Annotated in this window: 49 protein-coding genes and 1 other annotated feature; of the genes, 47 read left to right on the forward strand and 2 right to left on the reverse strand. The window is 38.1% G+C overall.

Translation table 11 applies throughout. The features are described 5' to 3' along the window. Positions 1–237: 237 nt before the first annotated feature. The 31 genes from rpsB to DD627_RS01305 all read left to right on the forward strand — a co-directional run bounded on the left by rpsB (position 238) and on the right by DD627_RS01305 (position 35,514). Positions 238–1,053 carry a 30S ribosomal protein S2 gene (rpsB, locus tag DD627_RS01155; protein WP_260274865.1) on the forward strand — a complete coding sequence of 272 codons (816 nt, stop codon included), beginning with the start codon at positions 238–240 and terminating at the stop codon, positions 1,051–1,053. A gap of 97 nt (positions 1,054–1,150) precedes the next feature. After that, positions 1,151–2,029: a translation elongation factor Ts gene (tsf, locus tag DD627_RS01160; RefSeq protein ID WP_057782657.1), complete on the forward strand. Its 879-nt coding sequence runs from the start codon at positions 1,151–1,153 to the stop codon at positions 2,027–2,029. A 158-nt stretch (positions 2,030–2,187) separates the two neighbouring features. Next, positions 2,188–2,910, forward strand: a complete 723-nt coding sequence (pyrH, locus tag DD627_RS01165; protein WP_057782659.1) for a UMP kinase — start codon at positions 2,188–2,190, stop codon at positions 2,908–2,910. Position 2,911: 1 nt separating this feature from the next. Next, positions 2,912–3,472 carry a ribosome recycling factor gene (frr, locus tag DD627_RS01170; protein WP_057782661.1) on the forward strand — a complete coding sequence of 187 codons (561 nt, stop codon included), beginning with the start codon at positions 2,912–2,914 and terminating at the stop codon, positions 3,470–3,472. A 150-nt stretch (positions 3,473–3,622) separates the two neighbouring features. Further along, entirely contained in the window at positions 3,623–4,420 is a 798-nt protein-coding gene (gene uppS / locus DD627_RS01175) for an undecaprenyl pyrophosphate synthase (protein ID WP_286984557.1), read from the forward strand. A 13-nt stretch (positions 4,421–4,433) separates the two neighbouring features. Beyond that, positions 4,434–5,219, forward strand: coding sequence for a phosphatidate cytidylyltransferase (locus DD627_RS01180; RefSeq protein ID WP_057782665.1), 786 nt, complete (start codon positions 4,434–4,436; stop codon positions 5,217–5,219). A gap of 17 nt (positions 5,220–5,236) precedes the next feature. Beyond that, positions 5,237–6,505, forward strand: a complete 1,269-nt coding sequence (gene rseP / locus DD627_RS01185) for an RIP metalloprotease RseP (protein ID WP_260266884.1) — start codon at positions 5,237–5,239, stop codon at positions 6,503–6,505. A 21-nt stretch (positions 6,506–6,526) separates the two neighbouring features. Continuing rightward, positions 6,527–8,242, forward strand: coding sequence for a proline--tRNA ligase (locus DD627_RS01190; protein ID WP_068804960.1), 1,716 nt, complete (start codon positions 6,527–6,529; stop codon positions 8,240–8,242). Positions 8,243–8,362: 120 nt separating this feature from the next. Further along, positions 8,363–12,691, forward strand: a complete 4,329-nt coding sequence (locus DD627_RS01195) for a PolC-type DNA polymerase III (protein WP_260266883.1) — start codon at positions 8,363–8,365, stop codon at positions 12,689–12,691. A 122-nt stretch (positions 12,692–12,813) separates the two neighbouring features. Further along, positions 12,814–13,287: a ribosome maturation factor RimP gene (rimP, locus tag DD627_RS01200; protein ID WP_068804955.1), complete on the forward strand. Its 474-nt coding sequence runs from the start codon at positions 12,814–12,816 to the stop codon at positions 13,285–13,287. Between the two features lie 15 nt (positions 13,288–13,302). Next, on the forward strand, positions 13,303–14,406 hold the full coding sequence (gene nusA, locus DD627_RS01205; RefSeq protein WP_057782675.1) for a transcription termination factor NusA: 1,104 nt from the start codon (positions 13,303–13,305) through the stop codon (positions 14,404–14,406). A 25-nt stretch (positions 14,407–14,431) separates the two neighbouring features. Continuing rightward, positions 14,432–14,728, forward strand: coding sequence for an RNase P modulator RnpM (rnpM, locus tag DD627_RS01210; RefSeq protein WP_057782677.1), 297 nt, complete (start codon positions 14,432–14,434; stop codon positions 14,726–14,728). Further along, positions 14,721–15,035 (forward strand): L7Ae/L30e/S12e/Gadd45 family ribosomal protein, encoded by a 315-nt coding sequence (locus DD627_RS01215; protein ID WP_057782679.1) that lies wholly within the window; start codon positions 14,721–14,723, stop codon positions 15,033–15,035. The genes rnpM and DD627_RS01215 overlap by 8 nt, the downstream gene beginning before the upstream one ends. Positions 15,036–15,039: 4 nt before the next feature. Next, positions 15,040–17,586: a translation initiation factor IF-2 gene (gene infB / locus DD627_RS01220; RefSeq protein ID WP_260274866.1), complete on the forward strand. Its 2,547-nt coding sequence runs from the start codon at positions 15,040–15,042 to the stop codon at positions 17,584–17,586. 10 nt (positions 17,587–17,596) lie between these two features. Further along, a complete protein-coding gene (gene rbfA / locus DD627_RS01225) occupies positions 17,597–17,950 on the forward strand; it encodes a 30S ribosome-binding factor RbfA (RefSeq protein ID WP_057782683.1) in 354 nt (117 codons plus the stop codon). Positions 17,951–18,082: 132 nt separating this feature from the next. Then, on the forward strand, positions 18,083–19,000 hold the full coding sequence (gene truB / locus DD627_RS01230; protein WP_068804945.1) for a tRNA pseudouridine(55) synthase TruB: 918 nt from the start codon (positions 18,083–18,085) through the stop codon (positions 18,998–19,000). Between the two features lie 48 nt (positions 19,001–19,048). Further along, positions 19,049–20,008 (forward strand): riboflavin biosynthesis protein RibF, encoded by a 960-nt coding sequence (ribF, locus tag DD627_RS01235; protein WP_260266882.1) that lies wholly within the window; start codon positions 19,049–19,051, stop codon positions 20,006–20,008. Between the two features lie 247 nt (positions 20,009–20,255). After that, the gene (gene hrcA, locus DD627_RS01240) at positions 20,256–21,296 is read left to right on the forward strand and encodes a heat-inducible transcriptional repressor HrcA (protein WP_286984560.1); all 1,041 of its coding nucleotides are present in this window, start codon (positions 20,256–20,258) and stop codon (positions 21,294–21,296) included. A 14-nt stretch (positions 21,297–21,310) separates the two neighbouring features. Continuing rightward, positions 21,311–21,916, forward strand: a complete 606-nt coding sequence (gene grpE / locus DD627_RS01245; RefSeq protein WP_057782690.1) for a nucleotide exchange factor GrpE — start codon at positions 21,311–21,313, stop codon at positions 21,914–21,916. Positions 21,917–21,937: 21 nt separating this feature from the next. Continuing rightward, positions 21,938–23,797, forward strand: a complete 1,860-nt coding sequence (gene dnaK, locus DD627_RS01250; RefSeq protein WP_260274867.1) for a molecular chaperone DnaK — start codon at positions 21,938–21,940, stop codon at positions 23,795–23,797. 111 nt (positions 23,798–23,908) lie between these two features. Then, complete coding sequence (gene dnaJ / locus DD627_RS01255) at positions 23,909–25,048, forward strand: molecular chaperone DnaJ (RefSeq protein ID WP_057782694.1); 1,140 nt, start codon at positions 23,909–23,911, stop codon at positions 25,046–25,048. Positions 25,049–25,232: 184 nt separating this feature from the next. Further along, positions 25,233–27,074, forward strand: a complete 1,842-nt coding sequence (gene lepA / locus DD627_RS01260; protein WP_260274868.1) for a translation elongation factor 4 — start codon at positions 25,233–25,235, stop codon at positions 27,072–27,074. A 166-nt stretch (positions 27,075–27,240) separates the two neighbouring features. Continuing rightward, complete coding sequence (locus DD627_RS01265) at positions 27,241–27,573, forward strand: hypothetical protein (protein WP_260274881.1); 333 nt, start codon at positions 27,241–27,243, stop codon at positions 27,571–27,573. Positions 27,574–27,810: 237 nt separating this feature from the next. Further along, positions 27,811–29,130: a uracil-xanthine permease family protein gene (locus DD627_RS01270; RefSeq protein WP_260274869.1), complete on the forward strand. Its 1,320-nt coding sequence runs from the start codon at positions 27,811–27,813 to the stop codon at positions 29,128–29,130. A gap of 133 nt (positions 29,131–29,263) precedes the next feature. Beyond that, positions 29,264–29,902, forward strand: coding sequence for a DNA-3-methyladenine glycosylase (locus tag DD627_RS01275; RefSeq protein ID WP_260266880.1), 639 nt, complete (start codon positions 29,264–29,266; stop codon positions 29,900–29,902). Between the two features lie 21 nt (positions 29,903–29,923). Further along, positions 29,924–30,874 carry a 50S ribosomal protein L11 methyltransferase gene (prmA, locus tag DD627_RS01280; protein ID WP_260274870.1) on the forward strand — a complete coding sequence of 317 codons (951 nt, stop codon included), beginning with the start codon at positions 29,924–29,926 and terminating at the stop codon, positions 30,872–30,874. 65 nt (positions 30,875–30,939) lie between these two features. Beyond that, a complete protein-coding gene (locus DD627_RS01285; RefSeq protein WP_057782702.1) occupies positions 30,940–31,683 on the forward strand; it encodes a 16S rRNA (uracil(1498)-N(3))-methyltransferase in 744 nt (247 codons plus the stop codon). A gap of 43 nt (positions 31,684–31,726) precedes the next feature. Then, the gene (locus DD627_RS01290) at positions 31,727–32,053 is read left to right on the forward strand and encodes a hypothetical protein (RefSeq protein ID WP_084254217.1); all 327 of its coding nucleotides are present in this window, start codon (positions 31,727–31,729) and stop codon (positions 32,051–32,053) included. Positions 32,054–32,090: 37 nt separating this feature from the next. Then, entirely contained in the window at positions 32,091–34,325 is a 2,235-nt protein-coding gene (locus DD627_RS01295) for a RelA/SpoT family protein (protein WP_260274871.1), read from the forward strand. Between the two features lie 103 nt (positions 34,326–34,428). Then, complete coding sequence (gene dtd / locus DD627_RS01300; protein WP_057782708.1) at positions 34,429–34,875, forward strand: D-aminoacyl-tRNA deacylase; 447 nt, start codon at positions 34,429–34,431, stop codon at positions 34,873–34,875. A 15-nt stretch (positions 34,876–34,890) separates the two neighbouring features. Continuing rightward, positions 34,891–35,514, forward strand: coding sequence for an HAD-IA family hydrolase (locus DD627_RS01305; protein WP_068804919.1), 624 nt, complete (start codon positions 34,891–34,893; stop codon positions 35,512–35,514). A gap of 6 nt (positions 35,515–35,520) precedes the next feature. Here DD627_RS01305 and DD627_RS01310 read toward each other — a convergent pair whose 3' ends face one another. Then, complete coding sequence (locus DD627_RS01310) at positions 35,521–36,381, reverse strand: N-acetylmuramoyl-L-alanine amidase family protein (RefSeq protein ID WP_260266876.1); 861 nt, start codon at positions 36,379–36,381, stop codon at positions 35,521–35,523. A 125-nt stretch (positions 36,382–36,506) separates the two neighbouring features. Further along, positions 36,507–36,688, forward strand: a binding site (T-box leader). A gap of 61 nt (positions 36,689–36,749) precedes the next feature. On the opposite strand from DD627_RS01310, the gene hisS reads away from it, so the two are divergent. From hisS to DD627_RS01345, 7 genes are all read left to right on the forward strand, one after another. Continuing rightward, positions 36,750–38,042 (forward strand): histidine--tRNA ligase, encoded by a 1,293-nt coding sequence (gene hisS / locus DD627_RS01315; protein ID WP_057782714.1) that lies wholly within the window; start codon positions 36,750–36,752, stop codon positions 38,040–38,042. 12 nt (positions 38,043–38,054) lie between these two features. Beyond that, a complete protein-coding gene (aspS, locus tag DD627_RS01320; RefSeq protein ID WP_260274872.1) occupies positions 38,055–39,854 on the forward strand; it encodes an aspartate--tRNA ligase in 1,800 nt (599 codons plus the stop codon). Between the two features lie 150 nt (positions 39,855–40,004). Beyond that, on the forward strand, positions 40,005–40,535 hold the full coding sequence (gene msrA / locus DD627_RS01325; protein WP_260274873.1) for a peptide-methionine (S)-S-oxide reductase MsrA: 531 nt from the start codon (positions 40,005–40,007) through the stop codon (positions 40,533–40,535). 9 nt (positions 40,536–40,544) lie between these two features. After that, positions 40,545–41,423 (forward strand): YitT family protein, encoded by an 879-nt coding sequence (locus DD627_RS01330; RefSeq protein ID WP_057782721.1) that lies wholly within the window; start codon positions 40,545–40,547, stop codon positions 41,421–41,423. 17 nt (positions 41,424–41,440) lie between these two features. Next, positions 41,441–42,592, forward strand: a complete 1,152-nt coding sequence (locus DD627_RS01335; RefSeq protein ID WP_057782723.1) for a CDP-glycerol glycerophosphotransferase family protein — start codon at positions 41,441–41,443, stop codon at positions 42,590–42,592. Further along, a complete protein-coding gene (locus DD627_RS01340) occupies positions 42,593–43,804 on the forward strand; it encodes a CDP-glycerol glycerophosphotransferase family protein (RefSeq protein ID WP_260274874.1) in 1,212 nt (403 codons plus the stop codon). A gap of 3 nt (positions 43,805–43,807) precedes the next feature. Further along, positions 43,808–44,728, forward strand: coding sequence for a deoxyribonuclease IV (locus DD627_RS01345; RefSeq protein ID WP_260266872.1), 921 nt, complete (start codon positions 43,808–43,810; stop codon positions 44,726–44,728). An 81-nt stretch (positions 44,729–44,809) separates the two neighbouring features. On the opposite strand, the gene DD627_RS01350 is transcribed toward DD627_RS01345, so the two are convergent. After that, positions 44,810–45,622, reverse strand: coding sequence for a pyruvate, water dikinase regulatory protein (locus DD627_RS01350; protein WP_057782726.1), 813 nt, complete (start codon positions 45,620–45,622; stop codon positions 44,810–44,812). Between the two features lie 201 nt (positions 45,623–45,823). Between DD627_RS01350 and rpsU the strand changes: the two genes are divergently transcribed. The 9 genes from rpsU (at position 45,824) to glyS (ending at position 53,367) form a co-directional block, all read left to right on the forward strand. After that, positions 45,824–46,009: a 30S ribosomal protein S21 gene (gene rpsU / locus DD627_RS01355; RefSeq protein WP_002830340.1), complete on the forward strand. Its 186-nt coding sequence runs from the start codon at positions 45,824–45,826 to the stop codon at positions 46,007–46,009. A gap of 66 nt (positions 46,010–46,075) precedes the next feature. Further along, positions 46,076–46,519 carry a GatB/YqeY domain-containing protein gene (locus tag DD627_RS01360; protein WP_260274875.1) on the forward strand — a complete coding sequence of 148 codons (444 nt, stop codon included), beginning with the start codon at positions 46,076–46,078 and terminating at the stop codon, positions 46,517–46,519. Between the two features lie 41 nt (positions 46,520–46,560). Then, a complete protein-coding gene (locus tag DD627_RS01365) occupies positions 46,561–47,529 on the forward strand; it encodes a PhoH family protein (RefSeq protein WP_260274876.1) in 969 nt (322 codons plus the stop codon). Between the two features lie 20 nt (positions 47,530–47,549). Beyond that, complete coding sequence (ybeY, locus tag DD627_RS01370; protein ID WP_260274877.1) at positions 47,550–48,026, forward strand: rRNA maturation RNase YbeY; 477 nt, start codon at positions 47,550–47,552, stop codon at positions 48,024–48,026. After that, complete coding sequence (locus DD627_RS01375) at positions 48,004–48,408, forward strand: diacylglycerol kinase family protein (protein ID WP_260274878.1); 405 nt, start codon at positions 48,004–48,006, stop codon at positions 48,406–48,408. The genes ybeY and DD627_RS01375 overlap by 23 nt, the downstream gene beginning before the upstream one ends. 15 nt (positions 48,409–48,423) lie before the next feature. Beyond that, a complete protein-coding gene (gene era / locus DD627_RS01380) occupies positions 48,424–49,341 on the forward strand; it encodes a GTPase Era (protein WP_057782739.1) in 918 nt (305 codons plus the stop codon). A 12-nt stretch (positions 49,342–49,353) separates the two neighbouring features. After that, positions 49,354–50,112, forward strand: coding sequence for a DNA repair protein RecO (recO, locus tag DD627_RS01385; RefSeq protein WP_057782741.1), 759 nt, complete (start codon positions 49,354–49,356; stop codon positions 50,110–50,112). A 268-nt stretch (positions 50,113–50,380) separates the two neighbouring features. After that, positions 50,381–51,289: a glycine--tRNA ligase subunit alpha gene (gene glyQ, locus DD627_RS01390; RefSeq protein ID WP_260274879.1), complete on the forward strand. Its 909-nt coding sequence runs from the start codon at positions 50,381–50,383 to the stop codon at positions 51,287–51,289. Next, a complete protein-coding gene (gene glyS, locus DD627_RS01395; RefSeq protein WP_260274880.1) occupies positions 51,289–53,367 on the forward strand; it encodes a glycine--tRNA ligase subunit beta in 2,079 nt (692 codons plus the stop codon). The genes glyQ and glyS overlap by 1 nt, the downstream gene beginning before the upstream one ends. Positions 53,368–53,462 lie beyond the last annotated feature (95 nt).

Below are 53,462 nucleotides of genomic sequence, written 5' to 3' on the forward strand. Positions count from 1 at the left end.
CAATACCAGAAAGTGTAGACCCCAAAGAGTTTACACATTATTAAGGTGTGTAAACTTTTTTTTGCTCTGAACGGCATAAAAATGAAAGTATTACTTGCGTTAAATGCGCATTTTCGGTATACTTATTGCTGGTGTTAAACCAAATTCACACCCAGTTGGATGATTTGACCAGTGCTCATTGAGTTCTCAAATCAAAGGAAAATTGGGAAGGAAAAAACTATTGGAGGTATTTTTATTATGGCAGTAATTTCTATGAAGCAATTGCTTGAAGCCGGTGTTCACTTTGGTCACCAAACACGTCGTTGGAATCCAAAGATGAAGCCATACATTTTTACAGAACGTAACGGAATTTACATCATTGACTTACAAAAAACAGTTAAAATGATTGATTCTGCATACAACTTTGTAAAAGATATTGCAGCAAACAATGGTGTTGTTTTATTTGTTGGTACGAAGAAACAAGCACAAACTGCAATCGAAGAAGAAGCTACACGTGCAGGTCAGTTTTATGTTAACCATCGTTGGTTAGGTGGAACTTTAACTAACTGGAACACAATTCAAACTCGTATCAAACGTCTTAAAGATCTCAAAAAAATGAATGAAGACGGTACATTTGAACGTTTGCCAAAGAAAGAAGTTTCTCTTCTTAACAAACAAAAAGACAAGTTGGAGAAGTTCTTGGGTGGTATTGAAGATATGCCACATGTTCCAGATGCTATTTTTATCGTTGATCCTCGTAAGGAACAAATCGCGGTAAAAGAAGCTCGTAAGTTGAACATTCCAATTATTGCTATGGTAGATACGAATACAGATCCTGATCAAATTGATGTTATTATCCCATCAAATGATGATGCTATTCGTGCTGTTCGTTTGATTACTTCAAAAATGGCTGATGCCGTTATTGAGGGCCGTCAAGGTGAAGATCAAGACGATGCTCAACCAGCAGCAACTGAAAGTGCAGCTCCTGTTAAAGAAGCAGCAAGTGACGTTTCGACAGATTCTCTTGAGAATCTCAAAAAAACTGTTGAGGGCGGATCAGACTCTGCAAAATAGTTAATTATTAGGCTGTCGTAAGTCTCGACCTTTTTGGCCTGAGATTGAGATGGCCTTTTTAATGGAATTTAGAATTTACTAAAAGGAGGCCATAATTATGGCAAGTATTTCTGCATCACAAGTTAAAGAGTTACGTGACAAAATTGGTGTTGGTATGATGGATGCTAAAAAAGCATTAGTCGCAACTGATGGTGATATGGATAAGGCAATTGATTTTCTTCGTGAAAAAGGGATTGCCAAAGCTGAAAAGAAAAGTGATCGAATCGCTGCTGAAGGCTTAGCCGATGTTGAAATTCATAATGATCAAGCAGCTATTGCTGAGGTTAACTCAGAAACTGACTTTGTCGCTTCCAATGATCAATTTATTGACTTAGTAAAAGCAGTTACTTCTCAACTTGCTTTGAGTGCTCCTGCATCTATCGAGGATGCTTTGAAGCTTGAAACCGCTAAGGGAACAGTTAATGATGACATTATTGAAACCACTCAGGTGACTGGTGAAAAAATCACTTTACGTCGTTTTGATGTTGTTAAAAAATCTGAAAACGAACATTTTGGTGCTTATTTACACATGGGTGGTAAGATTGCTACCTTAGTTGTATTGGACGGTGCTGATGATGATACTGCTAAGGACATTGCTATGCACGTTGCTGCAATTAATCCTAAGTATGTAAATCGTAGTCAGGTTCCCGCTGAAGTCTTGGATCATGAACGTGAAGTTTTGACCAAGGAAGCTGAAGAAGAAGGAAAGCCAGCAAAAATTATCGATAAGATGGTAGAAGGCCGACTTAACAAATTCTTAGCAGAAATTAGTCTTGATGATCAAGATTTTGTTAAAGATCCAGACCAAACAGTTGCTAAATATGTGGCTTCAAAGGGTGGAAAGGTTAAATCATTTATCCGTTATGAAGTTGGTGAAGGTATCGAAAAGAAATCTGCTAACTTTGCTGAAGAAGTTAAAAAAGAAATGGGTAAATAGGCTAGTTCTTAGTCCTTACTTACAGTTTTAGGTGTTTTGTGAAAACAAGACACCTTTTTTGCTACATAGAAACGAACTATTTACTAAATTAGCGAATAGATGGCTCTATTGGCTAATTTTATGATAAACTAGAACGGAAGAAACGAGGAGGAAACACCATGACAGAAGTTAAATATAAACGGGTAATCATGAAGCTTAGTGGCGAAGCACTTGCAGGCGATAAAGGATCAGGAATTAATCCACCTGTTATTAAAACAGTAGCTCAAGAGTTAAAAGATGTTCATGATATGGGCGTTCAAATTGCAATTGTTTGCGGTGGCGGTAATATGTGGCGTGGTGAAACTGGTGAACAAATGGGTATGGAACGCGTTCAAGCTGACTATATCGGTATGTTAGCTACAGTAATGAACGCGTTGGCCTTGCAAGACAGCTTGGAATCGTTAGGTGTTCCCACTCGTGTTCAGACGGCAATTGAAATGCGTCAAATTGCTGAACCATACATTCGTCGGAAGGCAGTTCGTCACTTAGAAAAAGATCGGATTGTCATTTTTGCAGCTGGTACTGGTAGCCCATACTTTTCTACTGATACGACCGCTGCATTAAGAGGTGCAGAAATAAATGCGGACGCTATTTTAATGGCTAAGAATGGTGTTGACGGAATTTACTCTGCAGATCCTAACAAAGACGCTTCAGCTACCAAATATGAAGAGTTGACACATATGGATATTATAGATAAGGGACTTAATGTTATGGATACAACTGCAAGTTCCCTATCTATGGAAAACAATATTCCGTTGGTTGTTTTCAATTTAAATCAACCTGGAAATATTAAAAAAGTTGTTGAAGGCCAGAAAATTGGAACTACAGTAAGGGGAAAATAATATGGCACAAAATGAAATTATTAAAAAAGCACAAGACAAAATGGCAAAGGCTGAACAGGCATTGCAACGTGAGCTAGGAAATATTCGAGCAGGACGCGCTAATGCTAGTTTGTTAGATCGAATTAAGGTTGATTATTACGGAACACCGACACCTGTTAATCAAATGGCTTCAATCAGCATTCCAGAGGCTCGAGTAATTATGGTGACACCTTATGACAAATCAGCTTTAAAGAACTTAGAACAAGCAATTTTAATGTCAGATTTAGGTATTAATCCATCAAATGATGGTAGTGCAATTCGATTAGTTATTCCTCAGTTAACTGAAGATAGACGTAAAGAATTAGCTAAAGACGTTAAAGCTGAAGGTGAACGCGCTAAAGTAGCAGTCCGTAATGTGCGTCGCGATGCAATGGATGAGCTTAAAAAAGGCGAAAAAGATAGTACCTTTACAGAAGATCAGTTGCATGATTTAGAAACTCAAACACAAAAAGTTACGGATGCCGCAATTAAAGCTGTTGATGGAATTGTAGCAGATAAAGAAAAAGAAGTTTTATCTGAGTAATTTTAATGACTAATTGACACAAAGAGCCTGAATTATCAGTGCTGTTTGTGTTTTTTTATTATCAATTTTAATTTAAAATTGAAGAACTAGTAGCTTTTTTTTGCTAGGAATGTTAACTTCTGAAGAATTCTGCTAAAATAGACATTATGCATGAATATGAGATGGAGTGGTAAAGTGTTCTCTAAAAATACTCAAAAGGGTAAAGACGAAAAGCTTTCTTTTAATACCTTAGATGATCATAATATTCCCAGTCACGTAGCTATTATTATGGATGGTAACGGAAGATGGGCACAGAAACGGCATTTGCCGAGAATTGCGGGACATCGGGAAGGCATGAACACCGTGAAGAAAATTACGATTAGTGCTAGTAAGTTAGGCGTGAAAATTTTGACTTTGTACGCTTTTTCTACGGAAAATTGGAAACGGCCATCTGCAGAAGTAAGTTTTTTAATGCATTTGCCAACCGACTTTTTCGATACTTTTGTACCAGATTTAATTAAACATAATGTTCGCGTGAATGTAATGGGATATATTGATCAGCTACCAGACTATACACAAAAAGCCGTGAAAAATGCAATTGCAGATACGGAAAAATGTACTGGAATGGTGTTAAACTTTGCGCTTAACTATGGTGGTAGAGCGGAAATTGTTACCGCTGTTCAAAAGATTGCAGCCCAAGTGGATCAGAATAAAATTAGCCCTGAAGAAATTACGGATAAGACAATTGATTCGATGTTAATGACTGCGGAATTAAAACCTTATTCCGATCCGGATTTGTTAATTCGAACAAGCGGGGAAGAAAGAATTTCTAATTTTTTACTTTGGCAAATTGCTTATAGCGAATTAGTATTTACGGATCAATTGTGGCCAGATTTTTCTGATGCGACATTAAGAGATTGTATTTATGAGTATCAACAAAGGAATCGTCGTTTTGGCGGTTTAAAATAAGGGAGTTTATAATATGAAACAACGTGTGACAACAGCAGTTATTGCCTTGATTATCTTTATTCCGGTTATTGTTTACGGAGGTTGGCTCATCGACATCGCCGGCATAGTGCTTGGATTGATTGCTGTTAATGAAGTTTTAATGATGAAAAAGTTACTTTTGGTTTCTCCGGAAGCAATTATTGCAGACATAGGTGTCTTTTCATTAATTGCACCACTTAGTTGGTTTGGCTGGTTGCCACCCCAAATTGATCGTGTTTTTGTTTTCTTCTTGTGTGTACTTGCGTTATTGATTCGAACAGTTGTTAGTCGCAATCGTTTTTCTTTTGACGATGCGGGTGCGGTCACTTTAGCGATGTTGTACATTGGGTTTGGTTTTTACTACTTTATAGCGGCTAGAGGTGTTGGGTTGTCCATGTTGTTATATATTTTGTTTGTCATTTGGTCAACCGACAGTGGAGCTTATATGATTGGTAAGCGGTTTGGAAAAAATAAACTGGCTCCCCATATCAGCCCAAACAAGACTTGGGAAGGTTCTATTGGGGGGACTGTTGTGGCTACAATTATCGGTTCCGTATTTTTAATTTTTTATCCAACCCAATATAATTTCATTTTAATGGTCTTGTTAACGTTGATATTCTCTATAACCGGTCAATTTGGTGACCTAGTTGAATCGGCCTTAAAACGTTACTTCTCCGTGAAAGACTCTGGTAATATTTTGCCAGGTCACGGTGGAATTCTCGATCGTTTTGATAGCATGTTACTTGTCTTACCGATTATTCATTTATTCGGATTAATCTAATTAAGTGAGGTTTGCCATTGATACAAACGATTATTACATTCATAATTGTATTTGGTATTTTAGTGATTGTTCATGAATTTGGTCATTTCTATTTTGCCAAAAAGTCTGGGATTTTAGTGCGTGAATTTTCGATTGGAATGGGTCCTAAAATCTATTCTTATTCTAAGAATGCGACCACATATACCCTTAGAATTTTGCCGGTTGGTGGTTATGTGCGCATGGCAGGATTAGAAGATTCTGGTGAGGAGCTGAAACCGGGGATGCCAGTCAGCTTAATTACTGGTAAAAATGGAAAAATCGAGACAATTAATACTAGTCACGATACAACTCTTTTAAACGGCATTCCTGTTGAAGTGACGAATAGCGATTTGGAGACTGAGCTTTGGATTGAAGGCTACGAAAATGGTGACGAACAAAACTTAAAGCGCTATGAAGTTGACCATGATGCATCCATAATTGAAAGTGATGGAACCAAAGTTCGAATTGCACCTAAAGATGTTCAGTTTCAATCTGCAAAGTTATGGCAACGAATTCTTACAAATTTTGCTGGGCCAATGAATAACTTCATTTTAGCAATCATTGTTTTTGCCCTTGTTGGTATTCTCCAAGGAGCAGTCCCAACCAACTCCAATCAGGTTTCTGTTGTCTCAGACTCAATCGCTGCAAAAGCTGGTTTGGAAACTAATGATCAAATTGTGTCAGTTGCAGGGCAATCCACAAATTCGTGGACAGATTTGCAGGACACAATTTCTAGTCGACCAAAGAAAAAAACAAAAATTGAAGTTAACCGAAATGGAAAGAAATTAACTTATACTTTAGTTCCGAAGTCGGTTAAGGGAAATGAAGGACAAGTTGGCCAGATAGGGATTGAAAGTTCGATGACACGCAATCTTGGCGCACGCATTATGTACGGTTTTACTGAAACTTGGAAATTGACAACTATGATTTTCACACTTCTTGGACACATGATAACGCATGGATTTAGTGTGAACGATTTTGGTGGACCAGTTGCTATTTATGCACAAACTTCTGAGGCAGCCAAACTTGGCTTTGTTTCGGTGCTGACCATGTTGGCTTATCTGTCACTAAACCTTGGAATTGTTAATTTGATTCCAATTCCCGCATTAGATGGCGGGAAAATTTTATTGAACTTTATCGAAGGGATCCGTCGTAAACCATTAAAGCCAGAAACGGAAGGTATAATTACCCTCATCGGTTTCGGACTTTTGATGCTTTTAATGGTTGCTGTAACCTGGAACGATATTCAACGGTATTTCTTTAAATAATAACTACTAACGGAGGAAAATATGAAACAATCAAAAATGTTAATTCCGACTTTGAAAGAAGTTCCAAATGATGCTGAAGCTAAAAGCCATCAAATGATGTTACGGGCTGGGTATATTCGTCAGGTATCTGCCGGGATGTATGCGTATCTACCACTCGCATTTCGAACAATTGAAAAAATAAAAAAAATCATACGTTCTGAAATGGAAAAAATCGATGCGGTAGAAATGCTAGTGCCTGCTGTTTTACCCGCTGAACTTTGGGAGAAGTCAGGACGATTAGAAACATACGGGCCAGAGTTGTATAAATTTAAGAATCGTCATGATCGTGATTTTATTCTTGGCCCAACACATGAAGAAACCTTTACAACTTTGATTCGGGATGAAGTTAAATCTTATAAAAAATTACCCCTTACTTTGTATCAAATTCAAATGAAATATCGGGATGAAGATCGCCCTCGTTATGGATTGCTTCGTGGCCGTGAGTTTTTGATGAAAGATGCTTATTCGTTCCATGCTGAGACGGATAGTTTGGACAAAACATTCCGTGACATGGAAAAGGCTTATCAAAATATTTTTGATGCTTGTGGTTTAGATTACCGAGAAATTGTTGGTGATGCTGGTGCAATGGGTGGTAATGATTCAAAAGAGTTCTCTGCAATAGCTCCTGTTGGTGAAGATACGATTGCCTATTCAAAAGAAAGTGATTATGCCGCTAATTTAGAAATGGCAAGCAGTAAATATGTAGATGATGTTTCTGCAGGTGAAGAACCAATGACATTGGAAAAGGTTGCGACACCAAATGCTAAGACAATTGAGGAAGTTGCCAAATTTCTGGACGTTGACTCAAAGAAGCTCATTAAGACGTTATTGTACATTGCCGATGAAAAACCAGTTCTTGTCTTAGTTCGTGGTAACGACCAAGTTAATGAAGTTAAAGTTAAAAACTTTTTGAATGCTGGTGAGTTAGTACCTGCAAATGATGATCAAGCTGAAAAGTATTTAAATGCTGATTTTGGTTCCTTAGGTGCCGTTAATGTGGATGCTGAAAATATCACAATTTTGGCTGATTTTTATGTCAAAAACATGGTAAATGCAGTTACTGGAGCTAATGAAAATGGATACCACTATAAGAATGTAAATATCGATCGTGATTTGAAGGTTAATCAATTTGGTGATTTCAGAACAGTTCAAGAAGGAGAACTTGCACCAGATGGGAAAGGTAAGCTGCAGTTTACCAAGGGAATCGAAATTGGTCATATTTTCAAATTGGGAACGCGTTACTCAGATGCTTTGGGTGCCACCGTTTTGGATGAAAACGGACGTGCTAAGTCAGTTATTATGGGTTGCTATGGAATTGGTGTTAGTCGATTGTTATCTGCAATTGCAGAACAAAAAGCAGATGACCATGGTTTAGTTTGGCCAAAGAATATTGCACCATTTGATGTTCATGTTGTTCCAGTTAATGCTAAGAATGACGAGCAGATGGCCTTAGCCAAGCAAATTGAAGAAACAATGACTGAAGCAGGTTATGAAGTTTTGGTTGATGATCGGAAAGAACGTGCTGGCGTGAAGTTTGCTGATTCTGATTTAATTGGTATTCCTGTTCGGATTACGGTTGGTAAAAAATCTTCAGAAGGTATTGTTGAAGTGAAATTACGTAAAACAGGTGAAACCTTGGAAGTTAAAATTGAGGAATTGAAAAATTCAGTTGGCATTCTTCTGAAGGATGAAAACTAGGAAACGTTACCAACAAATGAGTTAATATAACGGCAAGTTGATGAAGGATTCAGTCTATATATCAATTTGCCGTTATCTTCATGATTATTAGTTTTTGTAAAAAAGGGAAGGAATCAAATCTTGAGTCTAAATTCTAATGAACAATTTAAAAAACTTCTCGAACAAATTAATTATCCGGAACCAAATGATCCGAGTTTTGTAAATGCGGAGGTTAAGAAAGTTGTTGTTCATCAAAAATCGAAGGTATGGGAATTCTCTTTTAAATTTGAGGATTGTTTACCCTTTGCAGTTTTTCAACAACTTGATAATCATTTACAAATCGCCTTTAAATCGATTGCACGAGTTGCTTTTAATATTCAGACTTCAAATGCCAAGTTGGATATTCGTTTAATTGATAATTATTGGGAATGGATTGTGAAAAATAGTCATATTTCATCTCCGCTCACACAAGAATTATGTGGACATAATTTACCAAGCCTGAATGACGGTAGAATTTTGTTTGCGGCGCAAAATGAAGTGGTTCAAAATTTTTTAACCACCACAGCTTTGGGACCAATTGAAAGTTCTTATCAACAATATGGATTTCCTGAGTTTTCAATCCACACAATTGTCGATGAGTCCGATTCACAAAGTATGATTGAAGAATTAAAGGCGAAAAAAGAGAAAAACGATGCAATTTTGGCACAAAAAGCATCGCAGGCAATTCTGAAACAAGATGAAAAACGACAAAAAAAACAGGCTAGTGGTATTCCAGATGGGGGGCCTGTTCGCATTGGTAAACAAATTAATCCTGATGAAGCTATCACCCGATTAGAAGATATTACCCAAGAAGAACGGTCAGTTGTTGCGGAAGGCTATATATTTGATGCTGAGGTCCGAACCCTGCGTTCTAAGCGACAGTTGTTAATATTTAAGATCACAGACTATAGTTCTTCCATTACAGTCAAAAAGTTTTCAAAGAATGAAGCTGAAGAACAACTCTTTTCTACTATTCAAAAGGGACTTTGGGTTAAAGTGCGTGGAACAGTTCAAGAAGATACTTTTATGCGCGACTTAACTTTGAATGCTTATGATGTAATGGAGATTAGTCATGCAACCCGGCAGGACAAAGCACCTGAAGGTAAAAAACGAGTGGAACTTCATTTGCATACTAACATGAGTCAGATGGATGCGACCAACAATATCACGGACTTTGTTCAACAGGCAGCAAAATGGGGACAAAAAGCGATTGCCGTTACTGACCATGCTGGCCTGCAAGCATTTCCTGAAGCATATGCCGCAGGTAAGAAGAATGGCGTTAAAGTTTTGTATGGGGTTGAAGCCAATTTGGTAGATGACGGCGTGCCAATTGGTTACAATGATAAAAAAATCCCGTTAAAAGGGACCACCTACGTTGTATTTGATGTGGAAACAACTGGCCTATCAGCCATTTACGATAAAGTGATTGAGTTGTCGGCCGTGAAAATGCAGGATGGTAATGTGATTGACCAGTTTGAAGAGTTTATTGATCCTGGCTTTCCATTATCTGAATTAACTACGAATTTAACAAGTATTACAAATGAGATGGTCCGTGGATCGAAATCTGAAAAAGACGTCTTTACGTTATTTAGAGAGTTTTATGGGGATGCCATCATTGTGGGTCATAATGTGACCTTCGATATTGGTTTCATGAATACTGGGTATGCTCGTTATAACATGCCTCCAGTAACAAATCCGATTATTGATACCTTAACCTTGGCTCGTTTTTTGTATCCAACACTTAAAAGTTATCGTTTAAATACACTGGCTAAAAAATTTGGCGTCAGTTTGGAACACCATCATCGAGCAATCTATGATGCTGAATCTACTGGCCACCTTTGTCATTTGTTTTTAAAAGATGCTGAAGATCGGTATCATATTAAGTACCACAGTCAGTTGAACGACCATATGACGGAAAACGATGCTTACAAACATGCCCGGCCTTCACATGCTGTGCTTCTTGCAACCACTCAGGCAGGTTTGAAAAACTTGTTCCGCTTAGTATCACTTTCTAATGTGCAATATTACTACAGGGTACCTAGAATTCCTAAGTCTGAACTATCACGACTTCGTGATGGTATAATCGTGGGATCTGCATGCAGTAGTGGCGAAGTTTTTACGGCCATGATGCAAAAAGGTAAAGAAGAGGCCAAACAAAAGGCTAAGTTTTATGATTATTTGGAAGTGATGGCAAAGCCAGTTTATCAACCAGAGATTGAGCAGGGTCTCATTCAAGATAATCGTCATTTGGAAGAGATTTTATCAAATATTGTCGCTCTCGGTACTGAACTGCACAAACCGGTTGTAGCGACTGGTGATGTGCATTACTTGAATCCTGAAGATTACATTTATCGAAAAATCTTAATTAATTCTCAGGGTGGTGCTAATCCACTTAATCGTTCAACATTGCCAGATGTGCATTTCCGGACGACAGATGAAATGCTTGAGGAATTTGCCTTCTTGGGGAAACAAAAGGCCGAGGAAATTGTTGTCACTAATCCTGCTAAAATTGCAGACATGGTTGACGAAATCAAGCCAGTTAAAGATAAACTATATACTCCCAAAATGCCTGGTGCTGAAAATAGAATTGAACAACTGACAATGGATAAAGCTCATGAACTTTATGGTGATCCATTGCCACAGATTGTAAAGGAACGTTTGGATAAGGAACTAAAGAGTATCATTGGGAATGGATTCTCTGTTATTTATTTAATTGCACAACGGCTTGTACACAAAAGTAATAAAGATGGTTACTTAGTTGGTTCTCGGGGATCAGTTGGCTCCAGTTTAGTGGCGACGATGTCTGGTATTACGGAGGTTAATCCATTACCACCACATTATCGATGCCCTAACTGCCAATACACAGAATTCTTTACTAAAGGTGAATATGGATCTGGATTCGATTTGCCTGATAAAGTTTGTCCTAAATGTCAAACACCATTGGTTGGGGATGGGCAAGATATTCCATTTGAAACTTTCTTAGGGTTCAAAGGGGATAAAGTTCCTGATATTGATTTGAATTTTTCTGGAGACTACCAGCCAATTGCCCATAACTATATGCAGGTTTTGTTCGGTAAGAAAAATGTATTCCGTGCGGGAACAATTGGAACTGTTGCTGATAAAACAGCCTATGGTTATGTAAAAGCTTATGAACGTGATTCTGGGAAAACTTTCCGAAATGCAGAAATTGATCGGTTGTCAAAGGGGGCTACCGGCGTAAAAAGAACCACTGGTCAACATCCAGCGGGAATTTTGATTGTCCCTGATTACATGGATATTTATGACTTTACACCGATTCAATATCCAGCTGATGATCAAACTGCAGCGTGGGAAACGACGCATTTTGATTTCCATTCAATTCACGACAATATTTTAAAAATGGATATTCTGGGTCATGATGATCCTACCATGATTCGTGCCTTGCAAGATTTATCAGGGATTGATCCTAAAACGATTCCGACGGACGATCCCGGTGTTATGAAACTGTTTTCTGGGCCAGAAGTTTTAGGTGTTACTCCTGAACAAATTCAGTCGAAAACGGGGACTTTCGGCGTTCCGGAATTTGGGACTCGATTTGTGCGGGGAATGTTGGAAGAAACCCATCCAACCACCTATGCCGAATTACTTCAAATTTCTGGACTTTCTCATGGAACCGATGTGTGGTTAGGAAATGCTGAAGAATTAATTAAAGCAGGGACGGCAACCTTGAAAGATGTGATTGGGTGTCGTGATAATATCATGACCGATTTAATTCATTATGGTATGGATTCCCAAACTTCATTCCAGATCATGGAGAGTGTGCGACATGGCCGCGGAATTCCTGATGGTGATGAAGAAAAGATGAAACAATCAAATGTGCCAGACTGGTATATTGATTCCTGCGGGAAGATCAAATATATGTTTCCACGTGCACATGCTTCTGCATATGTTTTGATGGCTTTAAGAATTGCCTATTTCAAAGTTTACTTTCCAATTTTATATTACAGTGCATATTTTAGTGTGCGGGCAGACGATTTTGATTTAGTTTCTATGTCTCATGGCAAAGATGCTGTTAAAAGTGCAATGAAGGCTATTAATGATAAAGGGATGGATGCGTCTACTAAAGAAAAAAATCTTTTGACTGTTTTGGAATTGGCTAATGAGATGATAGAGCGCGGGTATACGTTTAAAATGGTGGACGTCAATAAGTCAGATGCCTCACAGTGGTTAATTGATGGAAACTCCCTATTAGCTCCATTCAACGCGGTTCCGGGACTGGGATTGAACGTGGCTAAACAGATCGTGGCGGCTCGTGAAGATAAACCATTTCTTTCAAAAGAAGATCTGTCTAAACGAGGCAAGGTTTCAAAGACCTTGATTGATTTTATGACAGAAAATGGTGTTTTGTCGGATTTACCAGATGAAAATCAATTATCGTTGTTTGATATGTAGCTTATTTGTACGTTATTAAGCGATATGTTATACTTATAGTGAATCTAATTGCGGCAAGTGAGTGAGCAGAAAATGCTCACTCTTTTTCTTGAAAATATTTGAATTTTATTGGAGGTTTAAGTTTGGCGAGTGTTGTAGAAACAGTACAAAAGGAAGTAGAACCCCTTATTGAATCCCACCAGTTTGAGTTGGTGGATATAGAGTTTGTTAAGGAAGGTAAAAGCTGGTATCTTCGTGTTTATATCGATAAACCAGGTGGGATTACAATTGAAGATTGCGCTGAGGCTAGCGATCAGATCAGTGAAAAGCTAGATAGTTTAGAGCCGGATCCATTTCCTCAGGCCTATTTTCTTGAAGTTTCTTCTCCCGGAGCTGAACGGCCCATTAAAACTTCGAATGATTGGCAACGAGCAGTGGGACAGTATGTGCATATTTCGTTGTATGCCCCAATTGATGGCCAAAAAGTTTTTGAAGGAACTTTAGATGATTATTCAGGCACAACAATAAAACTAACTTACATGAATAAAACAAGAAAAATTACTAAACAATTTGAGGTTAAACAAATTGGATTTGCGCGTTTTGCAATCAAGTTTTAAAAAGGAGAATTTAAAATGAGTAAAGAAATGATTAGTGCCCTCAATACTTTGGAAGAGGAGAAGGGGATTAAGAAGGAAGTTGTCATTGAGGCCTTAGAAGCTGCCTTGGTTTCGGCTTATAAACGAAACTATGGACAGGCTCAAAATGTGGATGTAGAGTTTGATGACAAAAAAGGCGATATTCATGTATATGCAGTTAAAGAAGTTGTCGATGAGGTTTTGGACGATCAACAACAGGTAAGCCTAAGTGATGCGTTAAGCATTAACAAGGCTTATGAACTAGGTGATCACATTAAGTTTGAAGTGACTCCTAAAAACTTTGGTCGAATTGCTGCTCAAACAGCCAAACAAGTTATTTTGCAACGGGTTCGCGAAGCAGAACGGGAAATCATTTATAATAAGTACAGTGAATATGAAAATGAAATCGTGACTGGTGAAGTTGCTCGTCGCGATAATCGTTTTGTCTATGTTGATCTTGGTGGTGTTGAAGCTGTGATGTCTAAACAAGATCAAATCCCAACTGAAAGATATGAACCGCATGATCATATTAAGGTTTATGTGACAAAAGTTGAAAATAGTGGCAAGGGTGCACAAGTATTTGTAAGCCGAAGCACACCAGATTTGTTGAAGCGGTTGTTTGAACAAGAAGTTCCGGAAATTTTTGATGGCACAGTTGAAATTGTTTCAGTGGCTCGTGAAGCCGGCGACCGTGCGAAAGTTGCTGTCCGTTCAACCGATCCAGATATTGATGCTGTTGGAACCTGTGTGGGTCCCAGAGGTCAACGTGTTCAGACCATCGTTAATGAGTTAAACGGTGAAAACATGGATATTGTTGAATGGGAAGATGATGCTGCTAAGTACATTTCCAATGCGTTGAACCCGGCTGAAGTTGTCGATGTCTTGTTTGACGAAGAAAATGAACGGACCTGCATGGTGATTGTTCCAGATTATCAACTTTCATTAGCAATTGGTAAACGCGGACAAAATGCCCGTTTGGCTGCTAAGTTGACTGGTTATAAGATTGATATAAAATCAGAAACTGATGCCAAAGATTTAATGGAAGAACCTGAAGAGGACGACGTCACAGAATCAGATTCAGAAAGTGAAGATAATCAATAATAGTTGATTAGGAGGCTCGATAACTATGAAGAAAAGAAAAATTCCGTTACGTAAAGATATTGTAACGGGTGAGATGTTCCCCAAAAGGGAATTAGTTCGAGTTGTTAAAAATAAACAAGATGAAGTTTCTTTAGACCCAACTGGGAAAAAGCCAGGTCGTGGAGCTTACATTGGGTTAGATGTGAAAATTGCCAAAAAGGCAAAAGATGAGAGAACTTTTGATAAAACATTTAAGATTAAGGTTGCTGATGAGTTTTACGATGAACTTATTGCTTATGTAGATCATCAACAAGCTCGAAAGGAACTTTTCAAAGATGAATGATAAAGATCGGTTTTCCAATTTGCTCGGACTGGCACGAAGAGCGGGAAAATTGATTTCTGGGGAACAACAAGTGTTACAATCAATTCGAAGCCAAAAAGCTAAATTGATTGTCGTTAGCACAGATTTAGGTGCAGCGACCCAGAAAAAAATCTCTGATAAATGCACAACTTATCAAATCCCATTATTAGCTTTTATGACTCGTGAAACATTAAGCCAGGCTATTGGCCAGTCAAGGTCAGCTGTTGCAATTGAAGATCAGGGATTTGCAAAAGCTTTATTGAAATTAAATATTGAAGAAGGAGCGTGAAGATATGGGGAAAAAACGCATATATGAATTAGCTAAGGAAATTAATGTATCTAGTAAGGATATTATTGCCAAAGCTAAAGCGTCTGGTTTTGATGTTAAAAACCACATGTCTACCCTTGGAGAGAATGAAGAACGCCAAATTCGACAATCATTCGCTACAAAAAATAACCAAAAATCTGAAACACCAAAGAAGAAGCCAACTATGTATCGGTCAGCAAAAACTGGTAAAACAGTCGTTGAACGTGCATCTGGCCACAAACAGGAGACTAGTGTGCAACATAAAACTACTCAGACATCACAAAGACCTCAAGAAACAAAATCTGTAAATAATAACCATAAGACGACTGAACAAACACACAATCGTCCGGCTAGTCAAACAGGTTCTAATCGCCCGCAACACCAAAATCAGAGTGCTAATAACGGCTCACATAGCCAAAATCGCTCTAGTCAACAAAATCAATCGCGGACTAACTCAAGAAATAATCAAAATAGTACTCAGAATCGTAATTCACAACAACGGTCCACGCAGAGCAATTCTTCAAATGCGGGGAATCGTTCATCAAATAATAATAATCGATCAAATACAAACAACCGGTCAAATAGTAATTCGCAGGGTTCTTCAACTTCAAGAGATAGTCGTCGTGGAAATTCACAGGGGAATCGCAATTCAAGTTTTGGCCGTAATAATAACCGTTATAATAACCGTGGTCGATACAATAAGAAGAGTAAGAAGAATGGTCGTTTACGTCAAGTAGATAACAAACCAGCACCAACAAGAAAAAATAAGCCATTACCAGAAGTTTTTGAATACAACGATGGAACGAACGTAGCCGAAATTGCTAAAAAAATTCATCGTGAGCCAGCAGAAATCATCAAGAAGTTATTTATGCTTGGCGTGATGGTTAATCAAAATCAAACCCTTAATAAGGATACGATTGAAATTTTAGCCGCAGATTACGGAATCAAGGCTGAGAAAAAAGAAGTTGTTAATGTTTCTGATATTGACAAGATGTTTGAAGAAGAAGCTGAAAATACTGACCACCTTGAAAGCCGTCCTCCCGTTGTTACAATTATGGGACACGTTGATCATGGTAAGACAACTTTGCTGGATAAGTTACGTCATAGTCATATTACTGCTGGTGAAGCTGGCGGGATTACTCAGGCTATTGGTGCCTATCAGTTGAAGCATGATGGTAAGTTGATTACCTTCTTGGATACACCAGGACATGCTGCATTCACTGAAATGCGTGCTCGTGGTGCTGATATCACAGATATTACCATTTTAGTCGTGGCAGCCGATGATGGTGTTATGCCACAAACTATTGAAGCTATCAATCATGCGAAGGCTGCCAATGTACCCATTATTGTCGCTGTTAACAAAATTGATAAACCTGGTGCTAATCCAAAACACGTTATGGAACAGTTGACTGAATATGGATTGGTTTCTGAAGACTGGGGTGGTGATACGATTTTCGTTGAAATTTCGGCTAAATTTGGTAAGAATTTGGACGAATTACTAGACATGATCTTACTTCAAGCCGAAGTTATGGAATTGAAAGCAAATCCAGAACAAAATGGAGCTGGCTCTGTAATTGAAGCCAGTCTTGATCCTGGTAAGGGTTCAATCGCAACTGTTTTAGTTCAGCAAGGAACTATGCGTGTTGGTGATCCAATTGTGGTTGGTAGTACCTTTGGTCGCGTTCGAACAATGACAAATGAATTAGGCCGTCGTGTAAAAGAAGCTACGCCATCAACCCCAGTTGAAATTACAGGTTTGAATGATGTCCCTGAAGCTGGTGACCGTTTTGTGATCTTTGATGATGAAAAATCGGCTCGTGCAGCTGGTGAAGAACGTGCCAAAGAATCATTGATGGAAGAACGCCGTGCAAATAATCATGTCACTTTGGATAACTTGTTTGATTCTCTTAAAGAAGGAGAAATGAAGGAAGTTGACCTTATCATTAAGGCTGATGTTCAGGGTTCGGTTGAAGCTCTGTCTGGCAGTCTAAAGAAGATCGATGTCAAAGGCGTCCGGGTAAACATTATTCATACCGCTGTTGGTGCAATTAATGAAAGTGATGTGGCGTTAGCTGAAGCCAGCAATGCCATTATCATTGGTTTCAATGTTCGTCCAACTAATCAGGCTAAGCAGTTGGCGGATTCTTCAAATGTGGATATCCGTTTACATCGAGTTATCTACAACGCAATTGACGAAGTAGAATCCGCTATGAAAGGGATGCTTGAACCAACTTACAAGGAAGTCATTACTGGGCAAGTTGAAGTTCGTCAGATCTATAAAGTTTCCCATGTTGGAACTGTTGTTGGTGGTTATGTGACGGAGGGCTATATTCAAAAGGATAGTGGCGTTCGTTTAATCCGGGACAGTGTTGTAATTTACGAAGGTAAATTAGCCAGCTTGAAACGATTTAAAGATGATGCTAAACAAGTCAAACAAGGCTTTGAATTAGGTCTTACAATTGATGGCTATAATGATATTAAAGTTGATGATGTCATCGAAGCCTATATCATGAAAGAGGTTCCTGTAGAATAGGAGGATCCACATGGCAAGATTATATCGAGCTGATCGTCTTGGTCAGGAAATAGAGAAAGAAATTAGTGATATTATTCGTAAACGTGTTCGTGATCCACGCGTGCAGGGTATCACCATCACTGGTGTTAATGTGACTGGTGATCTTCAGCAAGCAACTGTTTACTATAGTATTTTGTCAGATAAGGCTTCCGATGGTGAAAGAGTTGCTACCGGTTTACAAAAAGCTAAAGGCCTGATTCGCAGCGAATTGGGTTCTCGTCTGTCAATTTATAAAACTCCTGAATTAATTTTTGAACGTGATGCCTCAGTTCAATATGGCGATCGTATTGATAAGTTGATCAATAAACTTAATTCAGAAGATTAATCGATTTCGTTTATAAATACGCAAAAGAATGGTCTGGAATTTAATGGCCATTCTTTTTTTGATGCCAAAATTCAAAGGAAACGGCGAAGCTATGCTATAATTTAAAGCAGTAAAAAATGGAGGTCGTTTTATATGGATGGCATAATTCCTTTGTATAAACCGCGGGGCATGACAAGTTTTGATTGTGTCGCCAAAATTCGCGGTATTCTTCATCAAAAAAAAGTTGGCCATAGTGGTACATTAGATCCTAATGTAGACGGGGTTTTGCCAATCTGTGTGGGAAAAGCCACTAAAGTCGTAAACTACCTAATGGCATCAGGTAAGGTTTACGAAGGGGCTGTAACTTTTGGTTTTTCTACAACTACTGAAGATTTAGATGGTGAAGTTATCAAGAAACGAATTCTTAGTCAGGCTTTTTCTGATACTGAAATTGATATGGCTATGCTTCGGTTAACTGGTGAGATTACTCAAATACCACCAATTTATTCTGCAATTAAAGTTAATGGCAAGAAGTTATATGAATATGCACGCCAGGGTATTGAAGTTGAACGACCAAAACGTCAAATAACAGTTCATACGTTTGAACGACAAGCCCGGTCCGTTTTCGATAAGATCAATGGTACCCAAACTGTTAATTTCAAAGTTGTGTGCAGTAAAGGGACTTACGTTCGGACGCTGGCGGTGGATCTGGGTGAGATTTTAGGTGTGCCGGCAGTTATGTCAAAATTAACTAGGCTAAGTAGTGGCGGGTTTAAATTAGATGAAACGGTGACTTTTGCTCAGTTGGAGTCGGCTGTTGAAACTAATACGATCGATACTTTGATTCGGCCCCTTGATCATGCGTTAAAAAATTATCCGCATTTTGAACTGAATGCCGATCTTTGGCGGAGAGTTCAAAACGGTGCTATTTTACAGAGAAGTAATTTTGATCAGCCGAAAAATGCAGCCCCTGTATTGGCATTGACTTTTCACGATCGGGTCCAAGCACTATACCAATATGATGAAAAACGGGTAGCTTATCGGCCGATGACCATGTTATTAACCAACTAACTAAGAGAGTTTTGAGAACGTGATATTTAGAATTATTGGGAGGATTTTATGAGAATTATTTATTTACATCATCCATATGAGACTCAAGAAATTCCTCATGGAGATGTTGTTTTGGCAATGGGATTTTTTGGTGGCGTTCATCTTGGCCATCAGGCAGTTATCAAGTGTGCTCGCAAGGAAGCCGATCAAAGAAAATTACCGCTTGCAGCAATGACTTTTGACCATCACCCGTCTGTTGTTTTTCCGAAACCGGGTCTAAATGGTTTACATTATTTGACCTCAGTTAAACGAAAAGCTGAGTTAATGACTAGTTTGGGTGTTGATTTTTTATATGTGGTCAGTTTCACATCCACTTTTGCGCATTTAACTCCTCAAGAATTTGTGGATCAATATATGGTTAATCTGCATGCAAAAGCAATCGTTGCAGGTTTTGACTATACTTATGGGCCACGTGAAATTGCGGATATGACTCATTTACCAAGTTATTCCAAAGATCGTTTTGATATCGTGACAGTAAACGAATTTTTATTAGACGGTCAAAAAGTTAGTTCAACCAAAATTCGTGATGATTTAAAGAAAAGTGATGTGGATCATGCCAACAAGTTCTTAGGATATGTTTACCAAACTAGTGGATTAGTAGTTCATGGTGAAGCTCGGGGACGAACACTTGGATTTCCTACGGCAAATGTATTGTCAGATCCATGGGTACGAATTCCGGGGATTGGAATTTATGCTGTTCGGATCAAAATTGGCACAAAATGGTGGCCAGCGATGGCTTCTGTTGGCCGTAATGTCACGTTTGGAGAAAATCGTCCGATCACGTTAGAAATCAATATTTTTGATTTTGATCAGGAAATATATGGTGAAGTAGTTTCCGTAGAATGGTATCACTATGTGCGTGGTGAAATAAAGTTTGCGAATGCTGACAAATTAATTGAACAATTAAAGGCCGATGAAAAAAACATCCGGCAATATTTTGCGAATTTAAATAATGGAAAATCAAATTAATGTAGATGCATTTTTCAGTTAATACCTTGCCATTGAAATCTGATTTAAATCAGAACGTAAAGTATCAAAAAATGCTGTAGCACCTTGGACGAAATCTCTTAATACAAGCAAAAAAGTAGGCTTTTAAAAAAAGAATAGTACAAATATCAAAAAATGTTTGACTAATGTTGACATTTGAAAGAACATTTGTTATCTTTAATAGTGTCTTAGCACTCCAATGTGCTAAGTGCTAAAAGAGGTGATGGTTTTGCTGACAGATAGGGAGTTATTGATTTTACAAGCAATCGTTCAGATCTATACGAGTGATGGTCAGCCAGTAGGTTCAAAAGCTTTAGTTAGCCAATTACCGATGCATGTGAGTTCGGCAACAATTCGTAATGAGATGGCGACGCTGGAAGAAATTGGGTTGCTTAAGAAAACTCACTCTTCGTCCGGTCGAATTCCTTCGATCCAAGGCTATCGCTATTATGTTGACCATTTGTTGAAACCTGATAAAGTTCAATCGAGTGATTTGCGACAGATACGTTCTTCGTTTAATCATCAGTTTCAAGAAATTGATGATATCGTTGCCGAATCGGCGGATATGCTTTCTAAGTTAACTAGCTACACTGCCTTTACAGTAAAGCCTGAATTGAAAGATGCAAAGCTTGAAGGGTTCAGATTGGTTCCATTAGGAAATCATCGTGTTATGGCCATTTTGGTAACTGACAATGGTGACGTTCAGAATAGAACTTTTAAGGTGCCTTCAAACGTTGATCCTGAAGCTTTAGAAGCAGTTATTCGGATCATTAATGATGAATTAGTTGGTTTAACGTTGTCAGAAGTTTTCAAAAGATTAGCAACGGATATTCCGAATCAAATCGGAAAGTACATTGAAACGCCAGAGGGTTTCTTGGATGTTTTCGAAGATGTTTTGAAAAAATCAGCAACTGAACGATTCTTTGTTGGTGGGCAGCTAAATTTACTGGATTTTTCCAAACAGCATGATTTGGGTGCAATTCGATCTTTATATAGTTTGATGAACCATTCGACGGATCTTGCCAGCGTTTTGGGTTCGCCAGATCAAAATATTAAGGTTCAAATCGGTAATGAAATTACTAATAATCTGTTAAAAAATTATAGTTTGATTACAGCAACTTACGATGTTGATCAACATGGTAAAGGTGTTATTGCAGTTTTGGGACCAACGAGTATGCCATATTCCAAAATGATTGGGTTGGTTGGTGCGTTCCGAACAGAGCTAGCAAGAAGATTGATAGATTATTACCACGATATTGATGATAGTTGAGAGGTGTGAACGTAGTGGCAGAAGACAAGAAGACTGAAAAGATCGATGAAACGGTCGAAAAACAAACAAAAGAAACAAAAAAAACTAAAGTTAAACCTGATAAAAAAGTAAAGGGCGAAAAAAAGTCCAAGAAACAATCAAAAACGGCTACCCAGATTGAAGAGTTAAAAAAACAAATTACCGAATTGAATGGTAAAGTTGATGCTATAACTGATCAATACATTCGTGCTAAGGCTGAAACGGCCAATATTCAAAAACGAAATGAAAAAGAGCAGGCAAACTTGGTTAAGTATGACGGTCAACACTTAGCCAAAGACATTTTACCAGTGATTGATAATCTTGAGCGTGCTTTGGCGATTGAGGTGTCTGACGAAAATGGAAAGCAACTGAAAAAGGGTATTCAGATGGTTTTTGATCACATGAATAAGGCCTTAAAAGACAATCATGTAACTGAGATTGAAGCAGTTGGTCAACCATTTGATCCACACATTCATCAAGCCGTTCAAACGGTGGCTGTTGAAGAAGGCGGCAAAGCTGATCAAGTAGTGAGTGTCCTGCAAAAGGGATACATGCTAAAAGATCGTGTTTTACGGCCTGCAATGGTTGTTGTGTCACAATAAATTAAAAAGAGGGATAATAAAATGGCAAGCAATAGAATTATTGGTATTGATTTAGGAACAACAAATTCCGCGGTTGCAGTCCTCGAAGGAGACAAACCAAAGATTATTACTAACCCAGAAGGTAGTCGAACAACACCTTCAGTGGTTTCATTTAAAAATGGCGAAACTCAGGTTGGAGAAGTAGCTAAACGACAAGCAATTACTAACCCGGATACAATCGTTTCCATCAAACGTCATATTGGTGAAAAGGGTTATACAGTTAGTGCTGGTGGCAAGTCTTATACACCACAAGAGATTTCAGCAATGATTTTGGAATATCTGAAACATTATGCTGAAGATTATCTTGGTGACACTGTTGAAAAAGCAGTTATCACTGTACCGGCTTATTTTGATGATTCACAACGACAAGCAACTAAAGATGCGGGTAAAATTGCAGGTTTAGACGTTGAACGAATTATCAATGAACCTACGGCATCTGCTTTAGCATATGGACTCGACAAGCAAGATAAAGATGAAAAAGTCTTAGTTTATGATCTTGGTGGTGGTACTTTTGATGTTTCTATCCTTGAATTAGGGGATGGTGTTTTCCAAGTACTTTCTACAAATGGTGATACACATCTTGGTGGTGACGATTTTGATCAAAAGATCATTGATTGGTTAGTTGATGACTTTAAGAAAGAAAACGGTGTTGACCTTTCTCAAGACAAGATGGCTTTACAACGTTTGAAGGATGCTGCTGAAAAGGCTAAGAAGGACCTTTCTGGTGTAACTGAAGCCCAAATCAGTTTACCATTTATCTCGGCTGGAGCTAACGGTCCCTTACATTTGGAAAAAACTTTGACGCGTGCTCAATTTGATCAAATGACTTCTGACTTAGTTGCTCGAACAAAGACCCCTGTTGATAATGCCTTACGTGACGCTGATCTTTCTGCAAGTGATCTTGATGAAATCATCCTTAATGGTGGTTCTACTCGTATTCCTGCAGTTCAAGAAGCTGTTAAAAACTGGACTGGAAAGGAACCTAACCATTCAATCAACCCTGATGAAGCGGTTGCCATTGGCGCTGCCGTTCAAGGTGGTGTCTTAACTGGTGACGTTAAAGATGTTGTTTTACTTGATGTCACACCACTTTCTTTAGGTATTGAAACTATGGGTGGTGTATTCACTAAGTTGATCGATCGTAATACAACCATTCCAACTAGCAAATCACAAGTGTTCTCTACTGCTGCCGATAGTCAACCAGCCGTTGATATTCATGTGTTACAAGGTGAACGTCCAATGGCTGCTGATGACAAGACGCTTGGAAGATTCCAATTGACGGATATTCCACCGGCACCACGTGGTGTTCCTCAAATCGAAGTTAAATTCGATATTGATAAAAACGGGATTGTTAATGTTTCGGCAACTGACAAGGGCACTGGTAAAAATCAAAAGATTACTATCAAGAGTTCTTCAGGTCTTTCTGACGAGGAAATTGATCGAATGATGAAAGAAGCTAAAGAAAACGAAGCTGCTGATGAGAAACGTAAAGAAGAAGTTGATCTTAAGAACGAAGTAGAACAATTAATCTTTACAACTGACAAGACTTTGAAAGAGCTTAAAGGCAAAGTATCTGAGGATGAGATCAAGAAGGCAAAAGATGCTGAAGATGCTTTGAAGAAGGCTCAAAAAGATAATAATGTTGAGGATATGAAGACCAAGAAGGACGACTTGAATAAGATTGTTCAAGACCTTTCGGTAAAATTATATCAACAAGCACAACAACAGGAACAAGCTAAGGGTGATCAAAAAGATGGTTCAGCTTCATCTGATAAGAAAGATGATAAAGGAACTGTAGATGGTGACTTTGAAGAAGTAGATCCTGACAAAGACAAAAAATAAGTGATTGAATTGCTTGATTGTTAATAAAAAGTCAAAGTCATATCGACTTTGGCTTTTTATTACATTTGGTCTATGATATTCTAAGTTTATCGATAAAAATGGAGGATCATAATGGCGGAGAATAAAGATTACTATGAAACCTTAGGGGTATCCAAAGATGCATCTGCCGATGAAATTAAAAAGGCATACCGAAAATTATCAAAAAAGTATCATCCTGATTTGAATAAGGCTCCTGGAGCTGAACAGAAATTCAAAGAAGTAAATGAAGCTTATGAAGTTTTAAGCGACGATCAAAAACGAGCTCGTTATGATCAGTATGGTTCAGCTGATGCAAATGCTGGATTTGGTGGTAACGGTGGTTTTAATTCTGCTGATTTTGGCGGATTTGGTGGCAGTGGCGGCGGGTTCGATGACATTTTTAGCCAGTTTTTTGGTGGCGGTGGTCGAGGTCGTAGTGCACAGCCAAATCAACCTCAACAAGGTGAAGATCTACAGTATCAAATGGACCTTACTTTTGAAGAGGGTGTGTTTGGCAAAAAAACTACAATTAAGTATAATCGAGAAGCACTTTGTAAGACATGTGATGGCTCTGGTGCAAAACCTGGAACTTCACCAGTTACTTGTGCAAAATGTCATGGTGCCGGTTATATTCAAGTAACTCAAAATACACCTTTAGGTCGGATGGTTTCACAACAAGTTTGTGACGTTTGTCATGGAACTGGTAAAGAAATCAAAGAAAAATGTCCAACTTGCCAAGGAACTGGTCATGTAAATGAACGTCATGAAGTCAAAGTGACAGTTCCTGCAGGCGTTGAAGATGGTCAACAAATGCGATTACAAGGTCAGGGTGAAGCAGGTACAAACCGTGGTGGCTATGGTGATCTGTTCATTATCTTCCGTGTAGCACCAAGTAAAGTGTTCAAGCGTGAAGGTGCTGAAATCTATCTGGATAAACGAATTAGTTTTGTCCAGGCAGCTTTGGGTGACGAAATCCAAGTTAAAACGGTTCATGGTGATGTTAAGATGAAAGTACCGGCTGGAACTCAAACCGGGACGACCTTCCGTTTGCGCGGAAAAGGTGCCCCTCGTTTAAGAGGTAACGGTAATGGTGATCAGCAGGTTACGGTCATTGTTGAAACACCAAAGAATATGAATGCAGAACAAAGAGAAGCTATGCGGGCATTCGCTAAAGCTGGCGGCGAAAAGGTTTCTGGTTCAGGTAAGAATGGATTTTTTGATAAATTTAAGTAGTATCTTAAACACGAACAAGATGGTGAACTTTGACAAGCAAATTAATTTTCTTAATGACGCTTGTCTGACATTTAGTTTCGTGTTTTTACTTTTTGGCAAACAGGTTTGAAAATGAAATAATTGAGATTGGCTTCAAACGTTGCTATAATAGGATGAATGAAGTTATATGAAAGTGGGATTTAAAATGCCTGAATACAAAGATTTGAAGGATCGCCAGCAACATATTCGAAACTTTTCGATTGTTGCCCACATTGATCATGGGAAATCCACTCTGGCAGACAGAATCCTGGAATTGACGGATACAGTTGCAAAACGAGATATGCAAGATCAATTACTCGATTCAATGGATTTGGAGCGTGAACGAGGAATTACAATTAAATTAAATGCGGTCGAATTGCATTACAAAGCCAAAGATGGGGAAACATACATTTTTCATTTAATTGATACTCCTGGTCATGTTGATTTTTCCTACGAAGTTTCACGAAGTTTGGCAGCTTGTGAAGGTGCCATTTTAGTTGTTGACGCTGCTCAAGGTGTGGAAGCACAAACTTTAGCCAACGTCTATTTAGCCTTGGATGATGATTTGGAAATTGTTCCGGTTATCAATAAAATTGATTTGCCATCGGCTGATCCAGAACGGGTTCGAACTGAAATTGAAGATGTCATTGGATTAGATGCGTCTGATGCTGTTCTTGCGAGTGCCAAGAAAGGTATCGGTATTCCAGAATTATTGGAACAAATTGTAGACAAAGTACCGGCCCCTGAAGGTGAATTAGATGGTCCTCTGAAGGCCTTAATTTTTGATTCGAAGTACGATGACTACCGTGGGGTTGTGTTGAGTATTCGTTTGTTCGAAGGTATGGTGAAACCTGGTGACCATATTCGCTTAATGAATAGTGGTAGCGAGTACGAAGTGACGGAAGTAGGGGTGAACTCACCCAAACCGATCAAACGCAATTATTTGATGGCCGGTGATGTTGGTTATTTAACGGCTAGTATCAAAGATATTAAAGATACCCGTGTTGGTGACACAGTGACAGGAGTGAAACAACCGGCTAAGGAAGCTTTACATGGTTACCGGGAAATGAACCCGATGGTCTATGCCGGCTTGTATCCAACCGATAATGCGAAGTTTAACGATTTACGGGAAGCTCTCGAAAAATTACAATTAAATGATGCAGCGTTAGAGTTTGAGCCTGAATCGTCACAAGCTTTAGGATTTGGTTTCCGTTGTGGTTTTTTAGGTCTCTTGCACATGGACGTTGTTCAGGAGCGTTTAGAACGTGAATTTAACTTAGATCTTATTACGACGGCGCCATCTGTTACCTATCATGTAGAATTAACAGATGGTAGTGAACTGGTCGTTGAAAATCCTTCTGAGATGCCTGATGCGTCAAGTATTAAAGATGTGAAGGAACCGTTTGTCAAAGCGTCAATAATGGTGCCTAACAACTATGTAGGTCCAGTAATGGAATTATGCCAACATCGTCGAGGGGTGTTCGACACCATGGATTATTTGGACACCTACCGGGTAAACGTGGTGTACTACCTGCCACTATCTGAAATTATTTTTGACTTTTTTGATAAGTTAAAGTCAGGGACACATGGCTATGCTTCGTTGGATTACGAATTGGAAGATTATCGGCCAAGTGATTTGGTAAAAATCGATATTCTCTTGAACAGTAAAAAGGTTGATGCGTTGAGTTTTATTGCTCATCGTAATTTTGCCCAACAGCGCGCAATTGAAATTACTGGTCGGTTGAAGAAAATTATTCCACGTCAAAACTTTGAGATTCCAATTCAGGCTGCCATTGGTGTAAAAATTATTTCACGAACGAATATAAAGGCATATCGAAAAGATGTCACATCTAAAATTCATACAGGTGATCCTGATCGGCGTGCTAAACTTTTGGACAAACAGAAACGCGGGAAAAAACGCATGAAAGCTGTAGGGACTGTGGAAATTCCGCAAGAAGCTTTCATGGCCGTTTTGAAGACAGATACCGAACAAAATGATAATAATTAAAAGATAAATAGTGAGTGGTCATTAAGTATAATTCATTAAATTCACTTACAACGGGTATTAAATAAGTTCATCAAATTGGTTTACTTTTTTTGAAGAATAGCTTAATATAATGATTAACTAGAATTGAGTCAAGGGGCTTTAAGCAAATTTTTTGGAGGTGTTATTTATTTTAAAGCGAACGAAACAGTTCATGAACTCCAATAAATATAAGTATGAAAAACATTATATCAGACCATTAATGACTCCTGAAAGTGTTTATGTTTTTAAGTTTGGAAAAGAAGATTTGAATAATCGCTTGATTATCAAGTATTCCCATACCTGGACAGGACGAATTAAGATTAACGAAATTGATTTGCGCCTGCATAAACAGCAGCATCCTCGAATCTTTAAACGTGAATCTGATCTAATTAAGTATTTGAAGCAGCACGTGAACCAAAAGGAAAAAGGTCGATTGAAGACTAATAAAATCGAACCTGACGAGAAAATAGAATCAAAGTAAGCAAAACAAACGAGTGATGGCAGACGTTGCCAGTCATTCGTTTTTTTGTGGAGCAGGATTATTGTCCAATTTAGTTGACGTTCGATAAATTAAAGAGTATCTTAGCTGTAATGAAACCTTTAAAGATGTCCTGTGAGACTTCGAAGGTAGTCTAGAATAAATTAAGTCTAACTATTATTCTGAACCCCTTTGAGTCGAACAACTCAAAGGGGTTTTAATATATTAGGAGGATTTTAAATGGCGAAAATAAATGAGTTTCACAATGATGATGTCGTTTTGGATATTCATGATCGACCAACATTAGGACACTGGATTGGTTTATCAATTCAACATATGTTTGCAATGTTTGGCTCAACTGTTCTAGTTCCTATTTTGGTGGGCTTGAATCCTGGTATTGCGCTTTTTAGTTCTGGTGTCGGCACCCTAATATACATACTTATTACAAAGGGTAAGATTCCAGCTTATATGGGTTCAAGTTTTTCATTTATTGTCCCAATGGTTGCTTTAATGAAAACAACGGGATATCCCGGTATTGCACAAGGAACGGTGGCTGTCGGGTTAGTATACTTGATTGTTGCCTTAATCGTAAGTTTTGTAGGTTCTGAATGGATCAACAAAATTTTGCCACCCATTGTTGTCGGCCCGATCGTAATGGTGATTGGCTTATCATTAGCCGGAACGGCTGCGACTGACGCTACCATGCGCACACTTACTTCTGGTTCAACCACTTACGATTGGCGATATTTCGCGGTTGCGATGATTACACTATTAGTTACGATTGGATTTAACATGTACCTGAAAGGATTTATTAGTTTAATTCCAATTCTTTTGGGAATTGTTGTAGGCTACGTGGTTGCTGTTTTGTTCGGGATTGTAGACTTCAGCGGTGTTATGGCAGCTTCTTGGTTTTCATTACCAAAATTTCAAGTCCCATTCTTAACTTATCGTTTTCATTTTTATTGGGGCGCGGTTTTGAGTTTGGCGCCGATTGCGTTTGTGACAATGACTGAACATACTGGACATATTATGGTCCTCAACAAACTGACTAAACGGAACTTCTTTGAAGATCCTGGATTAAACCATACTTTGGCTGGTGACGGGACCGCATCTCTTATTGCTGGATTTGTTGGTGGCCCACCTGTTACAAGTTATGGTGAAAATATTGGTGTTTTGGCAATCACCAAAGTCCACAGTGTTTATGTTTTGGCTGGTGCCGGAATGTTTGCAATTATATTTAGTTTTATTGGTAAACTGAGTGCCCTAATTCAAAGCATTCCTTCACCTGTAATTGGCGGAATAAGTTTTCTTTTGTTCGGAACAATTGCTTCCAATGGACTACGGGTATTAATTGATGAGAAAGTAGATTTCAATATTAAACGTAACCTCATGATTACTTCAGCTATCTTGGTTATTGGGATTGGAAATGCTTATCTGCAGTTGGGACAGTATCAGTTTTCAGGTTTAGCCGTTGCAACAGTTTTAGGAATTGTACTAAATTTGGTCTTACCACAAAAGGCTGCTAGTGAAAAAGAATTTGATGATCGAAAAGCTAAATAATGATGCTTTAATTCAAATTTAAAACTAAAGAGTTTGGTCCTTTACTAGGATTAAATTCTTTTTTGCTTTCTATGAAGTTAAAGCTGTAAAATACAAGTAGCATAAATTAATCGTATAGATTGGTGAGTTTTAGATGACAACAAGTTTTGAACAGGTTCAACATTTTCTCCTTAGCGGAAACACAGCAGATATTGCTAAGAAATTATTAGGCAAAAAAATTTGTTTTGAAACCGAGCTTGGGATGTTGAGTGCCTACATTGTTGAAGATGAGGCATATATCGGTCCTAAAGATCAAGCAGCGCACGCTTTTCAAGGACACCGGACACCTAAAAATGAACCACTTTATCATGAAGCTGGTACCATTTATATTTACCAAATGAGAACGCAATTGCTCTTGAATTTGATTACTCAAAAAGTTGACGATCCTCAGGGTGTTTTAATTCGTGCCGTACAACCTGCGGAGGGATTATCTCAATTTCGTAAGAATCGAAAAGTGCAACAGCCATTTGAACTCACCAGTGGACCTGGAAAATTAATGCAAGCCTTTGGCATCCCTAAGTCTTTAAAGGGGACTCGTTTGAATGAGGGTTCCTTAAGCTTAGATCTTGAAGACTTTAAAACGGCGACGCATATTATTCAGAGTGGCCGGATTGGGGTTCCAAATAAAGGTGTTTGGACGTCTGAACCGTTACGATACTTCGTAGCGGGGAATCCTTATGTATCAAAAATGAGGAAACGTGATATTGAGTTTAAAACGTACGGTTGGCAATAACATTTAAGGAGATTGATAACTTTGAAATGGACAGAAATAATTGTACAAACCTCAAATGAGGCAGTAGAAGCAGTTACTAATATTTTGGAAACGGCTGGATCCAAGGGAGTTAAGATCGAAGACGCTGAAGATTATAAAAAATTACGCGCTGGTCGATTTGGGGAAATCTTAAATTTGGCGGATATTCCTCATATCAAAAGTGGTGCATCAGTGACCGGGTATTATCCTGAATCAATAAAAGTTGACGACTTGTTACCACAAATTAAACATCAAGTTGACCAACTTATAAGCTTTGGTTTAGACCCAGTGCCTGCAAACGTCTTGCAAAAGCCATTAGAAGAAACGGAATGGCAAACTGCTTGGAAAAAGTATTATCATCCAGTTCGAATTACCCGTTATTTAACGGTAGTTCCCGATTGGGAAACTTACAAAAAAACGGCCGATGAGGAAAAGATTTTAAAGTTAGATCCTGGTATGGCCTTCGGGACGGGAACCCATCCCACAACACAATTGTGTTTGCAGGCGTTGGAGATGTATTTACGTGGTGGCGAAGAACTCATTGATGTTGGTACTGGTTCAGGTGTTTTAAGTATTGCGGCCAGCAAAATGGGGGCAGGAAAAATTAGGGCCTTTGATTTGGATCAGGTGGCGGTTGATTCGGCTGTGGAGAATCTAAAGCTAAATCCAGATGTAAAAAATATTGAAATCAAACCAAATGATTTACTTGAGGGAATTCAAGTACAAGCAGATGTTGTTGTGGCAAATATTTTGGCTGAAATCATTGAGCCTTTAGTACCACAAGCAAAAAAATATTTGAAGCCGGGTGGTTTATTTATTACTTCTGGAATTATCAAAGATAAATTAAATTTAATCCTTGATGATTTGCAAAAAGATAATTTCGAAATTATTGAAGTTTTACAAATGAAAGATTGGCGGGCAATCGTAGCAAAAAAGCCGGCGGAAGATCAGTGATGTTAAATTAGTGAAACCTAATCAAAGTTTTGATCAATATAGATAAGATGGGAAGGAGTAAAGGCATGCAACGTTATTTTACTGATCAGATGATTCAAACAAAAGTTTCTTTTTCAATAGCCGGTGATAATTTTCACCATTTGGTACGAGTGATGCGTGCTAAAGTGAATGATCAGGCTGAATTTGTTTCAAAAAAGCATGAGGTTTTTATTGGGAAAATTGAAAGAATTGATCCCCAAGAGGCTCATATAATGCCTATCTATCAACTTGAAAAATCGGCGGAACTGCCAGTAGAAGTGACGATTGCATGTGGCATTTCTAAAGGTGATAAAAGTGAATATATTGTGCAAAAGGGCACGGAAATGGGCGCAAGAAATTTTATTTTTTTGCCAACCGAATTTTCTGTAGCTAGATGGCCAGAAAAAAAGGTCACGCGAAAAGTTGAGCGTCTCCAAAAAGTTGCAAAGTCGGCTGCAGAGCAATCACATCGCAATTATATTCCAACTGTGACCTATTATAATGATTTGCAAACTTTATCTAAATGGCCGGGAAAGTTTAAAATTGTGGCTTATGAAGAATCTGCCAAGCATGGCGAGCACACACAATTACACGCCCAAATTGGAAAAATGCAACCGAATGACACTGCATTAGTGTTGTTCGGTCCAGAAGGTGGATTAGCTAATAGTGAGGTCGAATCCTTAAGAGACGTGGGGTTTGTAAGTGTTGGCCTCGGACCCCGAATTTTACGTGCAGAAACGGCACCATTATATTTACTTTCTGCTATTTCCGTTTTAAAGGAAATGAGGTAGAATTAGGAAATATACTTTGAAAGTCAGCAGTGGAGGGATGAATTTGAATAAAACTTTAAAATTTTTTGTCCAAATAAAATGGCGATATTGGGTTGCCGGGGTGGTTTTAGGCGTCTTATTACCGTTTGTTTTACATATTACAAGTGCTTCCCATGTTTTTATTGATCTGTGGTTTTTAATGATCATTAATACACTAGCTGCCATAATTTTGGGATCTTTAATTAAGGCTAATCGTGTGCACTGGGCGTTATTGTGGTTATTTCCAATTTTCTTTTTACTAGGTGTGTATTTGTTTTTACCAAGATACGCTTACTATTTTGTAATTGTTTATTTGAGCACAAGTTATATTGCATATGGGTTAACGAGTTAATCTCTAAAGTTTTAAAAATTATAAAGGGGGCTTACTTATGTCACAAGAGCCGGTTCTTTCTGCTCAAGATGTTTTAAATATGTGTCGAAAATATATGAATGCCGATCACGTGGCGATTGTTCAGAAAGCTTGTGATTTTGCCACCTATGTTCATCAGGATCAATATCGTCAATCTGGTGAAGCTTATATTATGCATCCTATTCAAGTTGCGGGGATCTTAGCTGAACTAAAAATGGATCCGGCAACAATTTGTGCGGGTTTTTTGCATGACACGGTCGAGGATACACTTATTACTTTGGGAGACATCAAGGAGTTATTTGGCTCTGATGTCGCCGTTATTGTGGATGGCGTTTCCAAGATTAGTAAAATTCGCTATAAATCTAACCAAGAACAACTTGCTGAAAATCATCGTAAGTTACTACTTGCGATGTCAAAAGATATTCGGGTCATTATTGTAAAATTAGCTGATCGATTGCATAATATGCGAACTTTGGAGCACCTGCGCCCGGACAAACAACGCCGAATTGCAAATGAAACGTTGGAAATTTATGCACCGCTTGCCGATCGATTAGGAATTAGTACCATTAAATGGGAATTAGAGGATATTTCGTTACGGTATTTAAATCCACAACAATATTATCGAATTGCGCATTTGATGAATTCTCGCCGCGATCAACGCGAAGAGTATATTGCTTTAGCAATTAAGGACATTAAAGACGCGTTAGATGCTTTAAATTTACATGAAATTGATATTTATGGTCGTCCTAAGCATATCTATTCTATTTACCGAAAAATGGTTGACCAACACAAACAATTTAGTCAGATTTATGATCTGCTGGCTATTCGAGTTATCACTCCTTCTATTAAGGATTGCTACGCAGTTTTAGGAGCCATTCACACTCGCTGGAAACCGATGCCTGGCCGTTTTAAAGATTATATCGCGATGCCCAAGGCTAATATGTATCAGTCATTACACACAACGGTTGTTGGTCCAGAAGGCAAACCTCTAGAGGTTCAAATTCGAACTGAGGAAATGCACCGAGTTGCTGAATATGGTGTTGCAGCTCATTGGGCGTATAAAGAAGGTAAAACAGATAAAGTTCAAACCAGTGATACTGGCAAAAAGCTGAATTGGTTTAAAGAAATTGTTGAGCTACAGGATGAAAGTAAAGATGCCGCTGATTTTATGGATTCTGTAAAGGGCGATCTTTTTGGCGATCGCGTTTATGCATTTACACCCAAGGGAGACGTCTTTGAACTTGCCAAAGGATCCGGTCCATTGGATATGGCTTACACGATTCATACAGAAGTTGGAAACCATACGACGGGTGCCAAGGTCAATGGAAAGATTGTGCCATTGGATTATAAAATTAAAAATGGCGACATTGTCGATATTTTAACTTCTTCTAGTTCTGCGGGACCAAGTCACGATTGGATTAATTTAGTCTCTACTCGTAGAGCACGTAATAAAATTAAGCAATTTTTTAGACAGCAAGACCGTTCTGAAAATATCGAAAAAGGCCGCGAAGCTATTGAACACCAACTTAGGCAAACAGGTTTTGATCCATTAATTGTCCTAGAGTCGGAGAAGCTCGAAAAAGTTACTAATAAACTACACTATAGTTCTGTCGATGATCTATATGCTGCAGTTGGTTTTGGAGATCTCGCTCCGGTTGGGGTAGCTAATCGATTAACTGATGATGTCCGCGCTAAACAAGAGGAAGATCGAAAACGGCAAGAAGAACATGAACTCCTTGAAGAGCACCAGACAATTTCAAATGATCATGATTCAGAAAAGGAACGCAAAAAGAAGAGTTCCTCGAGCGGTATTATTATTGAAGGGGCCGATAACCTTTTGGTTCGGTTAAGTCATTGCTGTAATCCAGTTCCAGGGGATCCGATTGTGGGTTATATTACCAAAGGGCGTGGTGTTTCGGTTCATCGTGAAGATTGTCCAAATGTGACACATGCTGAGTCCCAGGACGAACGGTTGATTGGTGTTGAATGGGAAGATACGGCTGATGCACATAACAATTATGCGGCCGATCTTGAAGTTGAAGGCTATAATCGTAATGGCATGTTGAACGATATATTAAAAAAAGTCAATAACACAACACGCTACTTAAATTCTGTAAATGGAAAAGTTGATCATAATCGCATGGTGACAATCAGTTTGACAGTTGGTGTGCGCAATTTGAATCATCTTAATCATATTATGGATAGTTTAAAAACTGTGAAGGATGTATACGTGGTCAAGCGACCTACACATTAAGCTTACAAACTGACCTTGAAATTTAACTTTAATCTTATGTTTAAGGATTTTAGTTTAGACTTCAGGGTTTTTGTTTTAATTTTTATAAAAGGAGTAATTGATAATGAGAGTAGTTTTACAGCGAGTTAAACATGCACAAGTTTCCATAAAACAAGAATCAGTCGGTAAAATTAACACTGGTTATTTATTATTGGTTGGTTTTGAAGATAAGGATGGCACTGAACAAATTGATTATTTAGTTCATAAAATTGTTAACCTTCGTGTGTTCGAAGATGAAAAGCACAAAATGAATTTAAATTTAGCAAAAGTGAATGGTAGCATTTTGTCTGTTTCTCAATTCACACTTTATGCAGATACGAAGCATGGTAACCGTCCTGGTTTTACGGATGCCGGGGATCCGAAACATGCAAAGAAATGTTATGACCAATTTAATCAGAAACTAAGAGAAGCTGGTGTCATAGTTGAAACTGGCGAATTTGGGGCTGACATGCAAGTTGATTTGCAAAATGACGGGCCAGTAACCATTATTTATGACACGGATCAACTTTAAGTTAGGAGTTTTCACATGGATTTATTTTGGGATTTTGATGGGACTTTGTTTGATACTTATCCAATTATGGTCGAAAGTTTCGAAGCGGCTTTAACCGCAAATCAGGTACTTCACACGACGGCAGTTGATTTATATCAGGCCATGCGGCGAGGGTCATTAGGGAAAACGCTAGCAAAATATGCGCATAAAAATGGTTTGGATCTCGCAAATCTTAAACAAGATTATGCGAAATATGAATCGGAAATTTTGGGCAGGGCAATACCATTTTCAAATGCCTATGAAGTCTGCCAGAAAAACGTCCTTTGGAACGGCCGTAACTTTTTGCTTACCCATCGAGATGATCAAGCTAAGAAATTATTAGCAATGCATGGTTTCGGAGAATTGTTTACAGGGTATGTGACAGGAGCCAATCAGTTTCCTAGGAAACCGAATCCAGCTTCTTTAAATTATTTAATTAAACAGTTTAAAGTCAACAAAAAAACTGCCATCATGATTGGAGATCGTAATCTCGACATTTTGGCAGCTCATAACGCGGGTATTAAAGGAATTCTATTTGACCCGGATCATACTATTCAAGTGACAAGTTCACCTGAAAAACAAATTAAAGACCTAGCCGAATTATTGGTTATTTTTAACTAAAAAGTCCTATTCAAAAAACTGGGTAAGTGCAACTGTGACTGCAGAAGCAACTTGCTTTCGGTAGTGATAGCTACTAATTTGTTTAAAATCGTTGCTGGTGTTGATATAGCCGCCCTCAATTAACAATGCGGGTTGCGTATTGTCACGAATCACTTCGAAGTCCCCAAATTGGACACCTCGATTATTTAAACTGATTTTTGATTTTAGCTGGATATTCACTAATTCGGCGAGCCTTAATGACGTTTTTTTGTGGTAGTAGTAAGTGGTATCACCGGAACCAGAGTTGTTTTCTGGTGCAGAATCATAATGAAAGCTGATAAAGGCATTTGCTTTGTGTTTATTGGCCATAGTTGCTCGAGCTGCCAGACTTACGTATTCATCGGTTGATCTTGTCATCAAAACACGTGCGCCTTTTGCCTCAAGTGATTTTTGTACAAGTTTGGCTGTTTTTAAAGTGTAAGTCTTTTCTTCATGTTTTTGATTAATTCCTAGAGCACCAGAGTCATTGCCACCGTGACCAGGATCTAACACAATAGTTGCTTCGGAAAGATTGGTGGCCTTACTGAAATTAAATTTGCGGTTGGTCAGCCAGCTGGGAATCCAGCCGAAATGATCGTCATTATAGCGAACACGTAGCCAACCACTTTTCTTCTTTAAAACAGTGACCCGTTTTCCTGAATTAACTATTCCAGATTTGGAATATGAAAGGGCTGGTCCGGTGCGAACCACCACATTATCTAAACTAACACGCACTGTTTTATCAGAAAAGAGCGTATGTGTCAGAAAAAATGTGGCAATTAAACAAATTAAAATGATGCTTAGTTGAAGTCGATTTTGCTTGATTAGATTGCGAAACTTAGTGGTCATAATTTATACTCCGTATTTCAGATTCTTTTCATTATTATATACCAGATGACGCGAAAATTGCGATATTTCTCTTTGAACCCTTGACAGCGAACCGATAGTTTAGTAATTTTAATGGTAGTTTAATATTAAAACCAGAGACAAAGAATAGTAAGCAGTCTCCTTTTTCAGAGAACCCAGAATTGCTGTGAGTGGGTATTTGGATCTGCTAAAGACACTTTCGAGGTGAGTCTGATATTCAGACTCCGTTGTAAGACGTTATCTAGATGAGTATTTAATTAAGGTGGTACCGCGCCTAAGCGCCCTTGTATAAAAACAAGGGCGTTTTTTATTGTTTTTAGAATTTTTTAAGATCTATAGGAGGGTTTACTATGAAATATCAACGTCCAAAAGGGACGGCCGACATTTTACCTGAAGAGGCTGTTGCTTGGAGTTACATTGAAGATGTTGCAAAAAAATTGTTTGCAAATTATCGATTTAACGAAATTCGTACCCCAATGTTTGAAAATTTTGAAGTTTTTTCTCGAAGTGCTGGTGATACATCTGATATTGTGACAAAGGAAATGTATGATTTTCACGATAAAGGGGATCGACACATCACCCTTCGTCCTGAAGGAACTGCTGGTGTTGTGCGAGCTTTTGTTGAAAATAAGCTTTATGGTCCGGAACAAATTAAGCCAGTTAAACTTTACTACATGGGACCAATGTTTCGATATGAGCGACCACAATCAGGTCGACTTCGTGAATTTCATCAAATTGGTGTAGAGGCATTTGGTAGTGAAAGTCCTAATTTAGATGTTGAAGTCATTTCGATGGGCATGCATTTATTGAAAAAATTGGGAATTAAAAATCTCAAACTTGTGATTAATACTTTGGGTGATCAAGAAACTAGGAAAGCTTATCGAGCAGCATTGATTGCTTATCTAGAACCTCATTTTGATGAATTAAGTGATGATTCCAAGGAACGTTTGCACCGGAATCCTTTACGAGTACTAGATAGCAAGGATAAGAATGACCAAAAATTAGTTGCTGATGCGCCTTCCATTTTGGATTATCTGAGTGAAGATTCAAAAAAACATTTTGAAACTGTTAAACAACTTTTAGATGACTTAGATATGCCCTATGAAGTAGATGCATCCATGGTGCGCGGACTAGATTATTATAATCACACGATTTTTGAAATTATGGCGCATGATAAGGTGCTAGGAGATGGCGACGTTACAGTTTGTGCTGGTGGCCGGTATAATGGCCTAGTTGAAGAATTGGGAGGCCCAGAGACGCCAGGAATTGGTTTTGGGCTAGGTGTTGAGCGACTTTTATTATTGATGCAGGCTCAAAAGGCAGCATTGCCGGAAACTAACTCATTAGATGTTTATGTTGTGGGAATTGGTGATGAGACAAAGGCTGAAACCTTAAAAATAGTTGAGGCTGTTCGTGAAAATGGCTTTAGTGCTGATCAAGATTATCTCGATCGAAAACCTAAAGCACAGTTTAAAACAGCTAATCGGCTGAATGCCAAAATTGTGATGACAATTGGAAACGACGAGTTGGCTAATCAAGTGGTAAATTTAAAGGTCATGGCCACGGGTGATGAGCACCAAGTCAAACTTGAAGATGTGTATAAAAATTTTCCAAAACTATTTGGCAAATTCTTAGAGAAATAGGAGATAGGTAATATGAAACGCACAACATATGCTGGATTAGTGAATAAACAATATTTGAACCAAGACGTTGTTTTAAAAGGTTGGGTTCAGAAGCGACGTGATCTGGGTAATTTAATTTTTATTGATTTACGTGATCGTGAAGGAATCGTTCAGTTAGTTTTCAGTAAGGAATTTTCTGAAACGGCTTTAGATGTCGCTGATGAGCTACGTAGCGAATACGTCATTGAAATTAACGGGAAAGTTGTTCCAAGATCAGAAAAAGAAATTAATCCGAACATGAAAACTGGGGAAGTCGAAGTTGAGGTCCATGAAGCAAAGATTTTAAATAAGGCGAAAACACCACCATTTTACATTCAAGACAATATCAACGTTTCTGATGAATTACGTCTTAAATATCGATACCTTGACTTACGACGCCCTGAAATGCAAAAGGGCCTGATGATTCGTAATCGTATCACCCAAGCTGTTCATAGCTACTTTGATGAAAACGGGTTTATTGACATTGAAACGCCAGATTTAACGAAATCAACGCCTGAAGGAGCCCGTGATTATTTAGTTCCTTCAAGACTTTATCCTGGGCATTTCTATGCTTTGCCACAGTCACCACAATTATTTAAGCAGTTGTTAATGGGGGCAGGTTTTGATCGCTATTATCAAATTGCACGTTGTTTCCGTGATGAAGATTTACGCGGGGACCGTCAACCTGAGTTTACCCAAATCGATATGGAAACTAGTTTTCTAGATGCAGAAGAGATTCAAGATTTGACCGAAGGCTTAATTGCTAAAGTCATGAAAGACACCTTAGATATTGACGTTAAATTACCTTTTGACCGAATTAGTTGGAATGAATCTATGGCCCGCTTTGGAACGGATCAACCTGACGTTCGTTTTGGAATGGAATTAAAGGATCTTTCTGACATTATGAAAGATTCCGAATTCAAAGTCTTTTCAGGGGCTGTTGCGAATGGTGGACAAGTTAAAGCAATTGCGGTTCCTGGTGGCGCTGACTTATATTCTCGCAAGGCAATTGACAAGTACACCGAATATATTAAACGGTTTGGCGCAAAGGGGTTAGCTTGGCTGAAAGTTACAGATGATAGTTTTTCAGGCCCCATTGCTAAATTCTTTAAAGATGATGCGATTCGGGAACAGATTTTAAATGCCACCGAAGCTAAGAATGGTGATTTACTATTATTTGTTGCTGACCGTATCAAAGTTGTGGCAGATACTTTGGCATATTTGCGGGTTACAATTGCAAAAGAGCAGAATATGATTCCAGACGACAAATTTGCCTATCTGTGGGTCGTAGACTGGCCATTGTTTGAATATGACGAAGGGGATGGACGTTGGGTTCCTGCGCACCATCCATTCACGATGCCAAATGAAGAAGATGTACACTATCTAATGAACGATGATGAAGATCCTCATAAAGCGCGTGCACAAAGCTATGACATTATTTTAAATGGTTTGGAACTTGGTGGTGGATCAATTCGTATTCATGATCGCAAACTTCAAGGCCGCATGCTGAAAGCCTTAGGATTTACCAAAGAGCGGGCTGAAAAGAGTTTTGGTTATCTCTTGGATGCGTTGGATACTGGTTTTCCACCACATGGTGGCCTTGCAATTGGTTTGGATCGTTTTGCACGTTTGCTAGCTAAACGTGATAATATTCGCGATGTTATTGCCTTTCCTAAGAATTCAAAAGCCGTTGAGCCAATGACTTCTGCACCACGACCAGTAGCTGAGAAACAACTACAAGAATTACATCTATTTTCAGTAAATGAAAATGATGAAAATAACGAAAATAAATAGATTATAAATTTTGATCAGCTGAGTAATGCTTAAGATTACCAGCTGATTTTAATTATTTAATCAAAAAATCAGAAAACAAAAGTGGGTTATGATACTATATAAGCTGAATGTAGCTTGAAGTTAATTTTGTAAAAATGGAGATGTTGAATAATGAGTAAAGAAGAAACAGCAATTTTTGCCGGTGGATGTTTTTGGTGCATGGTTCAACCATTTGACTCGTTGCTAGGCATTAAAAAGGTAGTTTCTGGTTATACAGGTGGTCACACTGTGAATCCCACCTATGAAGAGGTTAGTTCGCATACAACTGGCCATACTGAGGCAGTTAAGATTACATTTGATCCTGAAATTATGTCTTATCAACAGTTAGTTCAAATTTACTGGCAACAAACAGATCCAACCGATGCTATGGGCCAATTTCAAGATCGGGGAGATAATTATCGACCAGTTATCTTTGTGAATAGTCCAGAGCAACGCCGAATTGCAGAACAATCACGGGATGCACTTGCAGTAAGTGAACAGTTTGACGATCCAATTGTGACCAAAATTGAAGATGTGGCTCCATTTTATCCTGCAGAAGATTATCATCAGGATTTCTATCGAAAAAATCCTGAAAGATACGCACAGGAAGAGGCTGGTGGCCGAGACACTTTCAGAAAAGCTCATTGGGAAAAGGAGAATTAATGACTTTTCATGGATAAACAGTTTAAAAAGATTGCCAAACGACATCAATACACTGCCTTAGCTGGAACTGCTTTTATTTATGCAATTTTAGTTTCAATCGCGATGAACTTCTTTTGGACCCCAGGTAAGATCTATGCTTCAGGAATTACCGGTTTTGCGCAGTTAGTTTCGACACTAAGTGGTCGCTATCTGCCTTTTAGTCTATCGACAGCGCTTATGCTTTTTGTCTTAAACGTTCCGCTGTTTTTCTTAGCATGGGCTCAGATTGGTCATCGATTCACTTTATTTACGATTTTATCGGTTGGTCTTGCAAGTATTATGATTAAAGTGTTGCATCCCATGACGTTGACTACGGATCCAATCATTTGCGCTATTTTTGGTGGAGCAGTAAACGGTTATGGTACAGGGCTAGCCTTAAAAAACGGACTGTCAACTGGTGGTCTAGATATTTTAGGAATGGTTTTACGAAAACGAACAGGAAAAAGTATTGGGACCATTAATATGGTGTTTAATGCATTTATTGTTTGTGCAGCAGGATACGTTTATGGTTGGCCATACGCATTTTATTCCGCCATTGGTTTAATTGTAAATGCCAAAATTATGGACATGACGTATACTAGGCAACAACGCATGCAAGTGATGATTGTCACGGATAGGCCGAAGAGCGTGATTGATAGTGTGCAAAACCATATTCGGCGAGGTATTACAATTGTTCACGGAGCTGAAGGTGCCTACAATCATCATCAAAAAACCATCCTGTTTACTATTATTTCACGATATGAAATGAGTGAACTGGAAATGGCGATGAAGGAGTCAGACCCGAAAGCGTTTGTAAGCATTTCTGGGAGTGTCAAAATTTTAGGGCATTTCTATGAGCCGTCACTATAAATCAAGGAGCAAGCGAAATGAAGAATATTTATATGTTTCTCGTTCGACTATGTTCGCTATTATTTGCTGGGCAAAGAAAAACACAAGTCACTTATTTAATGAGTTTTGGAAATAATAATGAGTTTGTTAGCCGTTTAGCAGAACGAATTGCACCACTAAAACTGAATGTCTATTATCAGCATGAGGTTGAAAACGATGTTCAAGAATTAAAAACTATTAAAACCATTCAATTAACGGAATTCGATAATGGCTCTTTTGTATTTTTTAAGTTAATCCCTCAATTAATGCGTAGTAAGTTAATTTTAATTGATAATTACTATCCTTTTATGGGAGGAATTATCAAAACAAAACGGATGCGAGTGTCACAGTTATGGCATGCAAATGGGGCTATTAAAGAATTCGGATTCAGTGATCCCTCAACTGAACGACGACGTCCATCAGCGCAAGTCCGATTTCAACGGGTTTACGATGTGATGGATGATATTTTCGTTGGTTCTCAAAAAATGGCTGATATTTTTCAAATAAATTATCGTCTAGATGGTCATCAAATGCGCAAATTGGGTTACCCAAGATCAGATAAATTTAGTGATAAAAATTGGGTTACTCAAGCAAGAGATAAATTTTTTACCCGTTACCCTGAACTAAAGGACAAGCGTTTGATTTTATATGCGCCGACCTATCGGAAGGGAGTCAAATTTTCTTTTGCTCCGGGATTTGAAAATCTGAAATTACCAAAAAATACCGTTTTAATTTTACGGTTGCATCCTCATTTACAGGATTTGGAAAAGCAATGGGAGCAAAAAGAATCTTTTATTACTTCAATTGATCCAAAAATCTCAACAGATGAGTTATTAACGGTTACCGATACACTTGTCACGGATTACTCGTCTATTTTATTTGATTATACTTTGCTTGATAATGCGCATAATATTGGGTTATTTACCTTTGACCAAAACGATTTTGAAAAGAAAGTTGGTTTACAAAGGGATTTTTCTGATGACTTTCATGCCATTATGATTACTAGTGTTGATCAACTTTCACGTTTTTTTGCAAATCCAGAAGACCAAAAAAGTATTATTATGGCAATTAATGAAACGTGGAATCAATATAATGATGGTAAGGCTGCGGAACGAATAATTGATTTTTTGATGAAACGGAGTGGCTTTTAAATGTTTCATATGATTGGACAACTCATAAAAGTTCTAATCCGCTACTTTTTGATATTAATCAATGACTGTCTTATTTGTTTGCCTATTAAACGCCACTTAATTATTTTTGAAAGTTTTAATGGGCAAGATGTTAGTGATAATCCTGCAGCAATCTATCAAGAATTAGTTTTGACCCATCCAGAGTATGCACCTTCCTTGTTTTTTGGCATTAAGGGTCGACGTTTTGAAGAAGTAAAAAGAACATATCCAGAAATTCAGATACTAAAACGTTGGTCGTTTAAATGGATATGGACTGTTGCACGTGCGGAATACTGGGTGTTTAATTCACGCATGCCATTGTGGTGGCATAAGAATCGGGGAACTACATATGTGCAAACCTGGCACGGAACACCATTAAAGAAATTGGGTATAGATATTGAAAACGTGGAGATCCCTGGGACAACTACGACAGAATATCATGCAGCTTTTAAAAAAGAATCAGCACGTTGGAATTATTTGATTGCTCCTAATTCTTATTCAGAAGCCATTTTCAAACGTGCATTTGGCTTTAATAATAAATTTATTCGATCGGGGTACCCGCGCAATGATGTGTTGTATTTAGATAATAATTTAGACACTATTCGTCATTTAAAACTTAAAATTCTTGGTGCTAGTGATGCTAAAGTAGTTTTGTACGCGCCAACTTGGCGGGATGATGAGTTTATTTATAAGGGACGCTATCGTTTTGATTTACCGTTTGATTTAAAAAAGTTTTTTTCGCTAGTTTCACGTGATACAATTCTGATTATTCGACCTCATTATTTGGTTAAAGATCATATTGATATTCGTGGATTTGAAAAACGTGTGAGAATTTTAGCTGATACTGACATTAATCAACTTTATTTGATTAGTGATTTGCTTATTACCGATTACTCATCAGTTATGTTTGATTTTGCCAACTTGCATCGACCAATGCTCTTTTTCCCTTATGATTTAGATCACTATGCAGGTAAACTACGAGGTTTTTATTTTAATTATTTAGAAGAATGTCCTGGCCCAATTGTGACCACGTCAACGGAATTTTATAAACAACTCTCGGTGTTTGACTTTGAGGGGACGTTTGCCAACTATGACCGTCAGTTTAATGAGTTTCAGAAGAAATTTACAAGTTGGGAAAAAGGAACCGCTGCAAAACAAGTTATTAAAGCGATTGGAATTTACGAGGAGGAATAAGGCATGTTATTAGGATCTCACGTAAGTATGAAAGCACCTAAAATGTTTTTGGGTTCAGTAGAAACTGCAATTGCTTATAAAGCGAATACGTTTATGATTTATACAGGTGCTCCGCAGAATACGAGGCGCAAACCGATTGAAGAGCTTCGGATCTCTGAGGGTCAAAAGCTCATGCAGCAAAACTCGCTAAGCAACTTGATCATTCATGCACCTTATATTGTGAATTTAGGAAACACAAAAAAGCCGGAAAGTTTCGAGTTTGGGGTCAATTTTTTAAAGAATGAAATCAAACGGGCGGATGCCTTGGGTGCGAGTGAAATTGTTTTACATCCAGGAGCCCATGTGGGAGCTGGGCCACAGGCTGCAATTGATCAGATTGTGCAGGGATTAAATGAAATCCTGTCTGAAGATCAACATGTTCAGATTGCAATCGAAACGATGGCCGGAAAAGGGACTGAGGTCGGGAAAACTTTTGAAGAGATTGCTGAAATCGTTAAAAGAGTAAAGTTGCAGGATAAGATTGCTGTCTGTTTTGATACCTGTCATACGAGTGATGCAGGTTATGGGATTCGAGATCACTTTGACGACGTTCTTGAAGAGTTCGACCAAAAAGTTGGTTTGAACTATTTAAAGGTTATCCATTTGAATGATTCCAAAAATCCGCAGGGGAGTCATAAAGATCGGCATGCAGATATTGGTCTGGGCACAATTGGATTTAAAACGCTGAATAAAATAGTCCACCATCCTCAACTCACGGCGGTTCCAAAGATTATGGAAACTCCGTGGATTCCAGATCCTAATGATGTTAAACAAAAATATGCGCCGTATGGTTATGAAATTGCCATGCTGAGAGCAGAAAAGTTTAATCCTGATTTAGTTTCCGATGTACTTGAACAAACTGAATTTGATGCGTTTTTAAAGTAAATTAAAAAAACAAAACAAAGTCGGCAAAAACATAGTTTTTGCCGACTTTGTCTTGTTTTATTCGCTCTTTTTGTAAAATTCTTATTCTTCGCTTACATCCACATCGAGACTTTCCATAATTAATGTTGCAGTTTCCTCAATGGATTTATTAGAAGTTTTGATGACTAAACATCCCAAACGTTTGAAGATTTCATCAGCGTAATCTAACTCGAGTTTGATTCCTTCCGTGTTAGAGTATGAAGAATCTGGATTTAAACCATAAGAAATCATTCGTTGCCGTCGAATATCATTTAAAACTTCTGGCGTTGTAGTTAAACCGAAGATTTTTTTAGGATCAACTTTCCAAATTTCATCAGGAATTGCAGCTTGTGGTACAAGTGGTAGATTGGCAACTTTAAATCCTTTATTAGCTAAGTAAAGAGAAAGTGGTGTTTTTGAAGTCCGAGAAACACCAAGAAGCACAATATCAGCCTTTAAGAAGCCAGTCGGATCTTTACCATCATCATAGGTTACGGCAAATTCCATTGCAGCAATTTTGTCAAAGTAGCCTTCATCTAAACTATGCACAGTCCCAGGTTTATTAGCTGCTTTTTGACCTGTTTGTTGTTTAAAAAGCGAAATTGCAGGGGTTAAAACATCATAATACAAGATTTTGGCTTGCTCACATTGATCTTTTGCAAACTTATTTAGTTCTGGATTAACAAATGTAGAAAATACCATGGCTTTTTGACGTTTTGCACGTTTCAAAATGCCATCGAGTAAAGACGTTGTCTGTGTAAACGGATAACGATCAAATTCAAATTTTTCATTTGGAAATTGAGCAGAAGCAGCCTTGGCTACAGAATCTGCAGTTTCTCCAACTGAATCAGAAATTATAAATACTTTTGTTGACATAATCAATCACCCTCATCCTTTTAAGTTAAGTCTACCATACAGGGACGGGAATGAAAACGGTTTTATGAACTTTCAAATGAATTTTAAAAAACCGCAATTGTTTTGTTGACGTAAAAATCTATGTTATGTATAATAATAAAGAACACAGATTTAATTCAATAAGTTTGTCGTTACTTTAGAGCTCGGAGGGAGGGATTCAAAATGTCAAAAACAGTCGTTCGTAAAAACGAGTCACTTGATGACGCTCTTCGCCGCTTTAAACGTACAGTTTCTAAATCAGGTACTTTACAAGAATATCGTAAACGTGAATTCTACGAAAAGCCAAGTGTAAAACGCAAGTTAAAATCAGAAGCTGCAAGAAAACGCAAGAACAAGAAACGCTTCTAATTTTTAATGCTCCTGAAAAATCAGGAGCTTTTTTTGTATCATAAACTTTGATAAGGGGATATACTGATGAGCCTAGTACAAACAATTACAGACGATATGAAAACAGCAATGAAAGCCAGAGACAAGGATACTTTAAGTGTTATTCGAATGATTAAAGCGGCGTTGATGAATGAAAAGGTTAAGGTAAACCACGAATTGAGTGACGAAGAAGCTCAAACGGTTATTGCTCGTGAATATAAACAGCGTAAAGAATCTATTGAAGAGTTTAAAAAAGGTAACCGTGACGATTTAGTTAAAGGCACGGAAGCCGAACTCAAAATTGTTGGGAAATATATGCCTCAGCAATTAAGCAAAGAAGAAATTGAAAAAATTGTTGCAGATACGATTGCTTCGGTTGGGGCAAGCAGCACCTCTGATCTTGGTAAAGTAATGGGTGCCGTAATGCCTAAGGTTAAAGGCAAAGCAGATGGTAAGTTGGTTAATCAGGCAGTAAAGAGTCAACTTAGCTAGAACCGTAGCAAAATAAACATTAATTAAGGAGCAAATACCACTTGGCTGAACAAAAAACAGTTGAAAAGGAATTTCTGTTATCAAATCCAAGCGAAGAAATGTCGCTTCTTGGTAACCAAGATAAATTTGTGCAAATTCTTGAAGAAGGCATGCAGGTCTCAATCCATCCGTTTGGAGAAAAAATCACCATTTCAGGTGAAGAGGAGCCAGTTAAACGAACAGTAAACGTGTTCAAAAATCTTTTGTCACTTGTTAAACAAGGCATTCAGTTGAACAGTGCAGACGTTGTCAGTGCAATGAAAATGGCTGATAAAGGTACTTTGAACTATTTTCAAGATATGTATAAGGAAACCCTAATTAAGGATAATAAGGGCAAAGCAGTAAGGGTTAAAAACTATGGTCAAAGACAGTACGTTGATTCTGTTAAACGAAACGACGTCGCTTTCGGAATTGGCCCGGCAGGAACTGGGAAAACATATTTAGCAGTTGTGATGGCAATTGCTGCTTTAAAACGGGGCGAAGTTGATAAATTAATTTTGACCCGCCCAGCCGTTGAAGCTGGTGAAAGCCTTGGTTTTCTTCCTGGTGATCTCAAAGAAAAAGTCGATCCTTATTTACGTCCGGTTTACGATGCTCTTTATCAAATCATTGGTGCTGAACATACTACTCGATTGATGGATAGAGGTGTCATTGAAATTGCACCATTAGCATACATGCGGGGTCGAACATTGGATGATGCTTTTGTTATTCTTGATGAAGCACAAAATACAACCAGTGCACAAATGAAAATGTTTTTAACTCGCTTAGGATTTGGCTCAAAAATGATTGTAAATGGGGATATCACACAAATTGACTTACCCCATGGTGTTCGTAGTGGATTAGTTGAGGCACAACGAATTCTGCAAAACGTTCGGCACATTGGATTTGTCGGTTTTGATTCAGAAGATGTTGTGCGTCATCCAGTGGTAGCAGAAATTATAAACGCTTATGAGGGACGTAAATCAAATTAAAAATGGAGTCGATTTAGATTATGGATATTCAAATTTATGACCATACAAAAGAAGAACCTAAGGAAAACATTGAATTAATTCAAAACGTTTTAGAATTTGCTGGTAATTATCTGAAATTAGCAGAAAATACTGAAATGTCTGTGACTTTAATGCATAATGATGAAATTCATGAAATTAATAAAACTTATCGTCAAGTTGATCGGGCAACCGATGTTATCAGTTTTGCGATTGAAGATGATTCTGATGAAGCCCCGATTATTTTAGATGACGAGTTAGCAGAAGAGATAACCCCCAACATTGGTGATCTCATGGTTTCGGTTGATAAAGTTAAAGAACAAGCAGAGTACTTGGGTCATTCTTATCAACGAGAACTTGGTTTTCTATGTGTACACGGTTTTTTACATTTAAATGGTTATGATCACATTAAGCCCGAAGATCAAAAAATTATGTTTCCTCTTCAGAAAGAAATTTTGAATGCTTATGGCCTTAAAAGATAAAAAGCAAACTGAAAAAAATCATACTTTTAAGCAATCGTTTGTCCATGCTTGGAGTGGCGTTATTCGTATTTTTCGTGAAGAACGTAACATGCGTATTCATAGTATTTTGGCGGTTATCGTTATTTTGTTTGCTTGGGAATTGCGGTTGACAGGTCCTGAATGGTACTGGATTATTGCTTGTATTGGATCCATGTTGGTGACAGAGACTTTTAATACTGTTGCTGAAAACTTGGTAGATTTAGTGACTGAAAAGACTTATAGTGAGTTAGGTAAACACATTAAGGATATGGCTGCAGGTGCAGTTTTGATTGCAGCTTGTTTTTCGGGAATTATTGGATTATGTATTTTTGTTCCCAAGATTTGGATGCTTTTAATCCATTAGAATAGGAGAAATACTTTGGAAAATTCAAACAAGAACAAAAAGTTTCATTCTGGTTTTGTTGCAATTGTTGGGCGACCTAACGTCGGAAAATCGACATTCATGAATTACGTAATTGGTCAAAAAATTGCAATCATGAGTAACGTCCCTCAAACGACACGAAATAAGATTCAGGGTATTTATACCACTGATAAAGAACAGATTATTTTCATTGATACACCTGGAATCCATAAGGCTCACAATAAATTGGGTGACTTTATGGTGCAATCTTCTTTATCCACGTTAAATGAAGTGGATGCCGTAATGTTCATGATTAGTGCTAATGAAGAACGGGGTGCGGGTGATAACTTCATCATTGAACATCTGAAACAGATTAAAAAGCCGGTTTATTTGGTTATCAACAAGATTGATCTCATTAATCCAAACAAATTACTTGAGATTATGGACGACTATAAAGATGCTGTGGATTGGAAAGAAGTGGTCCCAATTTCGGCTATCCAAGGTAACAATGTCTCCGAATTTATTGATACTTTGGCAGCAGAATTACCTGAAGGCCCTCAATACTATCCAGATGACCAAGTAACTGATCATCCAGAACGCTTCATAGCGGCGGAATTAATCCGGGAAAAAGTCCTCATGTTAACTAGACAAGAAGTTCCACATTCTGTAGCAGTAGTCATTGAAAGTTTGAAACGGCAAGACAAACGAAAAATTCATATTCAGGCTACAATTATTGTTGATCGTCCCACCCAAAAAGGGATTATCATTGGACATGGTGGGCAAATGCTAAAGAAAATCGGTACTTTAGCTCGTGAAGATATTGAAAGACTTCTTGGTGACAAAGTTTATCTTGAACTTTGGGTAAAGGTTTCCGAAGGTTGGCGTGATAAACAATCACTTTTGCAATCATATGGGTATCGGAAAGATAACTATTAAGGGTAAGTTTTAATGGCAGTACAAACAACAGCACAGTTTGAAGGCATTGTCATGTTTCGCAAAGATTATCGAGAACGTGACCAGTTGGTAAAGTTTTTTACTCGCGAATTTGGCAAAAAAATGTTTTACATTCGTGGGGCCAGAAAAAGAGGTTTTAAATTAGCAGCTGCCATTCTTCCCTTCACAAGAGGCACGTATGTGGGCTTAATTAGAGAAAAAGGCCTTTGTTATTTAAATGCAGAAAAAAAGCTCACCCAATTTGAGCAAATTAATCAAGATATTGAACGTAATGCTTATATCACGTATATTTTAAATTTAATTGATTCGGCGTTCTCAGATAATCAAGCCATTCCAGTCTGGTTTGATATGGCATCAGATGCATTAGATATGATCAATAATGGTTTTGATCCAGAAATCATTAGCCATATATTTGAACTACAACTTTTACCAACTTTTGGAGTTCAGCAAGAGTGGCAACAATGTATTGTTTGTCATCGAACGGATTTACCGCTAGATTATTCTGAAGCTTCAGGTGGGATGCTTTGTCAGAATCATTGGCACATTGATCCTAGGCGATCCCATCTTGACCGGCGCACAATCTTTTATTTGCAGCGATTAAGTTCTGTGCAACTTAAAAATATTCGTTCAATCAAAGTTCGAACGGAAACCAAGTTGAGATTAAAAGCGCTGATCGATACTATCTATCAAGATGAGGTTGGTTTGAGCTTAAAAAGCAAACATTTTATTGACACCATGAATTCATGGAATTAGGCCGTTGAACATTGACTTTAGCGCGTAATTATTCTAGTATAGAAATGAATTTAATACTGAACAATGATGAAAAGAATTTTTAAATAGACTTCAAGAGAGCTTAGGCTGGTGGAACTAAGCAGTGTGTTTAAATAATTGGCGTTTCGGAGTTCGTAAATTAAGCTGCTGACTTTTGTCAGAAGTAGGGTGGAACCGCGAATAAATCGTCCCTACGTAGATTATTTCTGCGTAGGTTTTTTTGTGTTCAAAATAAAAAAGGAGACACATAATGGTAAACAAATTAGCTGTTCAAGATATTATCCTGACCTTACAACATTATTGGTCCGACCAGGGTTGTATGTTAATGGAAGCTTATGATACTGAAAAAGGAGCAGGAACAATGAGTCCTTATACTTTCTTAAGAGCCATTGGCCCGGAGCCATGGAATGCGGCATATGTAGAGCCTTCACGTCGCCCCGCTGATGGTCGTTACGGAGAAAATCCTAATCGTCTTTATCAACATCACCAATTTCAAGTAGTGATGAAGCCTTCACCGGAAAATATTCAAGAACTCTATTTGGGCAGTTTAAAGGCCTTAGGAATTGAGCCACTGGAACATGATATTCGCTTCGTTGAAGATAACTGGGAAAACCCATCAATGGGCTGTGCCGGTGTTGGTTGGGAAGTTTGGCTTGATGGCATGGAAGTTACTCAATTTACGTATTTCCAACAAGTTGGTGGTTTAGAAGTTTCACCAGTTACTAGTGAGGTCACCTATGGATTGGAACGATTAGCTTCATATATTCAAAATGTGGACTCAGTATTTGATTTGGAATGGGGTCATGGCGTTAAATATGGTGAAATTTTCAAAGAACCCGAATATGAGCACTCAAAATATTCCTTTGAAGAAAGTAATCAGGACATGTTGTTACAACTGTTTGATGACTATGAAGGTGAAGCTAAAGCCCAGATTAAAAACGGTCTGGTTCATCCTGCCTATGATTATATCTTAAAGTGTAGTCATACATTCAATTTGTTGGATGCTCGTGGCGCAGTTTCTGTAACAGAGCGGGCTGGCTATCTATCACGAATTCGTAATATGGCAAAGTCGGTTGCTAAGGCTTTTGTTCAAGAGCGCGAATCGCTTGGATTCCCACTTTTAAAAGATTCGGATCGTAAAGAGGAGGCAGAAAAATAATGACACATTCCTATTTACTTGAAATTGGTTTAGAAGAAATTCCGGCCCATGTTGTGACCCCAAGTATTGAACAGCTACAAAAACGGGTGACTGATTTTTTTGATGACGAAAGAATCACATTTGAAACCATCAAAACTTTTTCTACACCACGAAGGTTGGCAGTTTTAGTTAATGGATTAGCCGATCGCCAGGCGGATGAAGAAGAAGAAGTTAAAGGCCCAGCTAAAAAAATTGCAATGGATAAAGATGGCAATTGGTCAAAGGCTGCAATGGGCTTCACAAGAGGCCAAGGGGTCACAACTGACGACATTACGTTTAAAGAGCTTAAAGGAACCGAATATGTTTACGTCACTAAGAAGACGATTGGTCAAGATGTGGCCGATGTACTACCAAAATTAAAAACGGTTGTTGAAAAAATGACATTCCCAACCATGATGAAATGGGCAAATTATAGTTTCAAATATATTCGTCCCATTCGATGGATGGTGTCTCTTCTAGATGATCAAGTTGTGCCATTTTCAATTTTAGATGTTCAGGCAAGTAACGTTTCTCAGGGGCATCGTTTCCTTGGTAAGCCAGTGACGATTGCAAAGGCTCAGAATTATGAAGATCAGTTAAAATCAGTTTTTGTTATTGCGGATGCAACAAAACGAAAACAATTAATTAAAGACCAAATTGACGAAATTGCCAATGAAAAGAGCTGGAATATTGAGGTTGATCCGGACTTGTTGGAAGAAGTTAATAATTTGGTTGAATGGCCAACTGCTTTTGCGGGTCATTTTGACGAAAAATATCTTGAAATTCCTGAAGAAGTTTTAATTACTTCAATGCGGGATCATCAACGCTTCTTCTATGCCCGAAATAAATCAGGTCAACTTCTACCTAATTTCATTTCAGTTCGTAACGGCAACAAGAATCATCTAGAAAATGTTGTTCGTGGGAATGAAAAAGTACTCACCGCACGTTTGGAAGATGCAGCGTTCTTCTATCATGAAGATCAAAAGCACAGTATTGATTACTACGTTGGAAAACTTAAAAAAGTTAGTTTTCACGATAAAATTGGTTCTATGTATGAAAAGATGCAACGAGTTCAAGTTATTGCCCAAGAACTTGGAAAAAATGTTGGTTTGACTGACCAAGAACTGGCTGATGTTAAACGAGCAAGTGAGATCTATAAATTTGATCTTGTTACTGGAATGGTAGGCGAGTTTCCTGAATTACAAGGCGTTATGGGTGAAAAATATGCACTGCTTGGAAATGAAACTCCCGCGGTTGCTACAGCCATTCGGGAACATTATATGCCAGTAAGCGCTGATGGTGCTTTACCTGCTACAAAAGTAGGTGCCGTTTTAGCAATTGCTGATAAGTTTGATGATATTGGAAGTTTCTTCGCTGTTGATCTAATTCCAACTGGCTCAAATGACCCTTATGCTTTACGTCGACAGGCACTGGGCATTGTTCGCATTACGCGTGATCAAAACTGGCATTTTCCAATGCAAAGTTTGCAAAAGCAATTCCTTCAAGATTTGCGCAACCATAAAGCAACCTTTGATTTAGACTTTGACCAACATGCTTCTGATGTTCGAGAATTTATAAAGGATCGTGTTCGTCAATGGTTCTCAAATAAGAATGCGCGTTATGACATTGTCGAAGCTGTTACAAAGGGAACTAACTCCGATATTTTAAATATGTTGGATGCGGCTAAAGTGCTGGAAGCTCATAAAAATGATGCTGATTTCAAGGAAAATATCGAAGCCTTGACACGAGTTTTACGGATTTCTGAAAAGGCCAATCTTTCAAATCGTGATTTGGTTGTTGATCCTGCACTGTTTGAAAATGATTCAGAGCGTCACTTGTTTGACGCGGTTGAAGGCGTTCGTAAAGAGGCTAAAAACCGGACCCTGAATGAGAACTTTCAAGCCTTACAGAAACTGCGTCCATTAATTGAAACTTACTTTGATCAAACCATGATTATGGTTGACGACGAAAAAATTCGCAAAAATCGGTTAAATCAACTCACAATTTTAGCTAGATTAATTTTCTCAATTGGTAATTTGAAAGAATTGATTGTGAAATAGTAATTGTTAATTACTATAGGTTGAAACCACAAAAACTTATCTTGTTGCTTGATACGAAAATGTTCATAGCAACAAAATTAGATAAAATGCCGTCT

Origin of the sequence: Pediococcus sp., from assembly GCF_003533255.1 — a bacterium.
GTDB classification, from domain to species: domain Bacteria; phylum Bacillota; class Bacilli; order Lactobacillales; family Lactobacillaceae; genus Pediococcus; species Pediococcus parvulus.

Bases quoted from the DNA above. Each gene is read 5' to 3' on its own strand.
- DD627_RS01215 (WP_057782679.1), top strand. From the start codon at position 14,721: ATGAATGATAAAGATCGGTTTTCCAATTTGCTCGGACTGGCACGAAGA.
- ribF (WP_260266882.1), top strand. From the start codon at position 19,049: ATGAGAATTATTTATTTACATCATCCATATGAGACTCAAGAAATTCCT.
- DD627_RS01375 (WP_260274878.1), top strand. From the start codon at position 48,004: ATGCTTATGGCCTTAAAAGATAAAAAGCAAACTGAAAAAAATCATACT.
- recO (WP_057782741.1), top strand. From the start codon at position 49,354: ATGGCAGTACAAACAACAGCACAGTTTGAAGGCATTGTCATGTTTCGC.
- frr (WP_057782661.1), top strand. From the start codon at position 2,912: ATGGCACAAAATGAAATTATTAAAAAAGCACAAGACAAAATGGCAAAG.
- tsf (WP_057782657.1), top strand. From the start codon at position 1,151: ATGGCAAGTATTTCTGCATCACAAGTTAAAGAGTTACGTGACAAAATT.
- DD627_RS01350 (WP_057782726.1), bottom strand. From the start codon at position 45,622: ATGTCAACAAAAGTATTTATAATTTCTGATTCAGTTGGAGAAACTGCA.
- ybeY (WP_260274877.1), top strand. From the start codon at position 47,550: ATGGATATTCAAATTTATGACCATACAAAAGAAGAACCTAAGGAAAAC.
- rnpM (WP_057782677.1), top strand. From the start codon at position 14,432: ATGAAGAAAAGAAAAATTCCGTTACGTAAAGATATTGTAACGGGTGAG.
- DD627_RS01275 (WP_260266880.1), top strand. From the start codon at position 29,264: ATGACAACAAGTTTTGAACAGGTTCAACATTTTCTCCTTAGCGGAAAC.
- DD627_RS01190 (WP_068804960.1), top strand. From the start codon at position 6,527: ATGAAACAATCAAAAATGTTAATTCCGACTTTGAAAGAAGTTCCAAAT.
- glyS (WP_260274880.1), top strand. From the start codon at position 51,289: ATGACACATTCCTATTTACTTGAAATTGGTTTAGAAGAAATTCCGGCC.
- glyQ (WP_260274879.1), top strand. From the start codon at position 50,381: ATGGTAAACAAATTAGCTGTTCAAGATATTATCCTGACCTTACAACAT.
- DD627_RS01305 (WP_068804919.1), top strand. From the start codon at position 34,891: ATGGATTTATTTTGGGATTTTGATGGGACTTTGTTTGATACTTATCCA.
- rpsU (WP_002830340.1), top strand. From the start codon at position 45,824: ATGTCAAAAACAGTCGTTCGTAAAAACGAGTCACTTGATGACGCTCTT.
- msrA (WP_260274873.1), top strand. From the start codon at position 40,005: ATGAGTAAAGAAGAAACAGCAATTTTTGCCGGTGGATGTTTTTGGTGC.
- nusA (WP_057782675.1), top strand. From the start codon at position 13,303: ATGAGTAAAGAAATGATTAGTGCCCTCAATACTTTGGAAGAGGAGAAG.
- rbfA (WP_057782683.1), top strand. From the start codon at position 17,597: ATGGCAAGATTATATCGAGCTGATCGTCTTGGTCAGGAAATAGAGAAA.
- infB (WP_260274866.1), top strand. From the start codon at position 15,040: ATGGGGAAAAAACGCATATATGAATTAGCTAAGGAAATTAATGTATCT.
- pyrH (WP_057782659.1), top strand. From the start codon at position 2,188: ATGACAGAAGTTAAATATAAACGGGTAATCATGAAGCTTAGTGGCGAA.
- dtd (WP_057782708.1), top strand. From the start codon at position 34,429: ATGAGAGTAGTTTTACAGCGAGTTAAACATGCACAAGTTTCCATAAAA.
- DD627_RS01360 (WP_260274875.1), top strand. From the start codon at position 46,076: ATGAGCCTAGTACAAACAATTACAGACGATATGAAAACAGCAATGAAA.
- dnaJ (WP_057782694.1), top strand. From the start codon at position 23,909: ATGGCGGAGAATAAAGATTACTATGAAACCTTAGGGGTATCCAAAGAT.
- DD627_RS01340 (WP_260274874.1), top strand. From the start codon at position 42,593: ATGTTTCATATGATTGGACAACTCATAAAAGTTCTAATCCGCTACTTT.
- DD627_RS01295 (WP_260274871.1), top strand. From the start codon at position 32,091: ATGTCACAAGAGCCGGTTCTTTCTGCTCAAGATGTTTTAAATATGTGT.
- hisS (WP_057782714.1), top strand. From the start codon at position 36,750: ATGAAATATCAACGTCCAAAAGGGACGGCCGACATTTTACCTGAAGAG.
- DD627_RS01345 (WP_260266872.1), top strand. From the start codon at position 43,808: ATGTTATTAGGATCTCACGTAAGTATGAAAGCACCTAAAATGTTTTTG.
- aspS (WP_260274872.1), top strand. From the start codon at position 38,055: ATGAAACGCACAACATATGCTGGATTAGTGAATAAACAATATTTGAAC.
- DD627_RS01270 (WP_260274869.1), top strand. From the start codon at position 27,811: ATGGCGAAAATAAATGAGTTTCACAATGATGATGTCGTTTTGGATATT.
- DD627_RS01335 (WP_057782723.1), top strand. From the start codon at position 41,441: ATGAAGAATATTTATATGTTTCTCGTTCGACTATGTTCGCTATTATTT.
- dnaK (WP_260274867.1), top strand. From the start codon at position 21,938: ATGGCAAGCAATAGAATTATTGGTATTGATTTAGGAACAACAAATTCC.
- DD627_RS01180 (WP_057782665.1), top strand. From the start codon at position 4,434: ATGAAACAACGTGTGACAACAGCAGTTATTGCCTTGATTATCTTTATT.
- DD627_RS01330 (WP_057782721.1), top strand. From the start codon at position 40,545: ATGGATAAACAGTTTAAAAAGATTGCCAAACGACATCAATACACTGCC.
- DD627_RS01285 (WP_057782702.1), top strand. From the start codon at position 30,940: ATGCAACGTTATTTTACTGATCAGATGATTCAAACAAAAGTTTCTTTT.
- lepA (WP_260274868.1), top strand. From the start codon at position 25,233: ATGCCTGAATACAAAGATTTGAAGGATCGCCAGCAACATATTCGAAAC.
- truB (WP_068804945.1), top strand. From the start codon at position 18,083: ATGGATGGCATAATTCCTTTGTATAAACCGCGGGGCATGACAAGTTTT.
- rpsB (WP_260274865.1), top strand. From the start codon at position 238: ATGGCAGTAATTTCTATGAAGCAATTGCTTGAAGCCGGTGTTCACTTT.
- DD627_RS01310 (WP_260266876.1), bottom strand. From the start codon at position 36,381: ATGACCACTAAGTTTCGCAATCTAATCAAGCAAAATCGACTTCAACTA.
- uppS (WP_286984557.1), top strand. From the start codon at position 3,623: ATGAATATGAGATGGAGTGGTAAAGTGTTCTCTAAAAATACTCAAAAG.